Here is a 57,671-nt window from a genome sequence, read left to right on the forward strand (position 1 = left end):
GTGCGTCCAAGCCCGTGTGTACACCGACGATTTGTGCGCCCAGTTTCGCAGATTCGCGTGCGCATTCAACTTTGTCAGGCACGTTGATCAGGTCGACTTGCACTTCGGCATTGTGCGCGCGTGCCGCTTTGATCACACCACCGATAGTGGCCAGACCCGATACGCCCAACACGGTGCAGATGTCCGCGCCCGCTGCGTAGAATGGCGCCGCTTCGTATTCGCCGGCATCCATCGTTTTCAGGTCAACCAACAACAGTTGGTCTGGGAAACGCTGTCTCAGTTCTTTCACTAAGCCAACCCCGTTGTATTTGATGCATGGGGTGCCAATCTCAAAAATATCTACATACGGTGCCACTTGCTCGGCAAGCGCAACGGTTTGATCGAAATCCAATGAGTCCAACGCCATTTGTATTAATGGTCTTGCCATGTTTCTTCTCCGATAGTTACGGTTTATTGTTGTTTAATGAAAAAATCATAATTAACGATCAGGCCCTAAACCACCATAATTCCCTTTAATAAAGCGGAAAATTGGTGCCTAAATCGATTTTAATCGAGTCTATTTTTTACCCTGAACGGGGAACTCTAACCAGAATGCGAGCTATTGTCAATTTCGCGAAGTCAAAGCAGCAATTCCCAGTTTGGAAATCAACAAGGGTGAGAAGTGTGCTTGGCGAGGATGTCGGCAGCAGGGAGCACAGCCGCCAGGCCCCCATGGATGGGTACACGGCGTTTCTCGACAGGCATACTTCTCAACCTAAATCCGTCGATAAATAATCAAACTGGGAATTACTAGAGTCAAAGATCGCCTACTCAACACGACTAGCGGATGCTAAAAGTTATGCACGAAACAATTACTTGAATCAAACTTGCTCTTTGCTAATGCCTCAATGTACCTTACGATTTCGCGATAAATAACTTCCGGGAGTTATGAGCTTTTTCGAAGGATTGGCCTCCTTCTTTTCTATTCATCAACCCTAAAAACAACTAACTTATGATACCTTTTTCCGATATTCAGGCGCTGATCATTGATATGGATGGCGTTTTATGGCATGGCTCCCAACCGCTTCCGGGGCTTATTGATTTTTTTGAGACATTGCGCGCCAAACATTTACGCTTCATTTTAGCGACTAACAACGCAACACTCACTGCCGAACAATATGTCATTAAATTAGCCGGAATGGGGGTATTCATAAACGCCGATCAAATACTGACATCGGCAATGGCTACCGCCTCCTATTTATCGCGTGAGGTAGACCCGACCACCAGTCGCGTTTTCGTAATTGGGGAAGAAGGGGCGCGCGCACCGCTTCTCGAACAGGGATTCACTTTAACCGACACTTTCGATCCGGTTAATACTCAAACAAACGCCGACATCGTGGTCTGCGGGCTGGATCGAACACTCACCTGGCAAAAATTGGCCACCGCTACTTACACACTCCATGCCGGCGCGAAATTCATCGGCACCAATGCCGATACTTCATTACCGACCGAACAGGGTATGACGATCGGCAATGGCGCCATTTTAGCAGCCTTACAAGCCGCCACCGGAGTTAAGCCGATTACTATCGGCAAACCCGAGCCGATCATGTACCGACAAGCCATGGCCTTGCTTGGCACCGATACAAACAAAACCATTGCAATAGGCGACCGGCTCGATACCGATATTCTCGGTGCCGTAAGAGCCGATATCCGCAGTTTAATGGTTTTGACCGGCGTGTCTTCCGAAGAAGATTTAAAAGTTTCCGATTTCCAGCCTACTTGGGTCATGCAGGATATTCGGGCGATTACCCAGGCCTTGCAAATAACTTGATCATCCGATCGACAACCGATTTGCCAGGCAGCCTGACAAGGTCTACCCTTAATATCATCACATAGGAGTTCCGAACATGAAAAAATTTATCAATAGCGTCGATACTCTGCTCGACGAAAGCTTGTCCGGCTTTGCCATGGCTCATGCTGATATCGTCCGTTTTAATAAAGAACCCCATTTCATCAGCCGATTGGCACCGACACAATCCGGTAAAGTCGCACTCATCTCCGGCGGCGGCTCCGGTCACGAACCTTTGCATTCGGGCTTTGTCGGTCATGGCATGCTCGATGCGGCTTGTCCCGGGCAAATATTCACTTCGCCGACACCGGATCAAATGATGGCAGCGGCGCAAGCGGTCGAAAACGGAGGCGGTGTATTATTTATTGTTAAAAACTATGCGGGCGATGTTATGAATTTCGAGATGGCCGCCGAAATGATCGATTGCTCGAATGCGACTGTGTTGGTGAATGATGACGTTTCCCTGCCGAAAAATCACAGCACCGGACGACGGGGCGTCGCCGGAACACTGATTGTCGAAAAAATTGTCGGCGCGTCTGCCGAAAACGGTAAAGACTTAGCCGCCTGTAAAGCCTTGGGTGAAAGAGTGAACGAAGCAACCGCGTCGATGGGTGTGGCAATGACGAGCTGCACCGTGCCGGCACTTGGTAAACCGACTTTTACTATCAACGATGATGAAATTGAAATGGGCGTCGGTATTCACGGCGAAAGAGGGCACGAAACGATTCCGATCAAATCCGCCACGGAGATCGTCGAACAGCTCTCGACAGCGATTGAAGAGGAGCTGAAACCCAAAAAAAATCAACCGGTACTCTTGCATATCAACGGCTTTGGAGCAACACCGCTCATCGAATTACATTTGATTTACAACCTAGCAGCCCAGTTTTGGCAAAAACGCGGTGTGGATATCCGCCGCTCACTGGTCGGCAACTATACGACTTCACTCGACATGGCCGGCTGCTCCATCACCTTAACCTTGCTTGATGAAGAGTTATTGAAGCTGTGGGATGCGCCTGTCCATACCGCGGCATTACGCTGGGGCATGTAACCTTTATTTGGCTAGCACCGATGCTATCGCACAAATCATCAGTTCCGCAGTTTTCGCTCCGGCGTCGATATGCCCTCGCGTGCGTTCGCCTAAAAACGATGCTCGGCCCTTGGTCGCCACCATATCGCGAGTCGCCTCCATACCCTGATTAGCGGTATCGCAAACCTGCTCTAAAATTTCCGGCAATGGGGTCGAATTGGCTTCCGCTTGTTTCAGGTAATCGGCTACCGGTATATAAACATCGAGCATCGTTTTCTCGCCGGCATCAGCCTTGCCTCTCCGCTTAACCGCTTCGACACCTTGCGCGAAAGCTTCGGCGAAAGTCGATACACTCAACTCTTGCCCCTTGGCCGCTTTGCTCATTGCGATGAATAGCGTTCCATAAAGAGACCCCGACGCACCTCCAATCGCCGACATCGATACCATGCCGATGCTCTGCAAGGCATCGGCCCAATCGAGCGCCGATATTTCCTCGCCTTTTGCTTTTAAAGCCTTAATACCGCGCTGTAAATTCGTGACATGATCGCCGTCGCCAATTGCTTGATCCAATTCGGTGACTGATTCTGAGTTTTGCTTGATGGTGGCATCCACGGCATCGATCATTGCCGGGAATAATTTAGGAAATAAGGACATGGCAAACTCCTTGACACAGTGTTGAAGGCTCGAGCATAGCCTTCAACAAGCCGATCTGTCCAGTGCCGTTTAATCAGCCCAATGTCAACATTACCGCAAATGAACCGCCCAAAGCGATACTGCATACCACTTTCGATTTTTTAATCATGGGTGATGTTTGCCAAGTATTTTGCAATTGAGCTTTTTGTTCGAAGCACCAAGCAGGAACGGTTTCTTTGGCCTGGCGCCACAAATCGACGATATAGTTAAAAATGACCACAGCCATGATTGCACCAATGCCCAACATCAAATAAAACACGATAATCTCGGTGGTTCTTGGATCGGTATCAAATGTCAATGAAATGATTTCATCCAACATAAATTCTATGAAAACATAGATGTGTTTAACGACCCATACGACCGCATGGATCAATTCCAACGGCATTTTAACGCTCAACAACATTATAGAAAAAAAGATCAACAAGTTGATTGTGCTGAATGCTTTCATATCGATTTTCTCCTGATTCAACGTAATAGACTTCGGCCAAAACCGTCTAGAAGCCTTGCGACCAGACAGAATAGGATGATTGATAAACTTGGGAAATTCCTTTTGTAATTGACTATATCAACAGTAGCTTTCAATAAGCTTGCATTGATATCTTTTGCTAATCAAAATTCGGCGCCGCAGTGTCATGCAAGTCAAAAAGCTTGGTTAGGAACGAGCATGAAATAACTTCGACAACTGTTAGAAGGGGGGTTCGGGGGCTCGATTGACAGGTGTCGGCGGCAGGGCAGATTTTTGCTCCTGCAAAATCTGCATTCATGCCATCCATGGCAATCAGATTCCGCCGTCAAGCCTACAGGGATGGATTCACCCAGCACATAAATTCCATAGCCCTTTGGCTATGATAACTATCTCGCATAATTTAGGTGCTGGGTTCACGGCGTCCTGTCAAGCGAGTCACCGAACCGCCGCAAAGCCTAATACTTGTAGCAATTATTTTGTGCACATTCCTTACTTATCTATTACGAACCCTTTTAAGATGATTCAATGTCATAAACAACGCCGCAATCGACCGGGCTTCGGTACACTCGCCGGTTGCAATCAATCCTCCAATATCGTCAATTTTCCAGGGCACGACTTCGAGCTCCTCGGGTTCGTCGCCCTGCAATTTTTCCTCATAAAGATCCGTGGCAATAATAATCTCGGTCATGTGCTCGAGATAAGCGGGCGCGATTGAAAACGAACTCAAATGATAGAGGGTTCTAGCCCCAAAACCGACTTCCTCCTTGAGCTCACGGTTTGCGGCCTCGATAAAGGTTTCTCCGGAGTCGGTTTTACCTTTAGGCAAACCCAACTCATAACGATGAACGCCGGCAGCATATTCCCGAACCAATAACACCGTTTCGTTATCCAAAAGCGGTACAATTAACACCGCACCTCCAGGCCTTCCTCGGGCCAGGCGTTCGAAATTACGTTGTTCGCCATTGCTAAACTCGATGTCGAGCGATTCGATACGGAATAACCGGCTTTCGGCGATCACGGTTTTATTGAGAAGTGTCGGTTTTTCGCGCATTATTGGCTATATTTTTAACTGATGATTGATAAATATAACCCACTTCTTTTGATTAATTGAAAAAAATGATCGATTGGAAAAAAATTGATACTGTCTTACTGGACATGGACGGCACGTTGTTGGATTTGAATTTCGACAATCATTTCTGGCTGGAATTCGTGCCGTTGAAATTCGCCGAAAAAACCGGCATCTCTGTTGAAACGGCCAAATATCAATTGGAACCCCGCTTCAAAAGCATGGAAGGCAAGTTGGAATGGTATTGCCTGGATTATTGGAGCGAAGTCTTGGAATTGGATATTGCCGGCCTCAAAGCCGAAATAGCGGGATTGATCGCGGTCTTGCCGCATGTCACCGAATTTCTCGAAAAAGTTAGGCAATCATCGAAAAATCTTTTTTTGGTGACCAACGCGCACAGGAGCAGTTTGGACCTGAAAATGGAAAAAACCTGTTTGCAGCCGTTTTTCGACGCTATTATCTGCTCGCATGATTTCGGCTTTCCGAAGGAACAGCCGGGATTCTGGCGTTTACTGGAAAACCATCAATCGTTCGACAAGCAACGTACGCTATTGGTCGATGACAGCCTGGCAGTCTTGAATTCAGCCAGGCAATACGGCATCAATTATTTGATATCGGTTAGTAAACCGGACAGCACTCGTTCGAAAAGACTGATAGACGAGTTTCCGGCTATTGAGGACTTTCGGGAGCTGATGCAGGGTTTGTAGCGGCTTGAGCAGACTTACTTCGCCGCGCCGGCTTTTTTTTCGGTTTTTCCGAACGCTTGCCTTGGCCATGACGAGTGGCATTCTCCGCCCGAGGTTTACGCTCAGGCTTAACGACTTCAGGCAGCAAATCGGCCGTTATCGGTTGAATCGGCACTTTTTGACCGATATACGTTTCGATGTCCGGCATCGAATAGGCGTATTCCTCGCAAATAAAACTGATCGCTTCGCCGCTGGCACCGAAACGTGCGGTTCTGCCGATTCGATGGACATAATCCTCGACTTCCTGAGGCAGGTCGTAATTGATCACATGCGACACGTCGGCAATATGCAACCCGCGCGCCGCGACATCGGTCGCGATCATGAGCCTAATTTTGTTTTCCTGGAAATCGGTCAATAGCCGCTGACGTTTTTCCTGAGGGACATCGCCGCTCAAAACAGCGGTGACGAAACCATTGACATTCAGATAGTCGTTAAGCCGTTCGGCACAACGCTTGGTGTTGACGAAAATAATGCTGCGTTGCGGCTCATATTTTTTCAGTACACCCAACAATAGCGGAATTTTCTGTTCGTTGGACGGACAAAACGCACTTTGCCGAATGGCCTTGGAAGTAACTTCTTCCGTTTCGATTTTGATGAGTACCGGTTGATTCATATGCTCATAAGCCAACTCAGTCACTTTGTAAGATAAAGTTGCCGAAAACAGCATATTCAATCGCTTATCGGCCGGCGGCATCCTTCTTAACAGAAATCGAATATCCTTGATGAACCCTAAATCGAACATCCGATCGGCTTCATCGAGCACCATTACTTGCACGTTATCCAACGTAAAAGTTCCTTGTCGATAAAAGTCGATAATACGGCCCGGTGTGCCGATGACAATATCGACATTGGACTTGATCGTGTCCATTTGTTTTTTATAATCGGTGCCGCCGTATATCAGCGCTAGCTTAAGATTTAAATATTTGCCCAACAATAAGGCATCTTTATGAATCTGAATAGCAAGCTCCCGGGTTGGCGCTAAAATAACCGCCCTGGGATTTTTGATCTTTTCGCTTTCGTCGTTGATTAAGCGCTGAAAAGTAGCCAGTAAAAAGGTTGCTGTTTTGCCGGTCCCGGTTTGAGCTTGCCCGGCGATATCCTTGTCTCTTAATGACAAAGGCAACGAACGATCCTGAATTGGAGTACAATGCGTAAAGCCGGCCTCGGTCAGTCCGCGCAATATCGAATCGGATAGCTCCAAATTGCTGAATCGGGTTTGAGTAAGATGCGTTGTATTCATAGCCCTATAGCATAACTTAAAAAAGCTGAAAGTGATTGACAAAATAACGCCGGCACTCCTATAGTCACAATTTTAGCAATTTTGGAGAATAGCGTGAGTGAGTCAGTCCTTCATGTAACTGATGGTGAATTTAACGAAACCGTACTAAAAGCAGGCGGTCCTGTGCTAGTTGACTATTGGGCTGAATGGTGCGGACCTTGCCGGATGATCGCACCGGTTCTAGATGAAATCGCCAAGGAATATGCCGGTCGCTTGACTGTCGTCAAACTCAATATCGATGAAAACCCGCAAACGCCACAGCATTACGGCGTTCGCGGCATACCGACTCTAATGCTGTTTAAAGACGGCGAAGTGGAGGCGACTAAAGTTGGCGCCTTGACTAAATCGCAACTAGCCGATTTCATCGATAACAATATTTAGGAACGTGAATTTTATTAAGTAATTCAACCGACAGGTCTTTTTGTCCGTCTTCTGCGTCAGCTACATGGATATAGACAAAGAGCGTCAGCAGAAGCGGAAGCTTTGCGCAAACAGTTACATAGATTAACGCCTGTTTACGCGCCTTGAATACGAACAAAAATCCTGCGTCAGTTGTCTAATTTAGTTTTATACCCGTTCATTAATATTCCAGCGAACTCGGGGTTGTCGTAATTTATTTGGACGACCCCGACTATTTTGATATATAATCGCGCTGCTTTTTTCGGCATCTTCCTTACCCGTCTATGGGTAAAATCCAAAAATTTTACCATTCCTTTGTTTTACGGCCGTTCGCCGTGCTTATCATTCCTTCGAGTTCCCGTTAATCTATGAATCTAACCGAGTTAAAACTAAAACAAGTCAGCGAACTTATTGATATTGCGGAGTCATTGGGGCTCGAAAATGTCGCCAGAACGCGCAAACAAGATCTCATCTTCGCCATTTTAAAAAAACAAGCCAAAAGCGGCGAGGACATTTACGGCGATGGTGTATTGGAAATTTTACAAGACGGTTTCGGCTTTCTTCGCACACCCGGCTGCTCTTATTTAGCCGGCCCCGACGATATTTACGTTTCACCCAGCCAAATAAGACGCTTTAACCTACGCACCGGCGACACGGTCAGCGGCAAAATTCGTCCACCGAAGGAATCGGAACGTTACTTCGCGATGCTCAAAGTTCAAAACATTAACTTCGAAGCGCCCGAAAATACCAAAAACAAGATTCTCTTTACCAACCTCACCCCCCTGTTTCCGAACGTACGCTTCACATTAGAAAAGGGCAACGGCACCAGCGAGGACTTAACGGGCCGCATTATCGATCTAATAGCACCGATCGGCAAAGGACAACGCGGCTTGATCGTTTCACCGCCGAAAGCCGGTAAAACGATGATCATGCAAAGCTTGGCCCATTCCATCGCCGAAAAAAACCCCGAATGTTATTTGATCGTGTTATTGATCGACGAGCGCCCTGAAGAGGTAACCGAAATGGAACGTTGCGTACGCGGCGAGGTTATTTCCAGCACCTTCGACGAACCCGCAACGAGGCATGTGCAAGTGGCCGATATGGTAATCGAAAAAGCGCGAAGACTAGTCGAGCATAAACACGATGTAGTCATCCTGTTAGATTCGATTACTCGATTAGCTCGCGCATATAATACCGTAGTACCTTCTTCCGGTAAGGTATTAACCGGCGGTGTCGACGCAAATGCCTTGGAAAAACCAAAGCGCTTCTTTGGTGCCGCAAGAAATATCGAGGAAGGGGGAAGCCTCACGATCATTGCAACTGCATTGATCGATACCGGTTCGAGAATGGATGACGTGATTTACGAAGAATTCAAAGGCACCGGCAACATGGAATTGCACCTAGACCGCAAATTGGCTGAAAAACGGATTTATCCGGCGATCAATATCAATCGCTCCGGAACTCGTCGTGAAGAATACCTGGTCGACTCTGAAGAGCTGCAAAAGACTTGGATATTGCGGAAAATCCTACAACCTATGGATGAAATGGCGGCTTCCGAGTTCTTATTAGGCAAGCTCAAGGACTTCAAGACTAATTCAGAATTTTTCGATTCGATGAAGCGTTAATTTTTAAGTGCAATAGCACGCAAATAACACGTTTTTGGCGGATCGCGGCACCACTTGATGGATTGGCTCCTATTTAACCCTCACATTATCAAGTCGAACAGGCCCTTTGTTTTATCAATCGACGAGACCCCATAGCTTAGAAGTGCGGTCGAAATCCGATTAATTTGGAAATACGTTATGACGGCAAAATGCATTGCGATCATTCAAGGACATCCCGATTCGGACGAGCAACGATTTTGCCGAGCCCTTGCTAAAGCCTATGCCGACGGAGCCCGTTCGGAAGGGCATCAAATCAAAATGATCGACATTGCCCGAATCGAATTTCCGATTCTCCGTACACAACATGAATTCGAACAAGGGGCCATAAGCGAATCGATTCGACAAGCCCAGGACATCATTCAATGGGCGGATCATCTCGTCATCATCTACCCATTATGGCTCGGCAGCATGCCCGCCTATCTGAAAGCGTTTCTCGAACAAGTATTCAGACCCGGATTCGCCGCAGCCAAATCTGCAGAAGGTAAGCCATGGAAAAAATGTCTATCAGGAAGAAGCGCGCGAATAGTCGTGACCATGGGCATGCCGGCTTTCGTATACCGCTTCATTTATTTAGCTCATAGCTTGAAAAGTCTGGAGAGAAATATACTGGGTTTCTGCGGTATCGGTCCAACCAAAGACACGCTGATCGGCATGGTAGAAGCCATCGGTCACGATAAAAGGCGAAAGTGGTTGCGCCGACTCGAAAAGCTGGGACAGGAAGGTCGATGAAGGTGGAATCCGTTTAATCTCGCCGATTTAACGGACTTAGGAACGAGCATGAAATAACTTAGACAACTGTTGGAAGGGGGGTTGTTGGCTCGATTGACAGGTGTCGGCGGCAGGGCAGATTTTTGCTCCTGCAAAATCTGCATTCATGCCATCCATGGCAATCAGATTCCGCCGTCAAGCCTACACGGACGTATTCACCCAGCACCTAAATTCCATAGCCTATTGGCCATGGTTAATCATCTTGGATAATTTAGGTGCTGGGTTCACGGCGTCCTGTCAAGCGAGTCACCAAACCGCCACAAAGCCTACTACTTGTATAAGTTATTTTGTGCATATTCCTTATTTACATCGGCATTTTGGAGCTTCAGCCAATAGGCAACCTCAAAAAATCATACGGCACACAGTAATAAGACAGTATCAGGTAGCTCTGGAAGAAGTGTGTGCGGCATGGATGCAGTGCTCAAGCCTACACGGATGCATTCACGGCTTCTTCTGGAAGAGATGCCTACTATTGGCTGTTTCCTAAACCGAACTCAGGTTTGGCAAAATGTGATGCAGCCCTTTTGGCTTCAGCTTTGCGAGACACCAACGGACTGCAACACATATAAGCTTTCGCTTTATTTTGTTGGGGGCACGTATCCTTCGGGCATTTCAGCCCCGCCGCCGAATAAAAATTTATTCCGTTCTTCCTCAAGAAATTTTTTAGCTTTAGGATCGAAACTGGCCAAACGATGCTCATTGATCAGCATGGTTTGCAAACTAAGCCAATCCTGCCAAGCTTGTTTTGAAATCGTATCGAATATTTGCTGTCCTTTAGGCCCCGGAAACGGAGGCGCATCAAGGCCTTCGGCGTCGATACCTAATTTTGCACAGCGAACGATTCTGGTCATAGTCAGTCCTTATAAATTTGTTGCAACAGCCGCTTGATCGGCGCAGCCAAAGCAAGTGAAGAAAATTGCTCAGGTTTATACCAGAGCATACGGTTTGCTTCCATCACAAAATCATTAGGGTTATTGGTTTGGAAGTGCAGAGGCGTAAAATCCAAATGATAATGCGAAAAAGTATGACGCACTTCAGGTAGCGTGTATTCATTAATGATGTCGATATGACGAATCATACACCACGAGCGTGCCGATTCTACCGTATCGAATTCTGGGAGACTCCATAAGCCTCCCCAGATTCCGGCACTCGGTCTTTGCTCCAGCAAAATACTGTTCTCGTTTGCGATCAAACATAAAAAATAAACCTGCTTTACCGGTTGCTTACGCGCAGTTTTCGGAGCCGGTATAGTCGCCGTTTTATTTTCTATAAGAGCCTTGCAAGCCGAAACGAGCGGACAAACAGTACAATTAGGCTTGCCCCGGGTACAAATCGTGGCGCCTAGATCCATAATCGCCTGAGTATAGTCTTCGACACGATGGACCGGCGTATACAACGCGCTCAGTTTCCAGAGCGTCTTACTGGTTTCTGTCGAGCCGGGCCATTCGCTAATCCCGGCGAAGCGGGTCAGCACTCTTTTGACATTCCCATCCAGTATCGGATGGCTTTTCTTGAACGCGATGCTCAATATCGCGCCGGCAGTCGAGCGTCCTATTCCGGGCAAATCGAGCAGTTCGTCCAAGCTATCAGGAAACGAACCGCGCTCCGCAATGATTTGCGCGCATTTGTGCAAGTTGCGGCCCCTAGCATAATAACCAAGACCCGCCCAATACTGCAAAACCGTATCAACCGAAGCCTCTGCGAGAGATTGAATATCGGGAAAGCGAGTGATAAATGCATTGAAATAAGGAATTACGGTTGCCACTTGCGTTTGCTGCAACATGACTTCGGAAACCCAAACTTTGTAAGGTGACGCCGGATTTTGCCAAGGCAAGTCATGGCGTCCGTGCTTATCGAACCACACCAATAGCCGGTCTTGAAATTCGCTTGGAGTCATTGGAATCAAAAATTATCAAGGAATAGTCATGAAATGACCTAACGATCATGACGATATTTTCATCACCCCGGAAAACAAAGGCTCTGTATTCGGTTAAGAGTTGAAAACACCCACCACTTCCGGGAGTACTTAAAAATTCAAAGTAGATCGTAGGGTACGCTATGCGTACCAAATGTCGATGCCAGACATCACATGAGGGCACTTTAAACGGCGGGCGGGACTGCTGTGGTAAGCGCAGCGTACCCTACAATTTTCAAGTTTCGACATTAGCGTAGTATTCATTTGTTCAACTATTAACGCGAACATAGCCAAAAAAATCGGCCCGATTACTTACCGAACAGGCCACCGTGAAGCCGGCTCTTGCGTTATTTAAGGCAGAACCAACAACTTGAAAAAACTTTTCGGTGCCCCGCAAATAGGGCAGACCCAGTCGTCGGGAATATCTTCCCAACGCGTACCGGGCGCGATGCCGCTGTCAGGATCGCCTTTTGCTTCGTCGTAAATGTGCTCGCATTCCATACAGTGGTATTTTCTATATTCGGACATCTTGACTGCCTCCTTTAGCAATGGTCGGGTTCAATGAACCCAATGATTATGGATTTAACGCATTATACCTTTCAAGGCTCAACCTTCGGCATTGCCCTACACGCCGTCAAAAAAACCTTTTCAATATATCAGAGACGCCGGGACCGACTTTTTTGTCGAGTTTGTCCAGTAACTTGTCTTTTTTGCGCTCGAGCTTTTCAAGTTGCTGGTCTTTGAGCATGGATGCAATATCGAGTTTATATTGCGGATCTTTGAAATTACCGGTGATGTTAATGACGATTGGCAATTCCTTGATTTTGTCGAACGTACTTTCAGCCACTTTGCTACGTACCAGTTTCGCATTGACCTGATAATCGACCCGTTCGGATTTCAAATCAGCGGTACCTTTCCCGGTGGCTTCGATCTTGGAAGCCGTAGCAATAAGATCGTTATTGCTAATAAGCCCATTGACAATTCGCGCACTACCCTTGATTTCGGAAAAAGCGGTTTGATCTTTCGGATTGTCTCGGAGAACCGGCGCGCCTTTTAACAACGATTTAGCATCGTCGATCATTTGTTGCAGATTAAAACCGCGAATAATGCTGTCCTTGAAAAAAAAATCAACCTGACCGTTCAACGAAGATTTAAGCGCTTTGCTATCATTGCCGCTTGCTTGTAATTTAGTCGATGCGGTTAATGTACCGGCAATTTTCGCACTGCCGGCATAATCGTTCAACAAGGGTTCAATTTGTATCCCGCTGAATTTTTCGTTGAGCCTCCATTGCGGCAACACGCCGGTCACATCCAGATTCATCGCGCCCTCATAAGAGCCTTGATAAAATGCTTTTACACCTTGTTCAGTATTGACCTTACCGTCTTTGGCAGCCAACTTGAGATCGACTCCGTGCAGTAATAGATTACTAATCGTGAGCCGGCCGATCGATAACAAACCGTTGATATTCAAATCTCTCAAGGTTTCAACCGGAATCATCGAAGCGCCTGCAGCGGCCGCCGCCGCAGGTCCTGCAATCGGTTGCGCTGTCTTATCCGATTCGTCTTCAGGCGCTAAATATCGATCGGCATTTAAGCTATCGACATTTAAGTTGAATGAGATTGCCGGATCGTCGAAATTATCGACGCGAACGTTACCTTTAATCGCGCTATCGTCGAGTTGAATGCTAATGCTTTGTATATCCGCCGCCTCGGAAGATAACTGTAATCTGAAATCCGCGCCAAATGACGTCAATGCTTGCGCATCACGCATAATAGGAGGGTCGATGCCGGCGTGCTTTAACCATGCCGATGGATTAAAGCGTGCAATACTCACCGGGCCCTCGAAAACGGGTGCGTCGACGATATTCGTGCCGGTTAGCGTTGCTGTCGCATGTAATTGTCCGGATTCGACATCGAACTTGGTTAATTCCAGCGTTTGTGCATTTAAGTTCAGCTCGGCTAGAGCCGCCATTTTTGCCGACAAGGAACCGCCCGGAATGTCTTTTCCCCGAATCTCGGTAGATAAATCGAATCGGGTCACTTCAAAATGATCAAAATTTTCGCTAAGCGACACGGCAGAGGACAATTGGTAATGACTGGTTCTTTCTTGTTCAGGCTGATCCAATATAAATCCAAGTTTAAAATCGATGGGCTTGCCAAAAGCCAGGTCGCCCGAAACAAGATTCAATTCCTTGATCGAAAAGCGCTTATCGTTTTGCCTGTCGTGCCAATTCAACTGGGCGTTTTCAAGCGAAACACCTGCAACCGCTAGGCCAACCACCGTCTTAAACTCTTCGGCGTCTTTGTCTGTGTCGGCAGTATCGGCATCTTCCCACTCGGTCGATGTTGCTGCGGTATGCGCCTCGGGTTTTGTTCGCTTTAAGTCATCCCAATTGTTTACGCCAGCATCGTTTTTTTCTAGATTTAACATCAAGCCTTTCAAGACGACGCGATCCACTTCAAACTTTTTCGAAAATAAGGGCAGTAATTTGGCTCTGATTTGCGCGTTTTCGATTTCAGCGAACGGAATTTCTTGAAAACCCTCGGCATTGCTTAAAGACAGTTTTTCGGCAGTAACGCCAATCCATGGAAAGATCGATAATTCGATATCGCCCCCGATAGTCAAATCACGGCCGGTTTTGTCTTTAACCGCCGAAGCAATTTGCGGCTTGAAATCATTAGGACTGAACAATAACGGCAAAGCCGCTGCTGCAATCACAATGAGCAAAATAATAGCCGCAAAAACCGATAAAACTATTTTCAGGGTTTTTAACACAGCCAGTCTCCTTTGTGAATAAAGATGTGATTAGCGATTCAATTTGAATTATTATGATAGCCCATTCGTTACGTTAAGCGCTTATGCGGCTTAAATCAATCGAAATATTGCGCAAGGCCGCCGGATGCCTAAGTTCCGAATGGGTTAACGAAATCAGATCGTGATGGATCGATTGCATTATTAAAATAAACGCCGTGTCATCATGAATCCCTCAAAGGGATTTCATTCAGGCACACGATTTAATAAAAAAAGAGGGAGGGTAACTCAATGTTGTTTGCTCAAATTGCCGGAATCGTTATGCTGGTATGGTTTTACCAAACTGCGAAAAAGTTAGGTGAAAACCCGATGAACTGGGCGGTAACCGGTTTGGTCGGCTACTGGTTGACTTGGTGGATCGCCAAATTAACGATTAAAAGTTTACATTTGGATACGCTTGCAGGAAATTCGGGTATCTTGAAGTTCGTGATCATTTTAACACCTGCATTACTTGCGATACTTGCCACACTGTTCATTCGAAAGAAATATCTGGTCGATGCGGCCGAATCGAAACAAAACAATCAGTAAATTGCGGATTATTAAAATAAAAAAAGGCGCATTGCCGTTTGGCAATGCGCCTTTTTTTTAAGCCTATCGAATCATTCGATTAGAGCTTGTCGGCATTTTTCTCCAGATAATCCGCAACGCCTTCAGGGCTTGCATTCATACCCGAATCGCCTTTGTTCCAGCCCGCTGGGCAGACTTCGCCATTTTCCTCAAAGAATTGCAGGGCGTCGATCATACGAATCAATTCATCCATGTTACGGCCCAGAGGCAGATCATTAACGACTTGATGACGAACCACGCCGTCCTTGTCGATCAAGAAAGTTCCGCGATAAGCAACGGCCGGTGCTGCAGCTTCAACATCGTAATCTTTACAGATACCGTGTGAAATATCAGCCGCCATTGTATAACGGACCGGGCCGATACCGCCTTTGTTGACCGGTGTATTACGCCATGCATTATGTGTAAAGTGGGAATCGATTGAAACGGCAATCACTTCGACGCCACGGCTTTTGAACTCGTCAATGCGATGATCGAGAGCGATCAATTCGCTAGGGCAAACAAAGGTAAAGTCCAGCGGGTAAAAGAAGACTACCGCATATTTTCCTTTTGTCGCTTCGGAAAAATTAAAAGCATCGACTATTTCGCCATTGCCCAATACGGCAGGAACAGTAAAGTCGGGGGCTTGTTTACCTACTAATACGCTCATCGAATGTCTCCAAGTGTTTAAAAATAGAAGGTTATGAGTTGAGGACAACCACCAAGAGGTGGCATAGCCGCATTCTACATCAAAATACTAGGGAATTGTCACAATTACCTAACTTTTAACTTGCTTTTATTTTGGGAATGAGGATAATTTGTAAGCATAGGCTTACATTAGTAGGCTTTCATAAATTTGTAATATTTTTCTGCTTCACGCGGAATAACCTCGATGTATTAGCGGCAAATATTCTCTGTTCAACAAATGGTGAAAACCGTTAGTAGGTTCAAATGCTATGGTAAAACATAAACAAATCACAGAACCCGATGTATTCGGGTACCAGGTCCGAATCGTTCGGCGAGGCAAGGAAACCAGTCGTTATTTTTCTCATAAGCTTTGGGGAAACAAAAATAAATCCTTAAAAGCCGCTATCGCTTGGCGCGATCAAATGTTGGTGGCTTTGAAAGGGAGTAAGACGCGCTTTCTCAAGCCCCCGAAAAATAAAACGACTACGGGACTGACCGGCGTTTCTAGGACAATCAAGTACGACCATCGCAAGGATAAGAGTTACTTATGCTATACGGTGTTTTGGGTCAAGGACGGGAAGTCCAGAAACAAAACCTTTCAGGTCGGCAATGTCGAAAAAGTCACTGCCGATGATGAATTGCACGCGTTTCGTACCGCGCGCTTATTCCGTAGTTGCTATGAATATGCGATAGACAATGACCTGGAATTCGACGATAGCCAATTTGCCGGCTGGAAAAAACGTCGATTGTACGACGACCCCAATCTCAGAGTTGTTTAAAACAATCTCCTTGTAGCAGAGCCCATAGTTTTTGAGCTCTGCTATCGAGTGGCTTTGCCGCTCAAGAAGTCTCGTTGTTTTTACTTAGATAACTGAGCCATTGCTCTGCGTTTTTTCTATTTTTCGGAAAACTTTTCGCCTTGGCAAAAGATTGGCGGGCCTGTTCGGTGTTATTGCTTTCATAATAACTCATCCCAAGAATCATATAAGCTTGGCCGGGCTGTTTCAATCCTCCCTTCGCCAATGCCTTATTCATCGCGGCAATGGCTGCCTTCCAGTTCTCTTGTTCATAATAGATTTGTCCGAGCTGTTGATAAAGACTGCCTTTGTCATCGAGTTTAGAGGCCATCTCGAAAGCTTGAATTGCTTTTTCCAGCTCCCTTGCCTGCTTCCAGGCGTTAGCTAGTAATTCCCAATTTTTTACCGTACTCGTAACTTTTTTCGCATCAAGCTCGGACCGCAATACTGAGCCGGCTTTATATGGCAGCCCGGCATATAGAAATAAATTAACCAAATCCAAAATCTCCTTTTCCGAATTCAATAGGCCTTTTTTGTATGCCAGATGCATGACCGTGGCCGCTTGCGTAAACTGGTTCAATTGCTGGTAAACAGAAACTAACTGCGTCCAATAGTCTTTTTTTTCCGGATTAACGACCATCAGCTTGCGCAATAACGGGATCGCCGATTGATAGTCTTTTAATTCATAAAACAACGCGAGCTGCAGCTGATACCATGAATCCTCGGGCTTGGCAGTCGATTGAATGGCCTTGGAAATATGCGGCAAGGCATTACGATATTGTTTCAACTGAGTATAGGCATTCGCCAACAACACATGAGTTTGTGCATCCGGCACCGAATTTTTTGCCAGCCATGGCTTTAAAGCCTCAATCGCCTTGGCATATTGCTCGGAAGCCAAATACAGCTGCCCCAGGTTTAAAAGCGCATCTTGCTGTTGTTTGTCAGGCAGGGCATTTAATGCAACGGCTTTTGACAGCCATTGGGCTGCCTTTGCATACTGTTCCTTGAGCGCATAAACCGAAGCCAGGCTCCGCAACACGACGGCTTGATCCAAGCCGCCGGCCTTGACTTCGCCGACCATCGCCAACAACTGCTGTTCGACCTTGCCGTAAGCCTTATCGGCGATAAGTCGCTCCGTAGACTGAATTTTTTGATACAGCGCCGGAGAAATTGTCGCTTGCTTGGAATCAGCCGCGGCTGCAACCGGCGCATTCATTAATGAAACAAGCAGTAAGCTAAATAAGTGCGTTCGCTTCATTTGGACAGTTTAAACTCCAAGGTTTGTTGAGCCCTTTGTTCGTAGGCCTTGCCATCGACCACTTTCGCTTTGAATTTCCAACGCTTAACGGCGGCCAGCGCTTCGCGGTTAAAAATACTGCTAGGGTGCGATTCGACCACAACCGCATCGCTGACTTCGCCGGTTTTCGTAATCGTGAACTCTACCTTCACCCAACCTTCGATACGCCGGCTCGCCGCACGCATCGGATAACGCGGCGGAATACGTACCAATGGTATAACATCGGTCGTGATCGTGCCGGTACCGACCGCTGCGCTCGGCGCGGCAGGCGAGGTAGCTGCCGCTCCAGCCGTCAAGCCTTCCAGAGCCGAACCGCCGAAACGAGCGCTCGGTAACTGCACGCTCAAATTCGGAATCGCTAAATTCGGTTGAGCGGCGGCCATCGGTTGTGTGTGCTGCGTTTGCATCGGCGGGGGCGGCGGACGTTTTTCCGGCGGAGGCGGCGGTTTGACGATCTTTTTTTCCTGAACCTGAGGCTTGGTCTCTCGTTTCAAGCGAACGAATTCGACCATTTGCACGTTATCGGTTTTCTTCAAACCGCTTTCTCTGTGCATCACCATCGCTTGCATCAGCCAAAACAAAGCCAGCGTAACGCCTAGCCCGGCCAATAAAGAAATCGAAAAACGCTTCACTTCGATTCCGTTTCCGTCGCAATCGCCGCATTAGTGATACCGGCCAATCGAATTTGATCCATAACTTGAACCAGAACGTGGGTCTTGGTGTCGCGATCGGCGGCAATGATGACAGAACCGAGCGGATTTTCGGCCTGCAAGCGCGCAACATTGGCTCTAACCGCCCTGACATCGACCGCGCGTTTATCGATCCATATTTCGCCGTTGGCCTTGATCGACACAATAATATTGGCCTGTTCTTTTTTCTCGGCCGTTTGCGCGGTGGGTCGATTAACATCGATACCGGATTCTTTGACGAAAGATGTCGTTACGATAAAAAAAATCAACATAATGAACACGATGTCGAGCATCGGTGTCATATCGATATCGGAAATTTGATCGGATGTCGAGCGGCTGGTAGTACGTCGCATAAATAAACAATCTCGTTATTGGAATTTCAATAAATCGGCTAAATGATGGGTTTCGTCGCTGACGCGTTCTTCAATCGTTTTACTGAAATAAAGACCGGCGATCGCAATCACCATTCCCGACATGGTCGGAATCGTCGCCAGCGAAATACCGGAAGCCATCGCCCGGGCATTACCTGTTCCGGTCACGGCCATTACATCGAATACGTGGATCATACCGGTCACGGTACCTAATAGTCCGAGTAGCGGACATAAGGCGATCAGCATTTTGATGATAGTCAACGACTTACCCATCGTCAGCTTCGCTTCGGAAATAATAAAATTTCGAATGTTATGCGCATCGTAAGAACTTTTATCGACACGGCTTTCCCATTGTTCCAGCCATACTTGCCGATCCTTCGGATAGTTAAACCGAAAATACAACAAACGTTCGGCGATCAGGCACCACAAGCCGATAGAAACGAACAAAATAACCTTCAAAACGATGCCGCCGCTATCGAGAAAATGGCCGACCGAATCGAAAATAGCGAACAACCCGTTCATTACTTCCCGGCCCGGCGACTGATGATGCCGGCACTTTGTTCATCCAGAATTTGAATCAGCGCACGGCTACGGTAAGCCAATAGACTATGCAAAAACAGTAAAGGAACGGCTGCGCACAAACCCAGCATCGTCGTAACCAAGGCTTGCGAGATCCCGCTCGCCATCAATTTCGGATCGCCGGTACCGAATAGACTGATCGATTGGAAGGTCGCGATCATACCGGTAACGGTACCGAGCAGTCCCAACAGCGGTGCGACTGCGGCCAATAGTTTGATCATCGACAAGCCTTTTTCTAAGACTGGCACCTCGCGGGTGATCGCTTCGTCGAGAATCAATTCTAGCGTTTCGGTATTTTGCGTCTGATTTTCTTCAACCGCAGCAATGATGCGGCCTAGAGGATTGGCTTCGGAAACCTCTGTCGAGGAAATTTGCTCGTTAACCCGCTTATGAGTTTGCGTTAACATCAACAAACGATACAGTCCGTAAATAAGACCGAAACCGCCCAACAGCAAGATAATGTAGCCGATCCCCCCGCCTTGTTGAATTCGTTCAATAGAATCGGGCGCTTGGATGAGCATGCTTAAAATCACTCCGCGTGTCGGATCGACGCCTAAATCAACGGTCCCGGATGATGCCGAGGCAAATTTCTCGGCAAGACTGTTATAATTGCTGCCCGGTTGCCGCGCCAATTCGGCCAATTTTCCGGTTTCTGATAAATAGCGGAGATACTGCCCGTCGGCAATCGCATTGAAAGTGCCGATGCGCACAACTTCGGCCTGGCGCGGCTCGCCCGAAGCCGTCAAAATATCGCTATTAAATTTGACGACCTTGCCGGATTCGGTCATTTCCTGAAGCAGATAGAACCAAAGCGATTCAAGCTCCTCCAAGGTTGGCAATGCCTTGCTTTGCGTCATCGCGGCCAATTTTCCGGAACGTTCCGGAAACTGCGCCGAAACGATCGAGTTTTCCAGATCGGCTTTCAAATCGCCGGCAGCTTGTTTCGCGACGCCGGTCAATTCGCGCAGAATACCGCTACGGCTATCGAGCTCGTTTTGCAAACGATCGAGTTCTTGCTCGTTCGCCTCCATTTGATCCTTCAATTGCTTGCTCAAACGTTCTTGAGCCGCCAATTCGTTTTTAGCCGACTGCAGCAATTCCTGCTGCTTGGCATGATCGGCAACGAACCGGGCCTCGCGTTCGCGATTAATTTTGCCTTCGATGCCATGGGATTTTTGAATTTCTTTCAGCAATTGATCGAGCGTAAGCCGGTCGGCTATCGCATTACCGGACACCAATAAACCGGCCAGCAGTAAAATCATTAATCTCATTGGCTTGCCTCCGGCGCCGGTATCGGTAACGTCAATAAATCGGGCGCGGCTTCCTTACGGGCAATTCTTAGCCCGTCGCGTATCGCATTACGATAGCTCGAAGGTAAAGTTTCCCAAGATTGCGTCTCTTTATTCCAGTAACCGGTTTCACTACCGTCGAGACGTTGAAAATACAACGCTACACGGCCCAAGCGCAAAAAATCGACCGAACTGACAGTTCCGCCCAATTGGAGATCTGCCCGATAAGCTTCGATAGTATTGCCGTATTCGTTTTCAACTTGAAACGCTTCGATGATGCGGCGAAATTTTTCGGCGGGGGTGACGTCGGCGCGATTGATCATGTCTTTCAACTGACTCAAGCGCTCCTGACGCTCTTCAGGCAAAAACGGCACATCCAACGCGATGAATTGCTCGAGACTGTCGAGCATGCGCAGAATCAACGGCACGATTTCGCGTTGCGTGTCCTCAATCCGGTCTAGCTGACGTTCGAGAGAGGTTTTCTCCTGATGCTGAGAAGCAAGCAAATCTTTTAGATGTTGGTTGTAAGTCTTCAAGGTATCCGCATGACGGCTTGCCGTGCGGTATTCCTCGAGCATTTTTTGAGTTTGATCGCTGAGCCGGTCGATGGTTTTTTGCGAATCGACGGCTGCTTTATTGGTCGACAGACCGGTGTCGATTGCTTGATTCAAAGGGTCCGAATAAGCGCCGGCTGACAAAAATAATAGGGTAACGCCGGCCAGAGCCTTGGGAAATCGGCACGTTAAAAACATAAATTAAATCCGAATAACGTTAAAACGAAAGTAACTTTATCACAGTTGTAAATGCAAACAAGAGTCATTTAGCTATGTCATGAAGTAAATTACGGTTTCTCTCTATACTTCCCGAAGAATCAATTATCTATTGTTAGGCTATGCCACAAGCACTATCGAGCAGGGTTAACAGAGTTAAATAATTTATTTGCAAATAACAATCGTTCTCATTACTATTACAGCAAAAGCTCATTGCGTCCCGGAAACCAACACATAAAGCCATATATGAACATTTTAAAATTAAATCCACTATCGCTATCTGTTGAATTAGCCATCAAACAATTGTTGGAATTATATTATTCTCAAATCGCACTAGGCCGCTGGTTGTTCGCAAAAATGTCGGCAATTCGTTTCCGACGCCAGAAAGCTTCTTTTCCGGCAAATAACCTAATGCAAGAAAAGTCGGATTTCTATGACAAACCATGCCCGATACGCATCGAGATCGATCCGGAGAAAATTCAGTTACTTCTAGCAAACCGACAACTCTGTGCGGCTGATTTTCATTGCCTGGACCAAGCATCGCATCGCTGTATTCGCGAACTGTGTTTAAAAACCTGCCTGCAGCCACTGGGTCATAGTTAAAGTTTTCGGCATCTTTTCGCCTAAACCTGATAAAAGTCATTAAGCTTTGACTTTTAAAACCGTAATTATTCAGCATAAGTCATGTACGAAAAGGTGTCGGGCACCAACCAACCTCCATGTACTGAATAGTTACTTAAAACCTTGCCTTTCTTTCCTTGTTTTATATTCCAAATAACTGCCTTTTTAGCAGCAATTCCCAATTTGAGCAGTTTCGCCGATCTTAGTATGTGGGATGTGCCTATCGAGGAACGCCGCAAACCCAGTAACTAAATTACCCATGATTTTAAATCATTACCAATGGCCTATGGAATTTAGGTGCTGGGCTTAACTACAGCTCGAACGCCAAGCACACCCACACCCTTTTTGACCCCCAAATTGGGAAATGCTGGTCTTTATAGCCTTTCTTGTTCTGCTTAGCCAAAAAGGGTATGGTGTTACCTATAGTCCACTCAGGCTACCTATGATGAAAGTCTGCTGGTTTCTTGTTTCGGTAATAGCAATCTTTAACATCCTAGCAATCCGGAAGAAAAGCCCAAACGGGAGTAATGAAATATGGCCGTACAATGGGATCAGTTAATTCAAGATTCAGTGACATTTCGCCATACGCTACATCGGAAACCTGAACTAAGCTGGCAGGAGCAGGAAACCGCGAAGCGAATTCGCAATGAACTTTCCCGTTTAGGCATCGCTTGGCGCGTCTGCGCCGACACCGGCACCGTGGCCCGATTGGCGCGTAATAAAAGCGGTCGTCACATCGCCTTGCGCGCCGACATCGACGCACTTCCTATCCATGAAAACAGCGGCGTGGCTTGGTCCTCGCAAACGGCAGGCTGCATGCACGCCTGCGGACATGACGGCCACACGGCCACGCTGATCGCGGCCGCACACTGGCTCAAAATCCACGAAGACTGCTTGCCGGGCCCGGTAAGCCTGTTGTTTCAACCGGCCGAAGAAGGCGGTCATGGCGCCAAACGTATGATCGAAGACGGCGCGCTCGAAGATGTCGACGTCATATTCGGATGGCACAATTGGCCGGCGATTCCATTCGGTCAGGCAGTTTGTCCCGACGGCACGGTCATGGCGGGTAACGGAACTTTCGAAATCGAAGTACACGGACAAGGCGGTCATGCGAGCCAACCGGAAGCCTGTCGAGACCCTGTACTTGCGGCAGCAGCTATCGTCATGGCCCTGCAACAGACGCTATCGCGTCGACTGCCGCCTCAGGAAGCCGCCGTACTGAGTGTCACCTCGATCGAAGCCTCCAGCTCGCCCACCGTGATTCCGGACAAGGCTCTGATCGGCGGCAGCTTCCGCATTGCTCACGAATTCACACGCGACCGATTGACGCAATGCATTCAGGACATTTCAACGGCCACCGCCGCGGCTTATGAGGTCGATTGCCACGTTACCGTCTTTCCAAGATATGGAGCGACGATCAATCACCCCGAACCCGCAGCTTTTTATCGCCGGACATTGATGCAGGAATTAGGTGGGGGTAGCCTAAGCCAAAATACGCCTGTTCCGATCATGGCCTCTGAGGATTTCCATTATTACCTGAATGCGATTCCGGGCGCTTTCGCTTTAATCGGCACCGATGACGGCATTGCAGCACATCAACGCTCCTGCCATAGCCCCGAATACGATTTCAATGACAAATTGATCGATCGAGTCGCGCGCATTTATGCCCGTTTGGCCGGCGCGCCCTTGCCGGATGAGATTAACTCACTTCACACTCGAACGTAGCACAAGTAAAAGCGTTATCCGGCAACAATATTGCCGGATAAGCATTAATCGGGCGATTTGTTGCCCTGTCAACCGTAAGGAGAGTATTCATGAAAGTCTTTGAACAATGGGAATCCGAAATTCGCGGCTACTGCCGTGTGTATCCGACCGTTTTCAAATCGGCCTCCAATGCCCGTCAAGTGGATGAGTCGGGAAAATCCTATATCGACTTCTTCGCAGGCGCCGGTGTACTCAATTTCGGCCACAACAACCCGTTGATGAAAAAAGCCTTGATCGATTTTATCGAGGCGGATGGCGTAGCCCACAGTCTGGACACCTACACCACGGCGAAACGCGATTTTATCGAAGCCTTCGCCAATTCCGTGCTTAAACCGCGAAACATGAATTACAAAATGCAATTCATGGGACCGACCGGAACTAATGCGGTCGAAACCGCGCTGAAATTGGCGCGCAAGGTCACCGGGCGCCGTACGATCATTGCGTTCAATCACGGTTTTCACGGCATGACACTGGGCTCGCTGGCCTGCACGGCAAACCAATATTTCCGCAATGCCGCCGGCGTACCACTGGAATATGTCCGTCATGAACCCTTCGGCTGCGAAAAGCCTTGTATCGGTTGTCAATTAGGCTGCGGCCTGGAATCGCTTGAGCAATTACGCGCGCAATTTTCCGATTCGTCGAGCGGCTTGGAACCGCCGGCGGCGTTTTTAGTCGAACCGATTCAAGCCGAAGGCGGTGTCAATGTGGCCAGTCGAGAATGGTTGCACGCCGTGCAAAAACTGGCGCACGATCTGGGCGCGCTATTGATTTTTGACGACATCCAGGCAGGTTGCGGGCGCACCGGTCAATATTTCAGTTTTGACGGCATGGATTTGGAACCGGACATTATCACGTTAGCCAAAGGCATCGGCGGCTTCGGCACACCGCTGGCGATGAATTTGGTCAAGCCGGAACACGACCAACATTGGCAACCTGGCGAACATACCGGCACTTTCCGGGGCCAAGGCTTCTCCTTTATCGCGGGCAAAGTCGCGCTGTCCTATTTCGACAATGACGCATTGATGAATGATGTCACGCTCAAAGGCGCCAAGATGCAGCAGCATCTCGAAGACTTGGCGGAGCGCTTCGGTCAAGGGCGGCTTCAAGTGCGCGGCAAAGGCATGCTGCAAGGACTCGACATCGCCGACGGCGCCTTAGCGAAAAACATCGTCAATCTTTGCTTCGAACACGGACTGCTACTCAGCGCCTGCGGAACTGGCGGCAAGGTCATCAAAATGATTCCGCCGCTAACGATTCCGGAAGCCGATCTGCTCGAAGGTTTAACGATTTTCTCGGGCGTCTTAGCGGATGCTTTGGAGGCCTTATGATTGAACGCGACGACATGACTTTTCCGTTCGCGGAATACCAACGCCGAATCGACGAACTGCGTGGGCGGATGCAAAAACGGCTGCTCGACGCTGTCGTAATTAGCGATCCGGAAAACCTGATGTATCTAACCGACTATCAAACGACCGGCTATTCGTTTTTTCAGGCCCTGGTCATCCCGCTCGACAACGAGCCGTTCATGATCACTCGAAAACTCGAAGAATCCAATGTTTATGCGCGGACTTGGGTGGAAATCACGCGACCTTATCCCGATACCGGCGACGCCATTCAAATGCTCGTGGAATCGCTTCGAGAATTCGGCTTGAATGGCAAACATATCGGTTACGAACGCAACAGCTACTTCTTTCCGGCCTATCATCAAGACTCGATTCACACGACCTTTACCGACGGGCGTTTATTGGATTGTTTCGGCATCGTCGAACAAGGACGCATCACGAAATCACCTGTGGAAATCGAAATCATGCGCAAGGCAGCCCATGCGACCGAAGCCGGTATGATGGCCGGATTCGAGGCTTGCGTGGCCGGTGCGACCGAAAACGAAATCGGAGCCGCGATCAGTGCCGGCATGTTTCGAGCGGGCGGCGAGACTCCCGCAGTAATGCCTTATGTCACCAGCGGCCCACGCACGATGATCGGCCACGCAACTTGGGAAGGACGCATCGTACAACCGGGCGAGCACATATTCCTCGAAGTCGGCGGCTGCTATCGGCGCTACCATACCGCGATGATGCGCACCGTCGTTCTGGGCGATATGACGGATACATTCTATAAGGCTCAGCAAAAAATGAAATTTGCGCTGCAACGGCTGAAAGAAATCATGCGTCCCGGCCTGACGGTCTCGGACGCCGATAATCTGGTACGCGCGATCATCACCGACAACGACATCGGCGGCAGGCTGATCACGCGTTCGGGCTATTCGATCGGCATCGCGTTTCCGCCAAGCTGGGACGAAGGTTACATCATCAGCCTAAAGCAAGGCATTTCGACGGTGCTGGAAGAAGGCATGACATTTCACATCATCCCGTGGATGTGGGGCGTCGAAGGCGATAAAACCATGGGCATATCGGACACGCTTTACGTGACAGAAAATGGCTGCGAATCCTTTTTCACGCTGGATCAGGATTTTGTCGTAAAGCCCGAGTACGGGGCTTAGGCAAGGAGGGTTATTCTTGGCTCCCACGTTCCAAAGATTATGAAATAACCATGAACAGTATGAAGAATTAGATTGTTGACTTTATAGGCTTTTTCTTCAGTTCCTTCATGTTCTTCATGGTGTATAAATTTTTTATGTTGTATCCACTAACTTACGGCCTCAACAGCGTGGGAACGATGAATCATGATATTCCTAATCTACTCCCTTTTGATCGAAAAACCGTCTAAGAATAAAAGGTATGAGGTGTGTCTATCGATGACCGCCGTGAACCCATCCATGAGGGCTTGACGGCAGCGCTCGAACGCCAAGGATGGCGTGAATGCAGATTTTGCATGGAGCAAAAATCTGCCCTGCTGCCGACATCCTCGCGAGCCACGCCCCATACCTTCATAAAGTTAGCTAATTTTTGATTATAAAGGGAGTAGCTTATTCAACGGAGAACGAAACTAATGAGCATACAAGTTATTAATCCATCCACCGGTGAATTATTGGGCGTAAGCCCGGAACTCGACGCCGTCGATCGCGATGCGGCTCTTGATCGCGCGCAAACAGCCTATGCAGATTGGAAAAAACAATCCTTTGCGCAACGCGCGCAAGTGTTACGTAACATAGCTCAGCGCTTACGCAATGATGTAGAATCGTTGGCGCCGCTGATGACCCTGGAGATGGGTAAACCGATCAAGGAGGCCCGCGCCGAAGTGATGAAGGCAGCGCTCTGCGCCGACCATTACGCCGAACATGGCGAGAGCTATCTTGCCCCAGATACATTGGCATCTGACGCCAGTCTTAGCTATGTGCAATATCTGCCTTTGGGCGTTGTACTGGGCATTTTGCCTTGGAACGCACCATTTTGGCTGGCTTTTCGCTTTTGCGCCCCGGCATTGATGGCCGGCAACACCTGCCTGATGAAGCACGACCCGCACGTTCCGGCCTGCGCCGAAGCAATCGCGCGGCTATTTGAGCAGAGCGGTGCCCCGGCCGGTCTATTGCAAAATCTACCCTTGTCGAACACCGATGTAGAAGCGGTCATTCGCGATCCACGCGTACAAGCCGTCTCGTTGACCGGTTCGGATAGAGCCGGCACTGTCGTGGCCTCGATCGCCGGCGCTGAAATCAAACCGGTCGTTCTAGAATTGGGCGGTTCCGACCCCTGCATTGTACTGGCCGATGCCGATTTGGACAAAGCCGCCGATGTAATTACGCTGTCGCGCATCATCAATGCAGGCCAATCTTGTATCGCCGCCAAACGCATCATTGTCGAAGCCGGCATTCATGATGAACTCGTGACACGGCTTGAAGAACGTCTAAGCAAGTTGAAACTAGGCGACCCGAATGAGGAAAGCACAGACATCGGCCCTTTGGCGCGAGAAGACCTGCGGCTAAACCTGCATCGCCAGGTTCAAGAAACGATTGCCGCCGGAGCGCAATGCAGACTCGGCGGCGAGATACCGGAGGGGCCGGGCTATTTTTATCCGGTCACTTTACTGACCGACGTCACGAACGATATGACCGCCGCCCGAGAAGAGACTTTCGGCCCGGTCGCCGTCGTTATCAAGGCCGAAGATCAAGACGAAGCGATGCGCTTAGCCAACGACAGTCAATATGGTCTAGCCGCCAGCATCTGGACGGAGCGGTCGCGAGGCGAAAAGCTGGCTCGGCAATTGGAAACCGGTCAAGTTGCGGTCAACGGCATCGTTAAAACCGACCCCAGACTACCAAGCGGCGGCGTCAAGCGCTCAGGACTCGGCCGCGAACTTGGGCCGCATGGCATGCACGAATTTGTCAACGCGCAGCAAGTTTGGCTGGGTTAAGATTCTTGGAGTTTATCGTTCGAACGTTTACAAATTCTGGCCTAACCGCGGGCGCGTGGTGAAGGGCGCGGTTACTCGCCCGACAGGACGCCATAAACCCAGCACCTAAATTCCATAGCCTATTGCCATGATTAATTACAGAGATAATTTAGGTGCTGGGTAAATACGTCCATGTAGGCTCGACGGCGGCTTTCCCTGCCGCCGACGCCTGCCGGTCGAGCAACCGCACCCTTCTCGGAACCGGCAGTGCCGGAACAGAGTTTTGTATATCGAAAAATTAGTTAATAAGACTGGCACCATGAACTTTCACAGTAATTATTAAGTTTCTTCAGCTAAAGTCCAAAGATCAGCATATCCCTAGCAGGACGGGGATTGCAAGCCCTGCGCGTCAAGCTAAAAACAGCCAACCCACATCTCGCTCTTTCCCAAGCTAGAGCTCACTGCCATTAAGTTAAGCCGTTCGTGGTGAGCCTGTCGAACCATGGACGGCTTAACTTATCGACCCAGGATTTTTCCATTCACCCTTCGAAAGGCTCAGAGCGAACGGAAAAATCCTTAACTTAATGGCAGTGCAAGCTAGAGCTTGGGTAACAGCATATCGCGGATTTGGTAAATGGCAGCGTTCTCGCAACCGTACCTGCACTCAAACAAAGCGATGGGTTTCCGCTTCGCTACTACCCATCCTACGGCTCTAGGGTCCGCAATGAGTACCCTACGCCTGGCATTACGTTCGTATCAAGACCTTCCGCTAGCGTATCGGCAATAAGCCCAACTCGATTTTGTGGCTGTACATGTGCTCTTGCCGGCAACTGCTGCGTTCGTTTTGCAGACATTCTATTAAGGCACTCATTGGCTTGGACAGTGCGCCGTCACTGGAAAGACGCTTCAGATAAGCCATCGACCTCGCCTGAAGATAATAGCCATCGCGATTCCCCAGTCCACGTTTTTGCAAGCAAGTCTGCCAGTATCCCGGCACCGGGCCGAGCCAATGACTCGCGTGCAGCATCGTCAAAGCAATTTCCAACCCTTTCGGGTCCATGTCGCTGAACACGATGACCGTTTTATCCGCGCCGAAACGCTTGACGAAATCGCGGCAGACATTGGTTTTCGAGCCGGTCTTCGGATCGCCGCGATAAACCCATAATGCCCGCCTCGCTATAGACGGCAATTCGAACGAAGCGCATAAAGACATGATAGCCAGGTTCTCGACGACCACGACAGCATCGTGCTCGACCGTTTCGATGCCGGAACTCGGACAAAACACGCCAGCCGCCATGATCGAAGCAGGCTGCAGCGTGATTCGACCGCCGTTGATGCAGAGCGCGCCGTCGGGACTGTTCAGCAGCAAATAATCTTCACTGACAGGCTTCCCAGCCAGTTTTTCGTTCGCGTGATGTTTAGCGACTGTCAGCCTGTCGTCCGGCAGGCGTTCGCGCAGGGGATCGAAGCCGGTTTCTTCCGCGACCCGCCGGCGCAGTTCGAGCTTGTCTTGCGCGGTGAAGACCAGTTTGCCTTTGTGCAAATGGCCGCACCGATAACGTTCGGTCACTTCGTGGCCCAGCGCGCTGACGGGGCGAGTCGTGCTTCGGTCCGGTAGGTTAGCGACGAGTTCGCTGATCCAGTTGAACAATTTTCGGTTCATTCATTTACACCCGGCGCAGCGAAATCTCGTGAATCACTTGATTTCCGTTGAAATCGGACAGATTTTCACCCTGCATCTCCAGCGCTACGACGCTTCTCATACGCTGCGGCAAGCAGCAATATTGCGCGAACACCATGTCCAGCCACAATTCGGCCTTGATTTCGAGCCCTTCGCCCTGCCAATACTGCAGCGCCGACGTGCTGCGGCCTTGCCGCTCGAGCGCCGATGCAAATAGGCTTTCGATGTGGGCCTCGTAAAGGTCTCGATGATATTCGATTCGCTCAGGAATCTGCGTGTCGAGTGGGGCGGAGGCATTGTCTCGGGGCGGCGGCGCGAGTGGTTTGGTTTGCCGTCTCAATTCCTGCACGATCTCGACAAGATCGGCTTGGAGAACTGGATTGGCCGTATCGATGCCGGGCGGCAAGTTCAGGCCGGGACCGCGCCTAAGCAGTTCCGGAACGGGCTCCTCAATGCTCCAGTCAAACGGTTCCCATTCCGGGTGTTGCCTCAGAAATTGAGCCATTGCGCGGGTTCGGTTCGCGGTCTGTTCCTGCAGACGCAGCGTGAACAGCAAGGTCTTCATGCGAGCGACGATGCTGGTCAGCCGCTCGACGATGCTCTTGTATTGATCTATGAAACGGATGATCTTACGGCTCAGCTCGGGCGGAATCGCGGCCCAGCTTAACCAGTCGTAGCAATCGTTCAGATCGACCTGATTGAGTTCCTGCACCAGCCGCTGCGCATACGCCAACGCACGACGGTTTTGCCGGATCTTGCTGTTCAGCGACGAGACGAAGCCGAACTGGCTCGTGATCGCCGCGAACATCACGGACAGGCTCGTTTCCAACGATTCGATCGCCTCGTACAGCGTGTCGTCGATCTGTTCCAGATGATAGCGCGCCTCGTCCTGATCGTTTCGCTCGAGCGCGCGCCGATAGTCCTCGATGTCTTCCTCGACGGTCAAAATCATCTTGCCCAGATCGATCGCCTGCTGATAGCGCTGATTGCGCAGCAGCAAGCGATCGATCAGGCGTTTGACGTCGCCGGTCAGGCGGTATTCGTCGCTGACGTCTGCTGTGCGCAAGATGCCGGCCTTTTTCAGACTGTCGATCGCGGTGCGGTTGTCGTCGTCGACGAACATCGTTCCGTCGATATAGGTTTGCGCCAGCAAGCGGTCGGCGCCGGCCAGCTTGCGGATCAAGCCGGCGATCTGTTCCCGGTCGAAACTCATAGAAACAATTCCTGCTGCTCCACGTCTTCGGCATTGGCCGCGTGCTTGTCGAGCTCCAACGCCTCGGCGTCGTTCAGAAACGCGATGATGCGGTGCAGATAATCGATCTTGCCGGTCGCAAGATAAAGCGAGCCCTGCGGATTCGGCTTGACCAGATAGCCGATCTGCTCCAGTTTTTGCAAGACCCACGACAACTGTTCGGAGATCGCAGTCTTGCTGGTCTTGAACAGCGTCAACTGAGTCAGCCGGTTCAATTGCTCGGTCAGCGACGGCTCGTGCTCGATCGCGTTCAAAAGCTGCGTCATGCGGATTTCGTCGCGCGCCCGTATCGGCATGTCCTGCCCGAGCGCGGTCATGACCATGTCCATCCATTCGACGACCGGGCGCAATTGCGCGCGGATTTCGGCGAAGGCTTCGCGAATCGGACCGCGGTTGCTGTCGTCGACGACCGTGTAGGCGGCATAATAGACCTCGCCGTCCAACGACAACAAGGTTCTGTCCAACGGTTTCAGGAACGCGTCGATCTTGTCCGAATTGGCCGGCTGCGACAAATAATCGTAGGCATCGGGATAGGCGGTCGGGCAAATGAAATGACCGCTCAACAGCGCTTCGGCGACCTGCTTAAACATCGGCGTTCTCCCGTTGCATCGCATTCAACAATTGATCGAGCTTGCTGGCCGGCAGTTCGACCTCATGCAGTCTCTGCTTGTTCAGCAGATAGCGCCGGCTGAACAGGGCGAGCACATGCCGGTCGGCGGTCGGCGTCGCTGACAAAATCTGTATGTTCTGTTTCGCGAGCAAATTCATCATCGCTTCGATGTTCTCGGGCGCCAAATCGCCCAGCTCATCGATCGGCCAGCAGACAACAGTCGGATTCTGCTTGCGCAGCATCGCCGTCACGCCGGTGAAGAACGTGATCAAGGCCAGATAGGACAGTCCGGTGGAGCTGACGTCCTTCAGTTCCTTCGCGTTACGGGCGTGCTTGAGCTGGCCGTTCTCGTAGATGCTGAACTCGATGTCGAACAGCGACAAATGCTTGATCTTGAAACCCGACGAAGGTAGCAGCGCGGTCAGCTCGCTCATCGCCTGAATCAGCTCGTCGGGGATGTCCCGATGGCCTATCAATTCGGCGTTGTCGCGGTATTGACTGTAATTGTCGCCGAATTTTTTCAGCGCCTGCCAATATTCCAGATCGCTCATCTTCGAGCGGACGTTGACGGTGATCTCGCCCAGCGCTACGAAATATTGTTCTTCGCTGATGTATTTAGACAGCTCCGAGCCGGTGTGCTTGATCGCGCGGTCGAAGTTGTAGAGATGCTGATAAAAGGCATTGACGCCGGTCGCATGCAGCTCTATCTGTTGCGCGGTGGCTTGCTTGACATGCTCGACCATTTGCAGCACATCAATCAACGGCTGTTCGATCTCCAAGGCCTCGTTCTGAAAAAACGGGCCGCCATTCCCTGGCGCGGCCAGCGCCTGTTGCCAGGCTTCGGCCAACTGGCTGCGGTGATGTTTGCCGAACAATTGCACGAGAATCTGCTTGCCGCTGTGGATCGCATGCTCCTGGCGCTTGCGATCCTTGAGACTGTCTTGGGTCAGGCGCGGCAAGGTGCCGGCCGCGTATTCCGGTAGACCATCGGCGCGCACGGGCGGGGCGTTGCGCAATTGTTCCATGCATTGCTCCAGTTGCGCCGACAGGCTGTTGTTTTTCTTCACCTGTTCTTCTAGCTCACCGATTTGCTGGTTCAACTGTGTCCGTAGCCGTTGAAAACCCTGCTTCAATTGCTTGATTTCGTCGTTCAACTGTTGAAACTGGCGCTGGCGGTCCTCGCGTTGCCGGCACAGTTCTGGATACTGTTGCCAGCGTTGTTGCAACCAGTCCAGATATTCTTCGGCTTTGCGCTGGAACCTGCGGGCTTCTTTTTCCTGGCATTGGGCTTCCTTGAGCTTAGCCAGTAAGGTCAGCAAGGTCTGTTCATCGGCACCACTATCTTTTAACTGGCTTTTCAATTGCTGCTTGACGCGGCTTTGTTCGTGTTTGAAATGCTCGCTATCTGTTTTGATTTGCTCGTCTATCGTTGCTAGCAGATTCCCAAGGTCCGATTCGAGGATGCACTTGCTAGCTAGGTGTTCGTTTTGTAGTTCTTGAAGTGCTTGTCGTTGCTCATTTTCGATATCGGCCAAAGTTTGGTCGCAGGTTTTGATGTCGGCAGATAATCTGTTGATTTCCTGTTCCAACTTATGCCTGGCTTTAGCTGTTTCGGCTTCGGTCTGGTCGGCCAGCGCATTAGCCTCGTTGCGCAGGTTCTCCTCGATCTTTTCGGCCTGTTGCACGCCTTGCTGGGCTTTATCAAATGCGTTTTTGGCCTGATCGCGCAGTTTGTTGGCGGCGTGCAAAGCCGCTTCCAGTTCTTCGCATTCTTTTTTTATTTTGCTGACATGTTCGAATAGCCTAGCTTCCTCATGTTCCAGTTTGGCCTTGTCGTCCGTCAAATAGCTGCGATCAGCGAGCGCATCCAAGTTTATGCTAAGGCCGTAAAAGTCTCGACTGGCCGGACCACTCCATTGAGGGTCTAGGCCGGTATGATCCAACAACTCCGGCGCGATGACCCGGCCTATGTTTTGTTGCCAGCCTTCGGCTTCGTGCTCCAGATAATATTGCAGCGATCCGGCTTCGGGCCGAAGACGTTTTTGGCAATCGGCGCGGCGCTCCTCCGCGCGCTTGGTTTCGGCTTTCTTATCTTGGAGTTCCCGTTCGGTTTGCTGGTAATGGTTCAGCCTGATTTGGTAGTCGCTTTGCGCCTCGGCTTGGGTCTGATAAGCCCGTTTGGATACTTTACTCGCCGATTCCAATACTTCCCGGTTTTTCTGCTGTTGCTCGCTCAACGCGGCGGGAATAGGCGGATGTTTTAGCTGGCTTTGCTTGATTTGGAAATCGGTATTAAATTGAGCCCGTTGCTCTTCAACGGGTTGCAATCGGCTTTCTTTAGCCTGCTGCAACCGGTCCTTGCGTTGCTGGAATTCGGCCTCGGCTCCTCGAAGATTTTGGCTTTGCTGCAGTTTTGCGTCGGAAGCTTGCTGCCGGTATAGTTGGGTTTGGGTTTCGTGCCTGTGCTGCAGTTCCGTCAATTGCTTTTCGTAGAAACGATGGATTTCCTGAGTCTTGTGTTCCAGCGCATCCAGCTCGGTTTGAATGTCCTGCTGCTGTTCGGCGTATTGCTCCGCCTTGGCGGCCTTGACAGCAAAGCTTTCGGCGCCTTGTTCTTCGAATTCGAGTTTCTTTTTTTCCATTTGTTCGATCTCAAAAACGAATTCTTTCAGGCGGACATTGGCTTCGGTCAAGGCATCTTCTTTAGGCTCGATTTGCTCCTTGTGGCTTTGTTGCAGTTGGTCGCGTTGCTGAGTCAATTGCTTCAGGTTGTTTTCCAGCGTTTCAGCTTCTTGTTGGGTGACTTTGTGTTTGTCCTGAGTCAGGAAGTGAATATGCGACAGCGTCTTGAGCGTTTCCTTGTACTCGCCTATCGTCTGCAGCAATTCGTCGAAATCGCCGCGCTTCGCCTCGATCTCCCGTGCCGCGGTCAAATCGGACAGCCACGCATCGATGTGTTGTTTATTCAGTTGAAAGGGTTGCTGCTCGTCTTCGTTCTGCAGGAAGGTCTGGCTGAGTTTGTTGCGCGAGATATCGATCAGCATTTGTTTGATCACGTCGAAATCGCCGATTTTTTCGATGACCGAACCGATGACCTTCTCGATATGCGTCATCGGCGCGAAACCCATCGCAAAACGTTGCTGCAGCGGACGCAACCACCGCTTGCCGCTGCTAACCTGATGACACTGGATAATGCTGCAATAATCGTCGACCGCGATGAAGCGGGAAGCCTCGGCGTTCAGCGTTTTGTAGAGGCGTTCGATGCTGTGGCTGTCGCGCGGCAGACCGTTCTCGCCGATATAAAAATCCTGCCGATAAGGGGCGTCGATGAACTTGTATTTGGCGCCGCGACCGTCGCTCTGCACCATGACATGACAGACCTGACCGTGCGGGCGTTGATATTCGTAGACCAGACAACTGCTGCCGCGTGGCAGGTAATAATCCAGAAAGCCTTTCTTACTGCCGCTGCCGCCGACGATATTGCTCGGCCGCTCGCCCCAGAACAACTGCATCAAACGCAGAAAAGTAGTCTTGCCGGCCCCGTTCGTGCCGCTCAGATTGGTGTGACCGTCCAGCTTCAGCAAAACGGACTTGCCGGGCCAAAAACTGTCGATCAGAATAATTTTTTGCAGTCGAAAACTATCAGACATCTCTAAAAGGGGTCAGGTTACTTTTTATTGCCATCTCTGGCTTTTTTGGGGCGGCCTTGCGGCGCAATTTTGACGCGTCGACCCAAAACAGTCTCGATTTCATGCTGAAACTTGTCCGAACCCAGCGCACAATCTTTGTTCAAATGCGTACGTATCGCTCGAATGTCATGGTCGGCCAAGGCTTGCGTGCAGAGTTCGCGGTAGGCCATTGCTCGGGCCTTGGGGTTCGCAGCCAGAAGGCGATATTCCGGCGGCTCCTCCAACCATTCCATGCCGCTTCCGGTCACATGATGCTGGCAACTGGACCAACGGTAATCACATGGATAGTCCACCATGCCGGCCCGTACCGGATTCAATTCAATATAACGCATGCACGTCAACAAGTAACGCTCGCTGTCGATCAAACTCGATTTGAAACGCCCTTCGAAGAGCGTTCCGGTGCGCTGGTAGGTCTTATTGATGTAACGGACATACCGCCGGCCGACCGATTGCATCAAACCGGAAATCCCGCCCGACGCCTCGCTCATTGCCAACAAATGAACATGATTCGTCATCTGCACGAACGCGTAAAGCTTGCAATGATTCTTCACCAAGGCTTCACGCAGATATTCGAGATAGATCGAGTAATCATTTTCATCAAAGAAAATGGGCTGGCGATTATTGCCGCGTTGCACAATGTGCTGCGGGACATTCGGCAAATCGAGGCGCGGGAGACGAGGCATGGCTTTGGTATGTTTAAAGGACTAACGAAATAATAGCATAATAATGTAACCTGACCCCTTTTTCTAAAACCGGAGCATTTCGCGTGCTCTATGTCGCCAAATTTGCCAACGCTGTCTATGTGGTGCACTGTTTTCAGAAAAAGACCCAGAAGACCAGTCAGGCAGATATTAATTTAGCCGCCAAACGCTATCGTGATTTACTAAAGGAGCCAACCTAATGAATAACGAGCAATTTTCCAGTGTGTGGGATGCTATCGAAGACACGCCTGAGGAAGCCGAGAACATGAAACTTCGTTCGACTCTAATGAGGATTTTAATAGATCACATTATCCACGCCGGATTAAATCAAGCGCAGGCCGCCAAATTGCTCGGCGTTACCCAACCGCGTATCTCTGATCTTATGCGCGGCAAGATTAATTTGTTTGGTCTAGATGCCCTAGTCAATATGGCCGCATCAGCCGGTTTACATATCGAGATGCGGGTGCGAGAAGCGGCATGATAATACTGCAGAATGGGCCGCAGCGTGTTTTCCGGCGTTAATGCTGGTCAGGCTGTTTTATAAAGCCAATCGATTATGCAAACTGTTAAACAAATCGACCATGATATTGCTGATCACCTGAACGTCCAAGCCAGCTTTGACCCCAAAAAGTATCCTGACCCCTTTTCCTTGTACTGACGTTAGCCCTTCCTACCGGGTTACTCAGATGAATTAGCGCCCTCTTTAACTTGGAAGCTGACGTTGTTTACGCATCCAGCCCAAAACGCCCAACATCGAGACAAATAGCAGCCATGCACCGGGCAAGGGAACTGATGTTGCTTCCAGATGATAGGTATAGACGCCGGAGTTCATTGGTTGGGAACCGTCCAAGATCAGTAGACCATCCTCAAGCGTTCCCGACAACACCGATAGAGACCCTGTAGAAAACCCGGTACAATATGTATTTGGTCCAAACGGCATGCTGCATGGACCATTATTACCTTCGAATGAGACATTGTTGGTACGAATATTAAAGGTTGGGAATACGAAGTCCGCCGGCAAATCCTCAGCCTCTAACAATGGATTGCTGAATTCCAACCAGTTGCTGATGAATTCAAACGTGCCTTGCGATCCTGTGACGTCACCACTCTGATAATATCGCCACCAGTAACGTTGAAACTGCACATCGAAGCTACCGGCCAGTTCAAAAGTTTGTTGTGTTTGACCCGAGCTGTCTTCAATGTCAAAAACGATTTCGCGAGTGTTGTAAAGAATCTGACTATTAGCGGTATCGATGGTATAGCGCTGGGTAATCACATCAACACCGGAATCAACAACGATTACGGCATTGGCATTGCTTACACTCATCAGGTTGACAATGGTCAAGGCTACAAAGCCTTTGACTAACGGTTTATTTAATTTCATAGAGTTCGCCTCATTTGGATAAAGCCTGAACGTTAGCACAAGCCTCCGTGCTCAGCAATAAAATCCGTGATCGGAAAAGGGGTAGATCATCTTTTTGATAGCCTGAAGTAGTGGTCTGATGTAATGCATACGCGGGATTTGCCGTTAGGTAAACGCACTCCTGATTGGCGTATCAACGAAATATTGTTAGCGGAACAAAGAGTCGTTATCACCAAAGATGCCGATTTTATGAGTTAGTTTTTGATTGCATCGGTGCCATACAAGCTATTGCTTGTGTCTTCGGGAAACATCTGCAATAAGACGTTAGTAGAGTTGTTCGAGAAAAACCTCTCGGCGATCGTCGAAAAAAGTAACCCTTTTACGCATGTGTTCATTCAGGAATGTAAATTTACCACGCCATCTATGGCGGCCTCGGTTATTTGCGGTTCAAGCAAAGCTGGCCGTACTGCCTGGAATACATCAAGCGGTCAGGCGTACACCGATTGGGATGCCGAGCAAGTCGCTACTGCCTCGTCTAGATCATATGCGATAGGGGCTCCATGAGGTTTACCATACCGCGTTAAAATGGGGCAGTTTCTTTATTATTACTGCTATCTCACTTTTTTTGGACGCCCTCATACCTGTGATCCCTAAATTGGGATTTGCCGGGATGCTGGCGGGGATTAAACAAATCGAAATGTCCATGATAGGATAATTCGTATCAATTAGGACCCGACCGAGGGTCCAGCGGCTCATGCCGCATTCCCAACGCCAAAAAAATAACGGAAGCTCGCCTACAACTCGATGAATCAGCAACAAATCAAACAACTCGAAACCGAACTCTGGGCTAGCGCCGATAATCTGCGGGCCAATTCCAAACTGACAGCGGCGGAATACAAAGACCCTGTGCTAGGGCTGATCTTGCTGCGCTATGCGCAAAATCGCTACGAGCAAGCCAAGGTTGCCATTGAAGCCGCCATGCCGGAAACCCCGCGCGGCAAACTAAAGCCGACTAAAGAACACTTCTTGGCGGCGGGAGCCATGCTGGTTCCCGAACAATCGCAATACGACTATCTCGCCAATCTGCCCGAAGGCGTCGGCATTTGCGAAGCCTTGAATACCGCGATGCGGCTGATCGAGGAGGAATACCCCGATCTGGCCGGCATTTTGCCGAAAAATTATCAGGAGCTGGACCCGGATTTATTGCGCGAACTCATTCGGGTATTCAACAAGGATTCTGTCAAAAACCTTAGCGGTGACGTATTCGGCCGCATCTACGAATATTTTTTGATGAAGTTCTCGATGAGCGGGGCCGGCGCTCAGGAAGGCGGCGAATTCTTCACTCCGCCGTCTTTGGTGCAATTGATCGTCAACCTGATTCAACCCGACCACGGCATCATTCACGATCCGGCCTGCGGTTCCGGCGGCATGTTCGTGCAAACCGGCCACTTTATCGAAGAGCACGGCGGCAAAAGCGTCAACGAAACCATCAAATGCTACGGCACCGAGTTAAAGTCCAATAATGCCAAATTGGCGAAAATGAACTTGGCGATCCACGGCATCGAAGGCAAGGTCATCGAAAGCAACAGCTTTTACTCCGACCCGCACGACCTGATCGGCCAATGCGACTTCGTGATGGCCAATCCGCCGTTCAACGTCAACAAGGTCGATAAAGACAAGGACTATGTCAAGACCGACCCTCGCCTGTTTAAAGACATCGGCATCCCCAAGGCCGACAACGGCAACTATCTGTGGATACAATATTTTTACCACTACCTCAACGCCACGGGTCGCGCCGGTTTCGTCATGGCCAGTTCGGCCACCGACGCCGGCAACACCGAAAAAGCCATCCGCCAAAGACTGATAGCAACCGGCGCGGTGGATTGCATCGTTTCGGTGGGTAATAATTTTTTCTACACCCGCTCGCTGCCTTGTCATGTCTGGTTTCTGGATCGCGGCAAACGCGAAGAAAACCGCGACAAAATCCTGATGATCGATGCGCGCAACACCTTCCGCAAAGTCACGACCACGATCAACGACTATTCGCCCGGCCAGTTGCTGACCTTTGCCGCGATCATGAACGCCTATCGCGGCGATTCAGATGCAATAAGCAACGCAGTCATGCAATTGCAAGCCCAGGCGATTGAACAAGCCGCTAATCTGGTAGAGGCCGTCAACGAGTTACGGCAACAGTGTGCCGGAGCCATGTTTAACAACACTGCGTTGAACTTTAAGGCCGCACAACTTGAATTGGCGCAATGCATCATCCTGGCTAAGCATGCCGATTACGCCGCTTGCCATGCCCTATTGCAAACCTTTGAAAATCCGGTACCAAGGCTGGCGGGTTTGCTGGAAAGCTATAAAACCCAACTGGATACGGCCAAAAAAGCGCTGGATAAAAAAGACAGCGCCGGCAAAAAACGATTGGATGAGCAAGGCAAACTGCTGCGCGAATTGAACGCCGAGATCAACGCCTATCAAAACCGGTATTGCAAAAGCCAGGTCGGCGAACCGCTGCACGATTACAAGCAAGCCTTGAAAGACTGGCATCATTTGACCCAATACTTTCCCGACAGCCGTTACGACGATGTCGAAGGCTTGTGCAAAATTGTTAATCTAAATGAGATTGAAGAAAACGACTACAGCCTGACGCCGGGGCGATATGTGGGTTACAGCATTCAGATCGATGAGAATTTTGATTATCAGGGTAGGATGGGAGAAATTCATCGCAAGTTGGCTGAGTTAAATGCTGAAGCGAATGGGTTGATGGAACAAATTGTAGGAGGCGCTGCATGACAGTCGCCTTATGGAAAACTAAAAGGCTGTCAGATTTGGCTGATATGTGCCTAGGTAAAATGCTTGACCAGAACAAAAACAAAGGAACCTATTTACCATACCTTGCAAATACAAATGTACGTTGGGGTGAGATTGAGTTAAGCAATCTTAGGGAAATGAGGCTTGAACCTAATGAATTTGAACGTTATGGTTTGGTGCCTGGTGATATTGTTATGTGTGAAGGTGGCGAACCAGGGCGGTGCGCAATTTGGAAGGGTCAAACCTCTTCGATGATGATTCAAAAAGCCCTTCATCGCATTCGTGCAAAAAAAAATGTCAGTAGTGTTTTTCTTTACTACGCACTTCTGAATAAAGGTATTCAGGGTCACTTTGATGCTTATTTTACTGGAGCAGCAATAAAACATCTCACAGGGGAAAATTTAGCAAAAATTGAAGTATTGATTCCTCCCTTAAGCATTCAACAAAAAATCGCCGCCATTCTGTCCGCCTACGACGACCTGATTGAAAACAACTTAAAACGCATCAAGCTTCTGGAAGAAATGGCGCAAATCACCTATGAAGAATGGTTCGTGCGCCTGAAATTCCCCGGCCACGAAACCACGCCGGTAGATCCGGAAACGAGCTTGCCGGAGGGGTGGAAGAAAACAACTCTTGGAAATTGTTGCTCACTTGTTATGGGACAAAGTCCAAAATCAGAATTTTATAACTATGAAAAGAATGGATTGCCTTTCCATCAAGGTGTAAAAGACTACGGTTTTAGGTTTCCTGAAAATACTTGCTGGAGTACCGATGGTTCAAGGATAGCAAAGGCCAAAGATATTCTATTTAGCGTAAGAGCTCCCGTCGGACGGCTAAATATAGCAATTGAAGACATTATTTTAGGTCGAGGCTTGTCAGCAATACGCCATAGAAATAACTCGCAATCATTTCTTTTCTATCAGCTAAAGCAAATCTTTTTTCAAGAAGATATGCTGGGTGGTGGTGCTATATTTGCATCAGTCACAAAGGAAGATATGTTGCGTATTGGATTAATAAAACCCGATAAACGCACCGAATCAGAATTTAATCAATTTGGAGCGGCAATTGACCAAAATATTGAAAATTTGCACCGACAAAACCAACTCCTCAAAGAAGCCCGAGACATCCTGCTGCCGCGTCTGATGACCGGCATGATCGATGTCGAGCAGTTGGATTTGCCTGAGCCATTAGGTGAATTGTCATCAAATCTGACACAAGAGCCGCAAGCCGCATGAGCCTTCTCTATTTGAATCTAGTCATGTTTAACGTCCCGGGATTGATGCCTCGATGATAAAACCCTGGATCAGCAAAGCCATCGCATACCTGCAAAGCAGCCTGTCGCCTGTGCCGCAAGAATTGAACGAACTGGACTGGAAATCCAACCTATCGCCGAAAAAAGACAAGCTGTGCCAGCACTTATGCGCCTTCGCCAATCTACCGGGCGGCGGATTTCTAATATTTGGTATTGAAGATAAAACCGGCACCCCGGCCGGTGTAGATAAGAAGGTTGCCGACAAAATTGTCGAACAACTGGCAAACCTTTGCCGTGCCGGCGTGGAGCCGTTGGTGAGCATGGATCATTCGATGCAACTGTTCGATGGCTGCCCGTTGTTGTTTGTATATATCAAGGAAAGCGCGGTTAAGCCAGTCCATCTGTTCCATAAGAGCATCGAGGACAGTTTTATTCGAAGCGGCGGAACTACTCGCCCGGCGTCGCGTTTGGATGTGGCGGCTTTGCTGTTGAACAGCAAAACCCCGGTTTTTGAAGAATTACACGCTTCGACCCTGAAGAACGCTACAGAAGTGATGACTTTGCTGGACATTGCCGGGATTCATGCTTTGTTGAAAAAGCCGACACCGAGCAATGAAGAGGAAATCATCTACTGGCTGCAACAGGAAAAGATGATCGAAGATGTGGACGGCAAGGGCTTTTACATTACCAACTTCGGTGCATTGGCGGCTGCGCAAAACTTATCGCAATTTGATGGTTTGGCGCGTAAGGCTGTGCGGGTGATTCAGTATGAAGGCAAAACCAAAACCCAGGGCAGTAAGGAGTTTCCGGATAATAAGGGCTATGCCATTGGTTTTGAAGAGTTGATTCAGTTTTTGAAAGGCATTTTACCGGGCAGCGAGGTGATTAGACATGCGTTGCGAACCGATGCGTCGATTTATCCGGAAATCGCGTTGCGCGAGTTGATCGCCAATGCGCTGATCCATCAAGATTTTACGATTCGTGGCAGTGGGCCAATGATTGAGGTTTTTTCGGATCGAATCGAAATATCCAGTCCTGGTAAGCTGTTACCGGGTAAGAAAATCGATCGCTTGATCCGGGCAACGCCGGAATCGCGCAACGAAGTATTGGCCGCTGCATTCAGACGTTTTAATATTTGCGAGGAACGCGGTTCTGGTTTTGAGAAGGCCATTACCGCGATTGAGTTATTCGGCTTGCCACCGTTGAAGGTGGAAGAAACCGACAGTTCTTTTAAAGTCATCATGTACAGCCCTAAGACTTTTGCTGAAATGACAAGGGAAGAACGGATCGAGGCTTGTTATCAGCACAGCATCATTCAATACTACGGGGCAGGCGGAATGAACAATACCTCGTTAAGAAAGCGTTTTGGTATGCATGATAAGCAAAGTCCGCAGATTTCTTTGCTTATCAAGGAAGCTGTGAATGCAGGCAAGATAAAGATTAAAGATCCGGAAAGCTCGAAAAAATTTGCGGTGTACTTGCCGTATTGGGTTTGAGGTTTAACGGCTACAGCAGACAAAGTAGCTACTAATGTCGCGTTCTTATTTAACTGTAATTCGGAAAATTTCTAATAATGGTTAAATATCAATGATTTGTTATTTAACTGTAATTCGGAAAATGTATGATAGTAGATAAAAATCGATGTCTTGTTTTTATTTGTTAAAGATAGGAGCTTAAATGATGAAGTTGTTGGTTGCTACTACTGGATTCTTATTTAACTGTAATTCGGAAAATTTTTGATAGTACAGAAAAAACAATAGCTTATTATTTATCTGCCAAAGATAGTAGCTCAGATAATGAAGTAGTTGCTGCTATCTACTAGTAACTATTCAGTCCCCCGGAAATTATCGTTCCCACGCTCTGCGTGGGAACGATAGGGGGTGTGAATAATTACATCTACTACTACATTTTAATTTAACTGTAATTCGGAAATTCAGCAATAGTTATTAAAAATCAGATACTTGCTATTTATCTGATAAATTTGGAAGTCAAGGCGGCGTAATAGACTTAAAACTCATCGCTTAACATAATTGACCAAGACTCAAAAAACTTAGCTAATCTTATATTTTTTAAAGGGATAACTATTTTCTGCAATGAGCTACGAATATTCCGAAGACGGCCTGAGTGAGGCCGCAACACAAGAAGTCCTGGAAGATTTAGGTTGGTCGGTGGTCACAGCCTGGCAAAATGAATCCCTGGCAACTCAGGCCGACCGTAGCGACGGTTTGCTGGGGCGGCTGGATAAATCCGAAGTGATTCTGGAGCGCTATCTGTTACAGGCGCTACGGACATCGAATCCCGATGTACCGGAAGCCGCTTATCAACAAGCGGTGAATGTGCTGAAGGAATCAGCGGCGGACAAGCATCCGGCAGCGATTAACAAGGATAAACATGATCTTCTGGTCAAAGGCGTTCCGATCAGTTATCAGGACGAGAAAGGGATATTGCAGAAAAAATGCTTGAAGGTCTTTGATTTTGACGACCCGGCGAACAATCATTTTCTAGCCGTCAGGCAATTTGAGGTAGTGGGCAAATTGTATAACCGCCGCCCGGATGTCGTGGGGTTTGTGAACGGTATTCCTTTGGTGTTTTTTGAGTTGAAAGCCCATCACACCGATTTGCGCCATGCATTTGACAATAATCTCTCCGACTATAAAGACACCATCCCCGAAATCCTGCATTGCAATGCGTTTATCATTCTGAGCAATGGCGCCGATAGCCGAGTCGGTACGCTGACCAGTCCGTATAAATTTTTTATGGAATGGAAGCGCATCCAGGAGGACGACGAAGGCGTGGTGAGCCTCGATACGTTGCTACGCGGCACTTGTGCGCCGCATCGTTTGCTGGATTTGTTCGAGAATTTTTTATTGTTCGATGGCGAAGGGTCCGAAGTCACCAAGATCATGGCCAAAAACCATCAGTTCATCGGCGTCAACAAGGTAATCGATCGATCGGCCCATATTGAAGCGCTAAAAGGTAAGTTGGGCGTGTTTTGGCATACTCAGGGTTCCGGAAAGTCCTATTCGATGGTGTTTCTGTGTCAAAAAATTCTGCGTAAGTTGGGCGGCAGTTACACGTTTTTGTTGGTTGTCGATAGAACCGAGCTTGAAAATCAGCTTTACGACACCTTCAGCAGCGTGGGCGCGGTCACCGAGGATAATGTACGCGCCAAGAGCCGCGACCATTTGCGTGATTTATTGACCGAAAATCATCGTTATGTGTTCACGTTGATTCACAAGTTCTCGATCGATCCCAAGAAGGAAACGGACTACCCTCTGATTACCGATCGCCCCAATATCATTGTGATTTCCGACGAGGCGCACCGGACTCAAGGCGGCGCTTTTGCCAGCAACATGCGTTTCAAAGGAATTCCCAACGCCTCTTATCTGGGCTTTACCGGTACGCCGATCATTAAAAACGAAGTGGAACTGACCCGGAATATTTTCGGCGAGTATGTTTCGGTGTATAACTTTAAGCGGGCGATCGTCGATGGCGCAACGCTACCGCTGCGTTATTTGAATCGCGGCGAAAAGCTGGGTATCGAAAACCCCGATCTGGACGAACGCATGTCCGATATCATCGATGATGCCGAGCTGAATGACGATCAGCGGCGAAAACTGGAACGGGAGTTTAAACGGGATTATCCGATTTTAACGTCCGAGCGACGATTGGATGCGATCGCCAGGGATTTGGTATGGCATTTCAATGACCGCGGCTATCAAGGCAAAGCGATGTTTGTGGCGTTGGATAAACCGACTGCCGTGCGGATGCACGACTTGGTTATGAAATATTGGCCGGAATATGTCGCCGAACTGAAACAGCGCATTCACGATGCCGACGATCAGCAAGAAGAGCTGAAACTCAAGCATCATTTGAAACGGGTTGAAGCAACCGAAGTGTGCGTGGTGGTTAGCCCCGAACAAAATGAAGTTCGGAAATTCGCCAAATTGGGCCTGGATATTGAGCCGCACCGCAAAAAAATGGTCGAGCGCGATTTGGAAACCGAATTCAAGGATGACGAAAATCCTTTTCGTTTAGTGATAGTTTGCGCGATGTGGATTACCGGGTTTGATGTGCCGAGTGTCTCAACGGTGTATCTGGACAAGCCGATCAAAGGGCATACGCTGATGCAAACCATCACGCGCGCCAATCGAGTCTATGACGATGAAAAAGAAAACGGTTTGATTGTCGATTACGGCAATGTATACAAACAACTGGAAAAAGCCTATTCGGTCTATGGCGAGGGCGGCGCTAGAGGTAAACGCAAAAACGGCGATGAGGAAAATGACTCGGGCCGGCCCTTGGAAATGCTGGTTGCAATGGCCGACGAGTTGGCCGATGCTATTTTAACGGTACGTCAATTCTTGCAGAACGTAGCGTTCGACTTGGATAAATTATTGCTTGCCGGAACCGCCTTGGAGAGGTTGAGCCAATTAAAACAAGCAACCAATGCCGTGTGTTTGAATGCAACCATGCGGACTCGATTCGAAGTTGCGGCGCGCGATGTTTTCAGAAAATACAAGGCGTTGTACCCGGAACCCGAAGTCAAACCTTTTGTTCAGGCTTTTAACGCGATTGAAGCGATCTATGAGCAGTTGAATCAGAAAACCAAGCTGGCCGATATTTCCGATGTCATCCGCAGGCTGCAACAGGAAGTCGATATTAGCGTCAACGTTCGAGACAACGAAATCCGCGATAACGATTTTGTTGATTTGAGCTGCTTGGATTTCGATAAGCTTCGGGCGGCGTTTGCCAAATCGAAGCAAAAAAATGCGGTGGTGTTCGATCTGCAAGCAGCGATTCAAAAAAAACTGGAGCAAATGGTTCAGCAGAACCCACTTCGTTTGGAATTTTACGAAAAATATAAAGCCATCATTGCCGAATATAACCAAGGCAAGGACATTCAATCCGTTCAAAAAGCATTCGACGATCTGAATGATTTCATGCAAAACGGGCTGATGCCGGAAACGGAAAGAGCGATGCGCGAGGGCTTGGATGAAGAAACTTTGGCGATTTTCGATTTGCTGAAAAAACCGGAGTTGACCCGAGCAGAAGAGCAAAAAGTCAAAGAAGTCGCCAAAACGACATTGGCGACCTTGAAAGCGGAAAAATTGAAAATCGAGCGTTGGCGCGAGAGCACTCAAGTCGCCGCGCAAGTGAAAACCCTAATCGATCACAGTCTACAGTGGTTGCCGCAAGAGACTTACCCGGATGAGGAAGTGGATATGAAAAGTTTACTTGTTTATCAGCATATCTACGCTAATTATCAAGGTGCGGGCGAAAGTCGCTACGGGCATTTTTGAAAACTGAAAATCTCTCACTCCCAAGCTCTAGTTCTCGCCGTTATACACAAGTATAAATATACCTACTTGCACAAAACGGAGCGACCGAGCGCTAGGTCTTCCGAAAAGGCTATTGGTGTTGGCATTAGCGGCTTCGATAGTCGCGACGTAGGCGTCGCTCCTACAGCGCTTGTAACCCTTTGTGGGAGCGATCCCCAGATCGCGATTTCGAGGCCGCGAGTGTTAAGCGACAAAAAATGGTATCGAGGCCTCATTGGCTAAGATTGCAAAAGGGTAATTCATGACTTATGTATAACGATGAGAGCTCTAGTTTGGAAGTGTATATAGCCCAAGCTCCGTTTGGCGTTTGTACAAGCAGAGCTTGACGGTAGGCGTTCCCAAGCTGGAGCTTGGGAACGAGACAACGAAATCCGAAGTTGCAGTACAGTTTCGTTTTACGACGGTTTGCCGTCAATGCGCCATTGCGTTTGATCGCGGCTCGGCAAGTGCCGGTCTCGATCGTAAGGAGGTTCTTCATGCGGAGGCATGATATCTTCCGGCCAATCTTGCGCCCAGCGGTGTCGTTCTTCTTCATCCGCATAATAACGCAGGTATAGCTCAATATCCGTTTCGCTGCCGCTGCCCAATATGTCGATATGAAAGGCCGAGTCGTTGTCTAACGGCATGACCGGACCTTCCTCGCGCAACACGTCATGCCAAAGTATTTCGTAGAGTTCGCGGTCGTTAAGGTGATCCGTGCTGTAGAGAAACATGCGCAGCATCGCTAGACCATTAATGACCTCCCACAATTTGGCGCTGAGTTGCGTATCGTTCAACTGTTCCGGGTTCGGTAAGGTGACGCCGCATTGCAACAGTAAGTTGAAGGTCGCTACCCATTTCGTATCCTCGTACGCATCGATATAGCCCATAAACTTCTTATTCAAGGCTTCGGACCACTCGTCCATTTCACCGGATATGAACCCTTCATTGATGAATTCATCGGCGCGGCGTTGCAAATCCTGCCGCGTTTCTTGATTTTCGTCGTTTTTTTGCTTCTTCGCGGTTTTTTTAGGCATCGCGGCCTCCTTAAAATAAAGTCGGTCAAAAACGTTTTCATGATGCGGATGTGGTTCACCATTTCTCTTGTTTCAAGATTTCAGCACAGGCTTATGCCGAGACATTATGTATGCCCCTCTTCAGGTTATGCAACCTTGCGGCATTTGCCAACTTTACTCCCTTTATAGTCAAAAATTAGTTAATTTTATAAGGGTATGGGGGGCCTAGCGAGGATGTCGGCAGCAGGGCAGATTTTTGCTCCTGCAAAATCTGCATTCACGCCATTCCTGGCGTTCGATTGCTGCCGTCAAGCCCCCATGGAAGGGTTCACGGCGGTCCTCGATAGACGCATCCCATACCTTATATTTTTAGACGGTTTTTCAATCAAAAAGGAATAGTATGCATTTCCAGGCTGGATCAGTGGGAACGAAGAATTTATATCCGTCGTAGATCAAAATTCGGCGCCTGAGTGTCCGCTAAAGGACTATGGAATTTAGGTGCTAGGTTTACAGCGTCATTTCACGGGCCCCCGGTGCCGAATTTTGATCTACGGGTATAACGACAATAGTATCCGAGATTTAAGACTCGCCTTATCAATCCAAGCCGATTTGATAGACCACTTCTTCCGGATCGCTGAGCTTGCCGTTGATCGCATCGACTTCAACTTCAAGCAGCTTGCCGTCGGCGGTTTTGATATCGAACTCATAGGCAACGCCGTCGTTCGCTTCTATTTCGTATTCGATTTTCATGAGGCTGCCCGGATATTTATCCAAAGCCGTTTTTAATGCCGCATCCAATCTGACTTTAGCCTTAGAAGTAAATTCCGGATCGTCGACCGCGACTTCGCGCTCGGTTTCGATTATTTTACCGCTTGCGGCATCGCATTCGACTTCCCAGTGCTTACCGTCCTTGCCGTGAATATCCAATTCATATTGAGGCTTACCATCTTCGATTTCGGCCCTCATCGTGACTATATCGCCGGGATGGGCATCGAGCGCCGATTTCACGCAACTATCGATAGGTCCTTTGTGATGTTCGAATTGCGCATAAGCGGCTGGAGCAACGAACAACGGTGCCAGCAACGCAATTATCATTTTCTTGTTCATAATCATTCTCCTTGCTATATGATCGAGTTCTATAAACATACAGAACTTCAACTCGATTATAGTCCTCGTCTATCTGACTCTACAATAGTTCCAGAGTTGTTTTTTGAACTTAAACTTGATATCGCTTGCGTCACTGAATACACTAAATAAATCAATGCGGATCAATTAATAAAAAAAGACTATAATTGTTTGTTTTGTTTTAATCGAGGATAAAAAAATGGCCCAAAACTGGATAGCTCCTTCCATTCTCTCTGCCGATTTCGCCCGCTTAGGCGAAGAAGTCGATAACGTTTTAGCGGCCGGCGCCGATGTTGTCCATTTTGATGTCATGGACAATCATTTCGTACCCAATTTAACGATCGGCCCATTGGTTTGCGAAGCATTAAGAAATCATGGCGTTACCGCTCCGATCGACGTGCATTTGATGATCGATCCGGTCGATCGAATCATCCCGGACTTCGCTAAAGCTGGCGCCAGCTATATTACCTTCCATCCTGAGGCTTCGGTTCATCTGGATAGAACCTTGCAATTGATCAAAGACCAAGGTTGTAAAGCCGGCTTGGTATTCAACCCGTCGACTTCGCTGCATTATCTGGATCATGTGATGGATAAACTCGACATGATTTTATTGATGTCGGTCAACCCGGGCTTCGGCGGACAATCGTTTTTGCCGTCGGCATTAACCAAACTGCGCGATGCAAGAAAACGAATCGATGAAAGTGGCTTCGATATTCGTTTGGAAATCGACGGCGGCGTTAAAGTCGACAATATCCGTGATATCAAAGCAGCAGGCGCCGATACGTTCGTTGCCGGTTCGGCGATTTTCGGCAAACCGGATTACAAAGCAGTCATCGACCAAATGCGCGCCGAAATTGCAAAAGCCGAGTAAAACGGCTTTTTCTAAATCTCTACTGCAAGCGCGGCAAGATTTAATTTACCCTTGTCGCGCTTGCACCCAGTAAATCTGATTGGCTTCCAACGGCAAACTGCAATCCGGATTGTCAGGTCTAATTCTCGGCGTATAATCGCTTATCGGCCTGTTTTTCGGTATCGTCGCACTATAGACATAACCGTTTATAGCACCGGCCAACACTTGTTCTATCACCATCGAATGAATCTCAAATCGTCCTTCGCCTGAAGATTCCGCGAATAACTCCACACAAACATCTTCCTCGCTAAGCTCCCCAAGATAAACCTGCATACTGAACGCGTAGTCGTTCTCCCGGGTTTCCGTCACCACATTATCGACATGGATTTTAGCCCAAAGATCATCGATGCGTTTCAACCATTCGATCAGCTGCTTACCCGGCTGCATATTTCCGTCCAACCTTTTGCAATAACTTTCGGCTAGAGGTAAATAAAACTTGGACGTATACTCCCTGACCATGCGATTGGCCGAAAAATAAGGCGTCAGCGTCGCCATGCTTTCCCGCATGATAGCTAGCCAGCGGCGCGGCAAGCCCTTTTGATCACGCTCATAAAACATCGGCACTATTTCCTGTTCGAGCAGTCGGTAAAGTATGCCGGCTTGTTCATGATCGGCTTGTTCGACCTCTTGCCCGTTCAATGACCAGCCGACTTCGGGGCGATACGCTTCTGCCCACCAGCCGTCGAGTTCGGATAGATTCAAGCCGCCGTTAACCAGAATTTTCATGCCGCTGGTTCCGCAAGCCTCCCAAGGACGTCTTGGCGTGTTGATCCAAAGGTCGACCCCTTGAACCAAATATTCGGCGGTAATCATATCGTAATCGCTCAAAAAAATTGCACGCTCCCTGATTTCAGGCCGACGGATAAATTCATGCCAAGCTCGGATCAACACTTGACCAGGCAAATCGGCCGGGTGAGCTTTACCCGAGATAACCAATTGTACCGGCCGATTGGGATTGGTTAATAACGCGGCCAAACGATCGGGGTCGGTCAACAGCAGGTTAGGGCGCTTATAAGTTGCAAAACGGCGGGCAAAGCCGATAATCATGACATTAGGGTCGAATAAGCGAAGCACTTGATCTTTGCGCTCGGTTTTCGAGATATTGCCTTGAACATCGAGCTCCCGGTTGTATTCATCCCGGACGAACTCGACCAAACATTTGCGGTTTTGCGCACGCAGATTCCATAACTGTTCATCCGTGACCCGCTGGAATTGTTCCGGCAAATCGCCGTATTCGCAAACCCAGCGGTTTTTGCCGCACAAACCGGTCCATAATTCGTCGGCTTCCTGCGAATCCCATGCCGGAACATAGACACCATTGGTGATATGGTCGATCGGTATTTCTTCCGCCGGCCAATTCGGAAACAAAGGGCTGAAAATACGTCGACTGACCTCGCCATGCAAGCGGCTCACGCCATTAACCGCAGCGCTGCCGTGAATAGCCAGATAAGTCATGTTGAACGATTTATCGTAGGTTTTTAAATCCGGATTGCGGCCGAGATTCAATAAAGTTTCGATATCGATATCGAGTTTTTGCGCGTAATTGCCGAGCCGTTTTCCGATCAATTCCGGACTGAAACGGTCGAAGCCGGCTTCGACCGGCGTATGCGTGGTAAACAGATTACCGGCCCGCGTAATGGTCAGTGCGGTTTTAAAGTCCAGCCCGGTTTCTTTCATTAAATCGCGGGCTCTCTCCAGTACTAAAAATGCCGCGTGCCCCTCATTCAAATGACAAACTTCAGGCTTAATACCTAAAGCCCTCAACACTCGCCAGCCACCGATGCCCAATAAAATTTCTTGTGCCAAACGGATTTCGAGCCCGCCGCCGTACAACTCGCTGGTAATACAACGATCGACCGGATGATTGACCGGATCGTTACTGTCCAGTAGATAAAGCGTAATTCGACCGATTTGCGCTTGCCACACCCTAACCCACAATTTCGACGGTGTATTGAGTTTTATCCGCAACCATTCGCCGTTATCCTTGCGAACCGGACAAATCGGTAAATCACCGGTATCGGCATTGGGATATAGCGCAATTTGATTGCCGTCATCGTCGAAAGCTTGACGAAAATAGCCGTTTTGATACAACAAGCCAACACCCACGAGGGGAATGCCCAAATCATTGGCGGCCTTTAAATGATCGCCGGCCAATAAACCTAGGCCGCCGGAATAAATCGGCAAGGCTTCGCTAAGGCCGAACTCCATGCTGAAATAGGCGATTTGCGTTAGCTTAGTGCTTTGTTCGAGTTCGTTCTGGTACCAACGGGGCTCGGCCAGCGAGGCGCGATGCTCTGCTACGATGCTCTGCAGTTTTTGGCAAAATTGTTCATTATTGGCTAGCTCTTGCAACAAACTCGCCGAACAGGCTTGCAACACTAGCCATGGATTATGAGATTGCTCCCATAAGGAGCCATTCAATCTATGCCAGATTTCGTCGGCCCGGTGACTCCAGGAAAAATTACAATCCAAGGCTAATTCGGATAAGCCATCCAGTTTTTGACTCAATTCGGGCGTAAAAAAACGAGGTGCGGTCATCAGCCTTCTCCTGTAAAAATACGACTATGCCCTTAGCAAACCGAGTTTCGTAATGCGATGAGCATAAAGAAGCGGCACAATTTTTCTATTGTCGGTTTGAATTATGACAGCATTGAGGCCTCTCTATTCCTATCGAACTTCAACTTTCGTCGTTGATTCGAGGGCATCATCATTTGAGTAGCAAAGAGTCTAATGATTATCACAACAAAAAAAAGGTCCCCAAACCCAAAAAAGCAACAAAACCGACAACATCGGTCACGGTTGTCAGTATGACCGAACCGGATAAGGCCGGGTCAATATCGAGCGTGTCCAAGACCAATGGTATTACGACGCCTGCGAAAGCTGCAATGATAATATTCACGACAATCGCGGCCGCAATCACCGAACCGATTGACAGACTACCGAACCAAATGCCTGCAATTACGCCGATCACTAAAGCCCATAACAAGCCATTGAGTATGCCGACGCTAACTTCTTTAATCAAAAGCGGCTTAAAATTCCCCTTGCTGATTTGACCTAACGCGATGCCTCTGATGATCAAAGTCAAGGTCTGACTGCCGGCAATCCCGCCCATCGATGCGACAATCGGCATCAATACCGCTAATGCAACGATTTGCTGTAATGTACCTTCAAATAAGTCGATGGACCAAGAGGCCAGAAAAGCCGTTAACAAATTGATTCCTAACCAGGTCGCTCGGCGTTTGGAGCTACGAATCACTGGAGCAAATAAATCTTCGTCTTCATCCATACCCGCGGTTGCCATCAATTGGCTTTCATATTCTTCGCGAGTAATTTCCAAAGCCAAGCGCAAGGTAATTCTACCTAATAAGAGTTGATTGGCATCGATGACCGGCAATGCAGTTAGCCCCGAATGTTCCATCTTTTCCGCAGCATCGGTTAAATAATTATCCGCCGATACAGTAACAGGATCGTCAATGCATAATTCGATCAATGGTGTAAGAGGGTCTGCAGCATACAATTTATGAACGAGAACGGTGCCGACGAAAGCACCATTACGCTGAATCAGATAAATGCAATCGGTGTACTCGGGCAGATTTTTGCGGATCAAGCGCATTGCCTGTCTAACCCTTGCCGTCCTTGGCAAAATCAATAACTCGTGATCGACATAGCGGCCGATTCGTTCATCATCATATTGCGCCGACAACTGATAATGCTTGCGCTGACTGGCATCCATATTACCAAGCGCCGTATCGATCACCGATTCCGGCAATGTTTCCGCCAGCTCGATCAAATCCTCAGCATGTAAGCCGCTCAGCAAACTCTGCAATTCCGATTCTTCGAAGCTTTCGATGATCGTCTGTCTGGGCTCGGAACGCATGGCGACCAAAACATCGACACGATCTTCGACAGGAACCTGCTGCCAACGTTCCAAACGTTGATGCAAGGGCAGGGATTCCAACAATAATGCCAATTCGGTACTTTCTAGTTCTTCTATGGCTTGTTCAAATACAGTTTTTTGATCTTCATTTTCAGCTTCGTTAAGACGTTCGACCAAATGACTGATTTCTTCGTTCATTGCTGTCCTCCCTAAATGGGTCCCTTAAACGGGACTGTGAAAACGTTAAGCCAAAAAAAAGGGCCCGTCCGGGCCCTTTTCACATTATTATTCGGCTACCCATTTTAAATATATTTTTGATTATTAAAGACATTTAATACCTTGTATTTGATAAAACGACCTCTACACTCCGAAACAACTGCGCACGGCCTCGGGCGATAAACCAACCGTTCGGACGTTATACGACCAAAACAAGCTTGCATTGGGATTGGGTGAGCAAAAGAGAATCTGATCATCGAAATAAAAAATAACAGGCAATAGTTCTGTGTTAAATAAGCATTCAATTATGAAAGCCATTTACCGTGAATGCAATAAAAACCTCGTCTTCATGTCATTTGAACGAGTAAATTAAAAAAACCTACTGAATCCATAAGAAATTAAGAACTTTTCATGTATTGAAAAGTCAGAGCTTAAATCAATCGAGAATCGCTAATACGGCCGAGAGAGCGTACAACTTTCAATCATACGACCGATTCGATGGTAAAAGTCGTCAAGACTAGCGGTAAAAACCGACCTTTCCGGCAGTTGATTCGACTTGAACAAATAGTATGCACCGGTACCGCCGACCCATAACTGGATATCTTTCGGCAACGCTTCGGACAGATTATTTAAGTTTTGAATCATAGCTTGTTCAGGCGGGGTATTAGCAAAACTCATCACGATAACAGAAGGCTTGAGCCGGTTTCCGGCGTTTAACAAGTCTTCCCACGGCAAATCGGGACCAATGTAATAGCATTTACATCGCTGGCTAGCGGCTAACCAACAGCTCAGCAATATGCCAAATTCGTGATGTTCTCCGGTCATGGTTGCAAACATCACACCGGGATTGGTTCCGGAAAATGGCTGTTCGTGATTCACCATACTTAACACGATTCGTTTAACACAGGCGGAAAATAAATGCTCTTGAGCAATTGTCAATTTACCTTCATGCCAAAGATTACCGACTTTTTCCAGAGTCGGCAAAAGAACCTCCCGGGCATAGCTGAGGGGGTCCATTGCGATCAGCGCTCTCCTAAGCAAGTCTTCGCAAACATCCATGCGAAACTGCAACAGAGCATCGACAATCCGCACAAAAAACAATTCCTGATTGGCATTAGGCGCATTTCGGTTGGCGTTCAACAGATTCTGTAACTCATCGTTACTCAAATCTGCGATTTTGCTAATCGTAAAACCTTGCTGAGTGGCTGCCAGCAACAGCGTCAAACGTTCGACATCTTGCTGAGTATAAAGACGCCGGCCTTTGCTGTCCCTAACGGGATTAACAGTTCCGTAGCGCCTTTCCCAAGCTCTAAGTGTTTCTGTGTTTATGCCTGTGAGCGAGGTCACGGTTTTTATTGTATACATTTATGCACAGGTTTTGTTTATGATTAATGTTTGACAAACATTGTACTCAGGAGTAATGTTTAATCCAAGCTTTAGTTGATTTAACAAAGTATTTACTCAGGGTATATAACCAGTTACCTGGTAAGGGGCAATCCACTATGACCCAAATGAACTATTCAGTGCTAAACAATCAGTACCGTTCCGGCAGTTTTCGAGGCTTTTATAAGGAAACCTCCTTTGAAACGGAACTAATGCATTCAAGGCAACCGCAAATCGACACCCTAAACAACGATTCCGATGAAATCGAATCGGAACCTGTCGATGCCGAATTATTTGCGGAAACCGAAGTGCTGTCCTCATCGAATGATGCAATGACATTCATGCAGAATGGAGGCGACGAGTTATTGATCCATCAGCAAAATGCATCGGTTTTGACTCCCGAGGAATTAACCTCGCTAGCTCAACAAATGGAACAAAGTCGCTTAAATTTATCGCGTTTGATGATTTATTCGGATTCGGGACTGTCGGTTGTTGCCGGCGAATTTATTAGCGCTATCGGCGATGGTATCGACTTATCCGAACTTATCAGAAAAAACAGTCTCGAACCTGTACAAAAGGACAATGCTGCACAGGATACCGCTAAACAGCTCGCAAGCAAGTTATTGGAGTGTTTTCAGCAAGTGATCGACGCCAAAGGTAACCCGCATTCAAGTACCGTATTTACCGAATGCAGACAATTACTGGACGATCTTCATCTTTTACCTAATTTCCTGCAACAAATCGTCAAGGTCTTAACTTGCCGGCTCAAGGATCGAGCACTCAACGGTGATGACTTGGAATTGCTGAAATCCGCGTCGATCGAGCAACAACGAATGATTTCCTCAAGACGTGCGATGATCAGCGGCAACCTTAGGCTAGTCACGTTCATTGCTCGTCAATATCATCATTCCTCGGTGCCGTTTACCGATTTAATTCAAGACGGAACAGTAGGGTTGATTAAGGCGGTTGACCGTTACGATTGGCGACGCTCGGTGCGCTTTTCTACTTATGCGATTTATTGGATCAAGCAAAGCATCACTCGAGGCATGGTGAGACAGGAAAAAATGGTCCGCCTGCCTTACAACATCGCGGCAAAAGCGGCCGCGGTGTTCGAAACGATGAACGATTATCTGGTCAAACACAACCAATGGCCAACCAATAAAACACTAGCCGAAATCTGCGCCTTGCCCGAAGAGGAAATCAAAGCCATCGTCAATAATTATCAACCGACCATTTCGCTCGATAACAATATCAATGATGATGAAGATTTACCGGCGATCGTCGATTCGATGGAGCAGAACCATTTTCCGCAACCGATTAATATATTGGCTAATTCGGCATTGAAAAACTGCTTGAGGAAGGCTATCCAAACCCTGCCCGAACGCGAAGCCGACATCATTAATTGCCGCTTCGGACTCGACAGCGATACCGAAATGACGCTGCAAGACATTGCCGACCGGATGTCGTTAACGCGGGAACGGGTCAGGCAAATTCAGAACAGCGCGCTATTGAAATTAAAAAATAAATTCAGCAGTGATCTAGTCGATTTTCTTGAGCCCGGTTAAACCAGATGATTTGTTTAGCATGCAAATGGATCGCCAACGTAAACATAACCAAATTAAGACCGGTCGCTGAACAATACGGCATCGAGTTGGTCGATATAGGCATCTAGCGAAAGATTTGCCCGACGAAGTCAGCAGTTCGGTATTTCGCTGAATGGAAGCCGAACGTAAAAAGGCGCTAGGGAACCCGCTTACAAGGCGCGGAACTTGCAGAACAAATTAGCGAGCAGGCCGATAAGTAACGTGAAATTATTTTGGCCAACGCTTATCGTGAAGCCGAACAAATACGAGGACGTGGCGATGTCAAGTCGGCCGAGATCTATGCGGTCAGCCATGGCAAAAATGAAGAGTTTTATGCATTCCAGCGAAGCTTGAACGACTATCAAAAATCGTTCGAAAATACTCAAGATACTCTGTTATTGGAACCGAAATCAGATTTCTTCAGGTATTTTTCGAAAGAAGAATGATATCCTCATACATCTCTAAAGAGGAGTAAATTTAAATGAAATCAAATGCACTTAAAATCGTCATCTGGATAG

52 protein-coding genes (2 of these 52 cut by a window edge) are annotated in these 57,671 nt (G+C 48.5%); 24 read left to right on the top strand and 28 right to left on the bottom strand.

The window, feature by feature from the left end; translation table 11 throughout:
- Window positions 1-427 carry the 5' portion of a 3-hexulose-6-phosphate synthase gene (gene hxlA / locus ACRJJO_RS00245; RefSeq protein WP_404358756.1) on the bottom strand. It extends 221 nt beyond the left edge of the window, so only the first 427 of its 648 coding nucleotides appear in the window; it begins with the start codon at window positions 425-427; its stop codon lies off the left edge, out of view.
- Window positions 428-991: 564 nt separating this feature from the next.
- Here hxlA and ACRJJO_RS00250 point away from each other — a divergent pair.
- A complete protein-coding gene (locus ACRJJO_RS00250) occupies window positions 992-1,810 on the top strand; it encodes an HAD-IIA family hydrolase (RefSeq protein WP_431064008.1) in 819 nt (272 codons plus the stop codon).
- A 76-nt stretch (window positions 1,811-1,886) separates the two neighbouring features.
- Window positions 1,887-2,876: a dihydroxyacetone kinase subunit DhaK gene (gene dhaK / locus ACRJJO_RS00255; RefSeq protein WP_431064009.1), complete on the top strand. Its 990-nt coding sequence runs from the start codon at window positions 1,887-1,889 to the stop codon at window positions 2,874-2,876.
- 3 nt (window positions 2,877-2,879) lie between these two features.
- On the opposite strand, the gene dhaL is transcribed toward dhaK, so the two are convergent.
- The 3 genes from dhaL to nudE all read right to left on the bottom strand — a co-directional run bounded on the left by dhaL (window position 2,880) and on the right by nudE (window position 5,065).
- A complete protein-coding gene (gene dhaL / locus ACRJJO_RS00260; protein WP_431064010.1) occupies window positions 2,880-3,509 on the bottom strand; it encodes a dihydroxyacetone kinase subunit DhaL in 630 nt (209 codons plus the stop codon).
- 73 nt (window positions 3,510-3,582) lie between these two features.
- Complete coding sequence (locus ACRJJO_RS00265; RefSeq protein ID WP_014150362.1) at window positions 3,583-3,996, bottom strand: hypothetical protein; 414 nt, start codon at window positions 3,994-3,996, stop codon at window positions 3,583-3,585.
- Window positions 3,997-4,507: 511 nt separating this feature from the next.
- Complete coding sequence (gene nudE / locus ACRJJO_RS00270; protein WP_431064011.1) at window positions 4,508-5,065, bottom strand: ADP compounds hydrolase NudE; 558 nt, start codon at window positions 5,063-5,065, stop codon at window positions 4,508-4,510.
- Window positions 5,066-5,130: 65 nt separating this feature from the next.
- On the opposite strand from nudE, the gene yrfG reads away from it, so the two are divergent.
- A complete protein-coding gene (yrfG, locus tag ACRJJO_RS00275; RefSeq protein ID WP_017841565.1) occupies window positions 5,131-5,787 on the top strand; it encodes a GMP/IMP nucleotidase in 657 nt (218 codons plus the stop codon).
- Here yrfG and ACRJJO_RS00280 read toward each other — a convergent pair.
- On the bottom strand, window positions 5,750-7,066 hold the full coding sequence (locus ACRJJO_RS00280) for a DEAD/DEAH box helicase (protein WP_404358770.1): 1,317 nt from the start codon (window positions 7,064-7,066) through the stop codon (window positions 5,750-5,752). The two genes, yrfG and ACRJJO_RS00280, sit on opposite strands and share 38 nt — an antisense overlap.
- Before the next feature lie 93 nt (window positions 7,067-7,159).
- On the opposite strand from ACRJJO_RS00280, the gene trxA reads away from it, so the two are divergent.
- The 3 genes from trxA to ACRJJO_RS00295 all read left to right on the top strand — a co-directional run bounded on the left by trxA (window position 7,160) and on the right by ACRJJO_RS00295 (window position 9,897).
- Window positions 7,160-7,486, top strand: coding sequence for a thioredoxin TrxA (trxA, locus tag ACRJJO_RS00285; protein WP_341326885.1), 327 nt, complete (start codon window positions 7,160-7,162; stop codon window positions 7,484-7,486).
- Window positions 7,487-7,872: 386 nt separating this feature from the next.
- On the top strand, window positions 7,873-9,129 hold the full coding sequence (gene rho, locus ACRJJO_RS00290; protein WP_125217712.1) for a transcription termination factor Rho: 1,257 nt from the start codon (window positions 7,873-7,875) through the stop codon (window positions 9,127-9,129).
- Window positions 9,130-9,306: 177 nt separating this feature from the next.
- Window positions 9,307-9,897: an NAD(P)H-dependent oxidoreductase gene (locus ACRJJO_RS00295; RefSeq protein ID WP_431064012.1), complete on the top strand. Its 591-nt coding sequence runs from the start codon at window positions 9,307-9,309 to the stop codon at window positions 9,895-9,897.
- Window positions 9,898-10,514: 617 nt separating this feature from the next.
- On the opposite strand, the gene ACRJJO_RS00300 is transcribed toward ACRJJO_RS00295, so the two are convergent.
- From ACRJJO_RS00300 to ACRJJO_RS00315, 4 genes are all read right to left on the bottom strand, one after another.
- Window positions 10,515-10,787: an oxidative damage protection protein gene (locus ACRJJO_RS00300; protein ID WP_431064013.1), complete on the bottom strand. Its 273-nt coding sequence runs from the start codon at window positions 10,785-10,787 to the stop codon at window positions 10,515-10,517.
- 2 nt (window positions 10,788-10,789) lie between these two features.
- The gene (gene mutY, locus ACRJJO_RS00305) at window positions 10,790-11,833 is read right to left on the bottom strand and encodes an A/G-specific adenine glycosylase (RefSeq protein WP_431064014.1); all 1,044 of its coding nucleotides are present in this window, start codon (window positions 11,831-11,833) and stop codon (window positions 10,790-10,792) included.
- A 369-nt stretch (window positions 11,834-12,202) separates the two neighbouring features.
- On the bottom strand, window positions 12,203-12,379 hold the full coding sequence (locus ACRJJO_RS00310) for a rubredoxin (RefSeq protein WP_141901361.1): 177 nt from the start codon (window positions 12,377-12,379) through the stop codon (window positions 12,203-12,205).
- Between the two features lie 106 nt (window positions 12,380-12,485).
- Entirely contained in the window at window positions 12,486-14,627 is a 2,142-nt protein-coding gene (locus tag ACRJJO_RS00315) for an AsmA family protein (protein ID WP_431064015.1), read from the bottom strand.
- Between the two features lie 267 nt (window positions 14,628-14,894).
- Here ACRJJO_RS00315 and ACRJJO_RS00320 point away from each other — a divergent pair, with 267 nt between their 5' ends.
- Window positions 14,895-15,191: a hypothetical protein gene (locus ACRJJO_RS00320; RefSeq protein ID WP_404358781.1), complete on the top strand. Its 297-nt coding sequence runs from the start codon at window positions 14,895-14,897 to the stop codon at window positions 15,189-15,191.
- A gap of 79 nt (window positions 15,192-15,270) precedes the next feature.
- On the opposite strand, the gene ACRJJO_RS00325 is transcribed toward ACRJJO_RS00320, so the two are convergent.
- Window positions 15,271-15,876, bottom strand: coding sequence for a peroxiredoxin (locus ACRJJO_RS00325; RefSeq protein ID WP_014150373.1), 606 nt, complete (start codon window positions 15,874-15,876; stop codon window positions 15,271-15,273).
- Between the two features lie 286 nt (window positions 15,877-16,162).
- On the opposite strand from ACRJJO_RS00325, the gene ACRJJO_RS00330 reads away from it, so the two are divergent.
- A complete protein-coding gene (locus tag ACRJJO_RS00330; RefSeq protein WP_017841557.1) occupies window positions 16,163-16,672 on the top strand; it encodes a hypothetical protein in 510 nt (169 codons plus the stop codon).
- Window positions 16,673-16,733: 61 nt separating this feature from the next.
- Here the strand turns inward: ACRJJO_RS00330 and ACRJJO_RS00335 are convergent, their stop codons facing one another.
- From ACRJJO_RS00335 to ACRJJO_RS00365, 7 genes are all read right to left on the bottom strand, one after another.
- Complete coding sequence (locus tag ACRJJO_RS00335; RefSeq protein ID WP_431064016.1) at window positions 16,734-17,948, bottom strand: tetratricopeptide repeat protein; 1,215 nt, start codon at window positions 17,946-17,948, stop codon at window positions 16,734-16,736.
- Complete coding sequence (locus tag ACRJJO_RS00340; protein ID WP_431064017.1) at window positions 17,945-18,619, bottom strand: energy transducer TonB; 675 nt, start codon at window positions 18,617-18,619, stop codon at window positions 17,945-17,947. The genes ACRJJO_RS00335 and ACRJJO_RS00340 overlap by 4 nt, the downstream gene beginning before the upstream one ends.
- On the bottom strand, window positions 18,616-19,029 hold the full coding sequence (locus ACRJJO_RS00345) for an ExbD/TolR family protein (RefSeq protein ID WP_014150377.1): 414 nt from the start codon (window positions 19,027-19,029) through the stop codon (window positions 18,616-18,618). Before ACRJJO_RS00345 ends, ACRJJO_RS00340 begins: the two co-directional genes overlap by 4 nt.
- A 15-nt stretch (window positions 19,030-19,044) precedes the next feature.
- The gene (locus ACRJJO_RS00350) at window positions 19,045-19,569 is read right to left on the bottom strand and encodes a MotA/TolQ/ExbB proton channel family protein (RefSeq protein ID WP_014150378.1); all 525 of its coding nucleotides are present in this window, start codon (window positions 19,567-19,569) and stop codon (window positions 19,045-19,047) included.
- Window positions 19,569-20,897 carry a DUF3450 family protein gene (locus ACRJJO_RS00355; protein ID WP_431064018.1) on the bottom strand — a complete coding sequence of 443 codons (1,329 nt, stop codon included), beginning with the start codon at window positions 20,895-20,897 and terminating at the stop codon, window positions 19,569-19,571. Before ACRJJO_RS00355 ends, ACRJJO_RS00350 begins: the two co-directional genes overlap by 1 nt.
- Complete coding sequence (locus ACRJJO_RS00360; RefSeq protein ID WP_431064019.1) at window positions 20,894-21,667, bottom strand: DUF3450 domain-containing protein; 774 nt, start codon at window positions 21,665-21,667, stop codon at window positions 20,894-20,896. Before ACRJJO_RS00360 ends, ACRJJO_RS00355 begins: the two co-directional genes overlap by 4 nt.
- A gap of 313 nt (window positions 21,668-21,980) precedes the next feature.
- A complete protein-coding gene (locus ACRJJO_RS00365) occupies window positions 21,981-22,364 on the bottom strand; it encodes a hypothetical protein (RefSeq protein WP_431064020.1) in 384 nt (127 codons plus the stop codon).
- 476 nt (window positions 22,365-22,840) lie between these two features.
- On the opposite strand from ACRJJO_RS00365, the gene doeB2 reads away from it, so the two are divergent.
- From doeB2 to ACRJJO_RS00385, 4 genes are all read left to right on the top strand, one after another.
- Complete coding sequence (gene doeB2, locus ACRJJO_RS00370) at window positions 22,841-24,031, top strand: N(2)-acetyl-L-2,4-diaminobutanoate deacetylase DoeB2 (RefSeq protein WP_431064021.1); 1,191 nt, start codon at window positions 22,841-22,843, stop codon at window positions 24,029-24,031.
- Between the two features lie 89 nt (window positions 24,032-24,120).
- Window positions 24,121-25,398 carry an aspartate aminotransferase family protein gene (locus ACRJJO_RS00375; protein ID WP_431064022.1) on the top strand — a complete coding sequence of 426 codons (1,278 nt, stop codon included), beginning with the start codon at window positions 24,121-24,123 and terminating at the stop codon, window positions 25,396-25,398.
- Window positions 25,395-26,570, top strand: coding sequence for an ectoine hydrolase (gene doeA, locus ACRJJO_RS00380; RefSeq protein WP_431064023.1), 1,176 nt, complete (start codon window positions 25,395-25,397; stop codon window positions 26,568-26,570). Before ACRJJO_RS00375 ends, doeA begins: the two co-directional genes overlap by 4 nt.
- Before the next feature lie 449 nt (window positions 26,571-27,019).
- A complete protein-coding gene (locus ACRJJO_RS00385) occupies window positions 27,020-28,381 on the top strand; it encodes an NAD-dependent succinate-semialdehyde dehydrogenase (RefSeq protein ID WP_431064024.1) in 1,362 nt (453 codons plus the stop codon).
- A gap of 748 nt (window positions 28,382-29,129) precedes the next feature.
- On the opposite strand, the gene ACRJJO_RS00390 is transcribed toward ACRJJO_RS00385, so the two are convergent.
- The 5 genes from ACRJJO_RS00390 to ACRJJO_RS00410 are packed head-to-tail and all read right to left on the bottom strand — an operon-like array spanning window position 29,130 to window position 36,275.
- A complete protein-coding gene (locus tag ACRJJO_RS00390; protein ID WP_431064025.1) occupies window positions 29,130-30,023 on the bottom strand; it encodes a DUF7281 domain-containing protein in 894 nt (297 codons plus the stop codon).
- A 4-nt stretch (window positions 30,024-30,027) separates the two neighbouring features.
- Complete coding sequence (locus ACRJJO_RS00395) at window positions 30,028-31,254, bottom strand: hypothetical protein (protein WP_431064026.1); 1,227 nt, start codon at window positions 31,252-31,254, stop codon at window positions 30,028-30,030.
- Window positions 31,251-31,883 carry a condensin complex protein MksE gene (locus tag ACRJJO_RS00400; RefSeq protein WP_431064027.1) on the bottom strand — a complete coding sequence of 211 codons (633 nt, stop codon included), beginning with the start codon at window positions 31,881-31,883 and terminating at the stop codon, window positions 31,251-31,253. The genes ACRJJO_RS00395 and ACRJJO_RS00400 overlap by 4 nt, the downstream gene beginning before the upstream one ends.
- Window positions 31,876-35,553 (bottom strand): ATP-binding protein, encoded by a 3,678-nt coding sequence (locus ACRJJO_RS00405; protein WP_431064028.1) that lies wholly within the window; start codon window positions 35,551-35,553, stop codon window positions 31,876-31,878. Before ACRJJO_RS00405 ends, ACRJJO_RS00400 begins: the two co-directional genes overlap by 8 nt.
- Before the next feature lie 17 nt (window positions 35,554-35,570).
- Window positions 35,571-36,275 (bottom strand): transposase, encoded by a 705-nt coding sequence (locus tag ACRJJO_RS00410; RefSeq protein WP_431064029.1) that lies wholly within the window; start codon window positions 36,273-36,275, stop codon window positions 35,571-35,573.
- A gap of 50 nt (window positions 36,276-36,325) precedes the next feature.
- Here ACRJJO_RS00410 and ACRJJO_RS00415 point away from each other — a divergent pair, with 50 nt between their 5' ends.
- Both ACRJJO_RS00415 and ACRJJO_RS00420 read left to right on the top strand, forming a co-directional pair.
- Window positions 36,326-36,493: a type II toxin-antitoxin system RelE/ParE family toxin gene (locus ACRJJO_RS00415; protein ID WP_431064212.1), complete on the top strand. Its 168-nt coding sequence runs from the start codon at window positions 36,326-36,328 to the stop codon at window positions 36,491-36,493.
- On the top strand, window positions 36,493-36,774 hold the full coding sequence (locus tag ACRJJO_RS00420) for a helix-turn-helix domain-containing protein (protein WP_431064030.1): 282 nt from the start codon (window positions 36,493-36,495) through the stop codon (window positions 36,772-36,774). The genes ACRJJO_RS00415 and ACRJJO_RS00420 overlap by 1 nt, the downstream gene beginning before the upstream one ends.
- Before the next feature lie 222 nt (window positions 36,775-36,996).
- On the opposite strand, the gene ACRJJO_RS00425 is transcribed toward ACRJJO_RS00420, so the two are convergent.
- Window positions 36,997-37,677, bottom strand: coding sequence for a hypothetical protein (locus ACRJJO_RS00425; RefSeq protein WP_431064031.1), 681 nt, complete (start codon window positions 37,675-37,677; stop codon window positions 36,997-36,999).
- Window positions 37,678-37,800: 123 nt separating this feature from the next.
- Here ACRJJO_RS00425 and ACRJJO_RS00430 point away from each other — a divergent pair, with 123 nt between their 5' ends.
- From ACRJJO_RS00430 to ACRJJO_RS00455, 6 genes are all read left to right on the top strand, one after another.
- Window positions 37,801-37,914 (top strand): hypothetical protein, encoded by a 114-nt coding sequence (locus ACRJJO_RS00430; RefSeq protein ID WP_164515585.1) that lies wholly within the window; start codon window positions 37,801-37,803, stop codon window positions 37,912-37,914.
- Between the two features lie 129 nt (window positions 37,915-38,043).
- A complete protein-coding gene (locus tag ACRJJO_RS00435; protein WP_431064213.1) occupies window positions 38,044-38,220 on the top strand; it encodes a DUF4357 domain-containing protein in 177 nt (58 codons plus the stop codon).
- A 240-nt stretch (window positions 38,221-38,460) separates the two neighbouring features.
- The gene (locus tag ACRJJO_RS00440) at window positions 38,461-40,452 is read left to right on the top strand and encodes a type I restriction-modification system subunit M (protein ID WP_431064032.1); all 1,992 of its coding nucleotides are present in this window, start codon (window positions 38,461-38,463) and stop codon (window positions 40,450-40,452) included.
- Window positions 40,449-41,705, top strand: a complete 1,257-nt coding sequence (locus ACRJJO_RS00445; RefSeq protein ID WP_431064033.1) for a restriction endonuclease subunit S — start codon at window positions 40,449-40,451, stop codon at window positions 41,703-41,705. The genes ACRJJO_RS00440 and ACRJJO_RS00445 overlap by 4 nt, the downstream gene beginning before the upstream one ends.
- Window positions 41,706-41,757: 52 nt before the next feature.
- On the top strand, window positions 41,758-43,218 hold the full coding sequence (locus ACRJJO_RS00450; RefSeq protein WP_431064034.1) for an ATP-binding protein: 1,461 nt from the start codon (window positions 41,758-41,760) through the stop codon (window positions 43,216-43,218).
- Window positions 43,219-43,815: 597 nt separating this feature from the next.
- Complete coding sequence (locus ACRJJO_RS00455; RefSeq protein WP_431064035.1) at window positions 43,816-47,025, top strand: type I restriction endonuclease subunit R; 3,210 nt, start codon at window positions 43,816-43,818, stop codon at window positions 47,023-47,025.
- A 434-nt stretch (window positions 47,026-47,459) separates the two neighbouring features.
- On the opposite strand, the gene ACRJJO_RS00460 is transcribed toward ACRJJO_RS00455, so the two are convergent.
- Both ACRJJO_RS00460 and ACRJJO_RS00465 read right to left on the bottom strand, forming a co-directional pair.
- A complete protein-coding gene (locus ACRJJO_RS00460; RefSeq protein WP_431064036.1) occupies window positions 47,460-48,080 on the bottom strand; it encodes a hypothetical protein in 621 nt (206 codons plus the stop codon).
- A 573-nt stretch (window positions 48,081-48,653) separates the two neighbouring features.
- Complete coding sequence (locus ACRJJO_RS00465; protein ID WP_431064037.1) at window positions 48,654-49,166, bottom strand: PepSY domain-containing protein; 513 nt, start codon at window positions 49,164-49,166, stop codon at window positions 48,654-48,656.
- 217 nt (window positions 49,167-49,383) lie between these two features.
- On the opposite strand from ACRJJO_RS00465, the gene rpe reads away from it, so the two are divergent.
- On the top strand, window positions 49,384-50,055 hold the full coding sequence (gene rpe / locus ACRJJO_RS00470) for a ribulose-phosphate 3-epimerase (protein ID WP_431064038.1): 672 nt from the start codon (window positions 49,384-49,386) through the stop codon (window positions 50,053-50,055).
- A gap of 45 nt (window positions 50,056-50,100) precedes the next feature.
- Here rpe and glgP read toward each other — a convergent pair whose 3' ends face one another.
- The 3 genes from glgP to ACRJJO_RS00485 form a co-directional block, all read right to left on the bottom strand.
- Window positions 50,101-52,632 carry an alpha-glucan family phosphorylase gene (gene glgP / locus ACRJJO_RS00475; protein ID WP_431064039.1) on the bottom strand — a complete coding sequence of 844 codons (2,532 nt, stop codon included), beginning with the start codon at window positions 52,630-52,632 and terminating at the stop codon, window positions 50,101-50,103.
- A 199-nt stretch (window positions 52,633-52,831) separates the two neighbouring features.
- Window positions 52,832-54,169, bottom strand: a complete 1,338-nt coding sequence (mgtE, locus tag ACRJJO_RS00480) for a magnesium transporter (protein ID WP_431064040.1) — start codon at window positions 54,167-54,169, stop codon at window positions 52,832-52,834.
- Between the two features lie 468 nt (window positions 54,170-54,637).
- Window positions 54,638-55,552 (bottom strand): MerR family transcriptional regulator, encoded by a 915-nt coding sequence (locus tag ACRJJO_RS00485; protein ID WP_431064041.1) that lies wholly within the window; start codon window positions 55,550-55,552, stop codon window positions 54,638-54,640.
- Window positions 55,553-55,689: 137 nt separating this feature from the next.
- Between ACRJJO_RS00485 and ACRJJO_RS00490 the strand changes: the two genes are divergently transcribed.
- The 3 genes from ACRJJO_RS00490 to ftsH all read left to right on the top strand — a co-directional run.
- The gene (locus ACRJJO_RS00490) at window positions 55,690-57,135 is read left to right on the top strand and encodes a sigma-70 family RNA polymerase sigma factor (RefSeq protein ID WP_431064042.1); all 1,446 of its coding nucleotides are present in this window, start codon (window positions 55,690-55,692) and stop codon (window positions 57,133-57,135) included.
- A 251-nt stretch (window positions 57,136-57,386) separates the two neighbouring features.
- Window positions 57,387-57,599 (top strand): hypothetical protein, encoded by a 213-nt coding sequence (locus tag ACRJJO_RS00495; protein ID WP_404358846.1) that lies wholly within the window; start codon window positions 57,387-57,389, stop codon window positions 57,597-57,599.
- Between the two features lie 35 nt (window positions 57,600-57,634).
- Window positions 57,635-57,671, top strand: partial view of an ATP-dependent zinc metalloprotease FtsH gene (ftsH, locus tag ACRJJO_RS00500; RefSeq protein WP_431064043.1) — the start only. 1,862 nt of this gene lie beyond the right edge of the window; the window shows 37 of its 1,899 coding nt (coding positions 1-37); the start codon lies at window positions 57,635-57,637; the stop codon falls past the right edge of the window.

It is taken from the genome of Methylotuvimicrobium sp. (assembly GCF_050611805.1).
In the GTDB taxonomy this organism is placed as follows: domain Bacteria; phylum Pseudomonadota; class Gammaproteobacteria; order Methylococcales; family Methylomonadaceae; genus Methylotuvimicrobium.

Coding starts and splice junctions, on each gene's coding strand:
- ACRJJO_RS00385 (WP_431064024.1), top strand. CDS start 27,020: ATGAGCATACAAGTTATTAATCCATCCACCGGTGAATTATTGGGCGTA.
- ACRJJO_RS00400 (WP_431064027.1), bottom strand. CDS start 31,883: ATGTTTAAGCAGGTCGCCGAAGCGCTGTTGAGCGGTCATTTCATTTGC.
- ACRJJO_RS00460 (WP_431064036.1), bottom strand. CDS start 48,080: ATGCCTAAAAAAACCGCGAAGAAGCAAAAAAACGACGAAAATCAAGAA.
- ACRJJO_RS00485 (WP_431064041.1), bottom strand. CDS start 55,552: ATGTATACAATAAAAACCGTGACCTCGCTCACAGGCATAAACACAGAA.
- doeA (WP_431064023.1), top strand. CDS start 25,395: ATGATTGAACGCGACGACATGACTTTTCCGTTCGCGGAATACCAACGC.
- ACRJJO_RS00425 (WP_431064031.1), bottom strand. CDS start 37,677: ATGAAATTAAATAAACCGTTAGTCAAAGGCTTTGTAGCCTTGACCATT.
- nudE (WP_431064011.1), bottom strand. CDS start 5,065: ATGCGCGAAAAACCGACACTTCTCAATAAAACCGTGATCGCCGAAAGC.
- mgtE (WP_431064040.1), bottom strand. CDS start 54,169: ATGAACGAAGAAATCAGTCATTTGGTCGAACGTCTTAACGAAGCTGAA.
- ACRJJO_RS00440 (WP_431064032.1), top strand. CDS start 38,461: ATGAATCAGCAACAAATCAAACAACTCGAAACCGAACTCTGGGCTAGC.
- glgP (WP_431064039.1), bottom strand. CDS start 52,632: ATGACCGCACCTCGTTTTTTTACGCCCGAATTGAGTCAAAAACTGGAT.
- ACRJJO_RS00365 (WP_431064020.1), bottom strand. CDS start 22,364: ATGCTGAATAATTACGGTTTTAAAAGTCAAAGCTTAATGACTTTTATC.
- ACRJJO_RS00250 (WP_431064008.1), top strand. CDS start 992: ATGATACCTTTTTCCGATATTCAGGCGCTGATCATTGATATGGATGGC.
- mutY (WP_431064014.1), bottom strand. CDS start 11,833: ATGACTCCAAGCGAATTTCAAGACCGGCTATTGGTGTGGTTCGATAAG.
- ACRJJO_RS00320 (WP_404358781.1), top strand. CDS start 14,895: ATGTTGTTTGCTCAAATTGCCGGAATCGTTATGCTGGTATGGTTTTAC.
- ACRJJO_RS00375 (WP_431064022.1), top strand. CDS start 24,121: ATGAAAGTCTTTGAACAATGGGAATCCGAAATTCGCGGCTACTGCCGT.
- ACRJJO_RS00410 (WP_431064029.1), bottom strand. CDS start 36,275: ATGCCTCGTCTCCCGCGCCTCGATTTGCCGAATGTCCCGCAGCACATT.
- ACRJJO_RS00300 (WP_431064013.1), bottom strand. CDS start 10,787: ATGACCAGAATCGTTCGCTGTGCAAAATTAGGTATCGACGCCGAAGGC.
- doeB2 (WP_431064021.1), top strand. CDS start 22,841: ATGGCCGTACAATGGGATCAGTTAATTCAAGATTCAGTGACATTTCGC.
- rpe (WP_431064038.1), top strand. CDS start 49,384: ATGGCCCAAAACTGGATAGCTCCTTCCATTCTCTCTGCCGATTTCGCC.
- ACRJJO_RS00390 (WP_431064025.1), bottom strand. CDS start 30,023: ATGAACCGAAAATTGTTCAACTGGATCAGCGAACTCGTCGCTAACCTA.
- ACRJJO_RS00420 (WP_431064030.1), top strand. CDS start 36,493: ATGAATAACGAGCAATTTTCCAGTGTGTGGGATGCTATCGAAGACACG.
- ACRJJO_RS00350 (WP_014150378.1), bottom strand. CDS start 19,569: ATGAACGGGTTGTTCGCTATTTTCGATTCGGTCGGCCATTTTCTCGAT.
- ACRJJO_RS00355 (WP_431064018.1), bottom strand. CDS start 20,897: ATGAGATTAATGATTTTACTGCTGGCCGGTTTATTGGTGTCCGGTAAT.
- rho (WP_125217712.1), top strand. CDS start 7,873: ATGAATCTAACCGAGTTAAAACTAAAACAAGTCAGCGAACTTATTGAT.
- ACRJJO_RS00455 (WP_431064035.1), top strand. CDS start 43,816: ATGAGCTACGAATATTCCGAAGACGGCCTGAGTGAGGCCGCAACACAA.
- ACRJJO_RS00430 (WP_164515585.1), top strand. CDS start 37,801: ATGCATACGCGGGATTTGCCGTTAGGTAAACGCACTCCTGATTGGCGT.
- ACRJJO_RS00445 (WP_431064033.1), top strand. CDS start 40,449: ATGACAGTCGCCTTATGGAAAACTAAAAGGCTGTCAGATTTGGCTGAT.
- ACRJJO_RS00490 (WP_431064042.1), top strand. CDS start 55,690: ATGACCCAAATGAACTATTCAGTGCTAAACAATCAGTACCGTTCCGGC.
- ACRJJO_RS00360 (WP_431064019.1), bottom strand. CDS start 21,667: ATGTTTTTAACGTGCCGATTTCCCAAGGCTCTGGCCGGCGTTACCCTA.
- ACRJJO_RS00325 (WP_014150373.1), bottom strand. CDS start 15,876: ATGAGCGTATTAGTAGGTAAACAAGCCCCCGACTTTACTGTTCCTGCC.
- yrfG (WP_017841565.1), top strand. CDS start 5,131: ATGATCGATTGGAAAAAAATTGATACTGTCTTACTGGACATGGACGGC.
- ACRJJO_RS00265 (WP_014150362.1), bottom strand. CDS start 3,996: ATGAAAGCATTCAGCACAATCAACTTGTTGATCTTTTTTTCTATAATG.
- ACRJJO_RS00345 (WP_014150377.1), bottom strand. CDS start 19,029: ATGCGACGTACTACCAGCCGCTCGACATCCGATCAAATTTCCGATATC.
- ACRJJO_RS00295 (WP_431064012.1), top strand. CDS start 9,307: ATGACGGCAAAATGCATTGCGATCATTCAAGGACATCCCGATTCGGAC.
- ACRJJO_RS00395 (WP_431064026.1), bottom strand. CDS start 31,254: ATGAGTTTCGACCGGGAACAGATCGCCGGCTTGATCCGCAAGCTGGCC.
- ACRJJO_RS00330 (WP_017841557.1), top strand. CDS start 16,163: ATGGTAAAACATAAACAAATCACAGAACCCGATGTATTCGGGTACCAG.
- ACRJJO_RS00335 (WP_431064016.1), bottom strand. CDS start 17,948: ATGAAGCGAACGCACTTATTTAGCTTACTGCTTGTTTCATTAATGAAT.
- ACRJJO_RS00465 (WP_431064037.1), bottom strand. CDS start 49,166: ATGAACAAGAAAATGATAATTGCGTTGCTGGCACCGTTGTTCGTTGCT.
- ACRJJO_RS00450 (WP_431064034.1), top strand. CDS start 41,758: ATGATAAAACCCTGGATCAGCAAAGCCATCGCATACCTGCAAAGCAGC.
- ACRJJO_RS00310 (WP_141901361.1), bottom strand. CDS start 12,379: ATGTCCGAATATAGAAAATACCACTGTATGGAATGCGAGCACATTTAC.
- ACRJJO_RS00280 (WP_404358770.1), bottom strand. CDS start 7,066: ATGAATACAACGCATCTTACTCAAACCCGATTCAGCAATTTGGAGCTA.
- dhaL (WP_431064010.1), bottom strand. CDS start 3,509: ATGTCCTTATTTCCTAAATTATTCCCGGCAATGATCGATGCCGTGGAT.
- dhaK (WP_431064009.1), top strand. CDS start 1,887: ATGAAAAAATTTATCAATAGCGTCGATACTCTGCTCGACGAAAGCTTG.
- ACRJJO_RS00405 (WP_431064028.1), bottom strand. CDS start 35,553: ATGTCTGATAGTTTTCGACTGCAAAAAATTATTCTGATCGACAGTTTT.